48 protein-coding genes and 2 riboswitches (2 of these 50 only partly in view) are annotated in these 57,671 nt (G+C 56.1%); of the genes, 29 read left to right on the forward strand and 19 right to left on the reverse strand.

Going from position 1 to position 57,671, the window contains the following annotated elements:
* Positions 1-2,232, forward strand: partial view of a homocysteine S-methyltransferase family protein gene (locus ACYQ3S_RS00290; RefSeq protein WP_459686794.1) — the 3' portion only. The gene continues 135 nt to the left of window position 1, outside the view; only the last 2,232 of its 2,367 coding nucleotides appear in the window; its start codon lies beyond the left edge, outside the window; it ends in the stop codon at positions 2,230-2,232.
* Positions 2,233-2,464: 232 nt separating this feature from the next.
* Here ACYQ3S_RS00290 and ACYQ3S_RS00295 read toward each other — a convergent pair whose 3' ends face one another.
* Both ACYQ3S_RS00295 and ACYQ3S_RS00300 read right to left on the reverse strand, forming a co-directional pair.
* A complete protein-coding gene (locus ACYQ3S_RS00295; protein WP_459686795.1) occupies positions 2,465-3,463 on the reverse strand; it encodes a helix-turn-helix transcriptional regulator in 999 nt (332 codons plus the stop codon).
* Positions 3,456-3,980: an O-acetyl-ADP-ribose deacetylase gene (locus ACYQ3S_RS00300; protein WP_107630479.1), complete on the reverse strand. Its 525-nt coding sequence runs from the start codon at positions 3,978-3,980 to the stop codon at positions 3,456-3,458. Before ACYQ3S_RS00300 ends, ACYQ3S_RS00295 begins: the two co-directional genes overlap by 8 nt.
* Before the next feature lie 129 nt (positions 3,981-4,109).
* Here ACYQ3S_RS00300 and ACYQ3S_RS00305 point away from each other — a divergent pair, with 129 nt between their 5' ends.
* Entirely contained in the window at positions 4,110-5,159 is a 1,050-nt protein-coding gene (locus ACYQ3S_RS00305; protein WP_107630480.1) for a tyrosine recombinase XerC, read from the forward strand.
* Between the two features lie 19 nt (positions 5,160-5,178).
* On the opposite strand, the gene ACYQ3S_RS00310 is transcribed toward ACYQ3S_RS00305, so the two are convergent.
* From ACYQ3S_RS00310 to asd, 7 genes are all read right to left on the reverse strand, one after another.
* Positions 5,179-6,900 carry a substrate-binding domain-containing protein gene (locus ACYQ3S_RS00310; RefSeq protein ID WP_459686796.1) on the reverse strand — a complete coding sequence of 574 codons (1,722 nt, stop codon included), beginning with the start codon at positions 6,898-6,900 and terminating at the stop codon, positions 5,179-5,181.
* 139 nt (positions 6,901-7,039) lie between these two features.
* Positions 7,040-8,002: a transketolase family protein gene (locus ACYQ3S_RS00315; RefSeq protein WP_459686797.1), complete on the reverse strand. Its 963-nt coding sequence runs from the start codon at positions 8,000-8,002 to the stop codon at positions 7,040-7,042.
* Positions 8,003-8,006: 4 nt separating this feature from the next.
* Entirely contained in the window at positions 8,007-8,849 is an 843-nt protein-coding gene (locus ACYQ3S_RS00320) for a transketolase (RefSeq protein WP_459686798.1), read from the reverse strand.
* A gap of 27 nt (positions 8,850-8,876) precedes the next feature.
* Positions 8,877-10,001, reverse strand: coding sequence for an iron-containing alcohol dehydrogenase (locus ACYQ3S_RS00325; protein ID WP_459686799.1), 1,125 nt, complete (start codon positions 9,999-10,001; stop codon positions 8,877-8,879).
* 600 nt (positions 10,002-10,601) lie between these two features.
* Positions 10,602-11,369: a 4-hydroxy-tetrahydrodipicolinate reductase gene (gene dapB / locus ACYQ3S_RS00330; protein ID WP_459686800.1), complete on the reverse strand. Its 768-nt coding sequence runs from the start codon at positions 11,367-11,369 to the stop codon at positions 10,602-10,604.
* 20 nt (positions 11,370-11,389) lie between these two features.
* Positions 11,390-12,286, reverse strand: a complete 897-nt coding sequence (gene dapA, locus ACYQ3S_RS00335; RefSeq protein ID WP_459686801.1) for a 4-hydroxy-tetrahydrodipicolinate synthase — start codon at positions 12,284-12,286, stop codon at positions 11,390-11,392.
* Between the two features lie 17 nt (positions 12,287-12,303).
* Complete coding sequence (asd, locus tag ACYQ3S_RS00340) at positions 12,304-13,386, reverse strand: aspartate-semialdehyde dehydrogenase (protein WP_459686802.1); 1,083 nt, start codon at positions 13,384-13,386, stop codon at positions 12,304-12,306.
* Between the two features lie 132 nt (positions 13,387-13,518).
* Positions 13,519-13,701: riboswitch (Lysine riboswitch) on the reverse strand.
* A gap of 89 nt (positions 13,702-13,790) precedes the next feature.
* Here asd and ACYQ3S_RS00345 point away from each other — a divergent pair.
* Positions 13,791-15,452, forward strand: coding sequence for a SpoIID/LytB domain-containing protein (locus ACYQ3S_RS00345; RefSeq protein WP_459686803.1), 1,662 nt, complete (start codon positions 13,791-13,793; stop codon positions 15,450-15,452).
* Between the two features lie 65 nt (positions 15,453-15,517).
* Positions 15,518-16,543, forward strand: a complete 1,026-nt coding sequence (gene queA / locus ACYQ3S_RS00350) for a tRNA preQ1(34) S-adenosylmethionine ribosyltransferase-isomerase QueA (RefSeq protein WP_459686941.1) — start codon at positions 15,518-15,520, stop codon at positions 16,541-16,543.
* A 54-nt stretch (positions 16,544-16,597) separates the two neighbouring features.
* Here the strand turns inward: queA and zwf are convergent, their stop codons facing one another.
* From zwf to ACYQ3S_RS00365, 3 genes are read right to left on the reverse strand one after another with little or no spacing between them, the layout of a single operon-like run.
* Complete coding sequence (gene zwf, locus ACYQ3S_RS00355) at positions 16,598-17,992, reverse strand: glucose-6-phosphate dehydrogenase (RefSeq protein WP_459686804.1); 1,395 nt, start codon at positions 17,990-17,992, stop codon at positions 16,598-16,600.
* Positions 17,989-19,401 carry an NADP-dependent phosphogluconate dehydrogenase gene (gene gndA / locus ACYQ3S_RS00360; RefSeq protein WP_459686805.1) on the reverse strand — a complete coding sequence of 471 codons (1,413 nt, stop codon included), beginning with the start codon at positions 19,399-19,401 and terminating at the stop codon, positions 17,989-17,991. Before gndA ends, zwf begins: the two co-directional genes overlap by 4 nt.
* Positions 19,398-20,399 (reverse strand): lactonase family protein, encoded by a 1,002-nt coding sequence (locus ACYQ3S_RS00365; protein ID WP_459686806.1) that lies wholly within the window; start codon positions 20,397-20,399, stop codon positions 19,398-19,400. The genes gndA and ACYQ3S_RS00365 overlap by 4 nt, the downstream gene beginning before the upstream one ends.
* 289 nt (positions 20,400-20,688) lie before the next feature.
* Here ACYQ3S_RS00365 and tgt point away from each other — a divergent pair, with 289 nt between their 5' ends.
* The 25 genes from tgt (at position 20,689) to ACYQ3S_RS00490 (ending at position 49,782) form a co-directional block, all read left to right on the forward strand.
* Positions 20,689-21,831 carry a tRNA guanosine(34) transglycosylase Tgt gene (gene tgt / locus ACYQ3S_RS00370; RefSeq protein ID WP_459686807.1) on the forward strand — a complete coding sequence of 381 codons (1,143 nt, stop codon included), beginning with the start codon at positions 20,689-20,691 and terminating at the stop codon, positions 21,829-21,831.
* 91 nt (positions 21,832-21,922) lie between these two features.
* The gene (locus ACYQ3S_RS00375; RefSeq protein WP_459686808.1) at positions 21,923-23,485 is read left to right on the forward strand and encodes an oligosaccharide flippase family protein; all 1,563 of its coding nucleotides are present in this window, start codon (positions 21,923-21,925) and stop codon (positions 23,483-23,485) included.
* 103 nt (positions 23,486-23,588) lie between these two features.
* Positions 23,589-24,746: a THUMP domain-containing class I SAM-dependent RNA methyltransferase gene (locus ACYQ3S_RS00380; protein ID WP_459686809.1), complete on the forward strand. Its 1,158-nt coding sequence runs from the start codon at positions 23,589-23,591 to the stop codon at positions 24,744-24,746.
* 156 nt (positions 24,747-24,902) lie between these two features.
* Positions 24,903-25,187, forward strand: a complete 285-nt coding sequence (locus ACYQ3S_RS00385) for a co-chaperone GroES (RefSeq protein WP_054325939.1) — start codon at positions 24,903-24,905, stop codon at positions 25,185-25,187.
* Positions 25,188-25,206: 19 nt separating this feature from the next.
* Positions 25,207-26,832 (forward strand): chaperonin GroEL, encoded by a 1,626-nt coding sequence (groL, locus tag ACYQ3S_RS00390; RefSeq protein WP_054325940.1) that lies wholly within the window; start codon positions 25,207-25,209, stop codon positions 26,830-26,832.
* 153 nt (positions 26,833-26,985) lie between these two features.
* Positions 26,986-27,444, forward strand: coding sequence for an NfeD family protein (locus ACYQ3S_RS00395; RefSeq protein WP_459686810.1), 459 nt, complete (start codon positions 26,986-26,988; stop codon positions 27,442-27,444).
* A 29-nt stretch (positions 27,445-27,473) separates the two neighbouring features.
* Positions 27,474-28,367 carry an SPFH domain-containing protein gene (locus ACYQ3S_RS00400; RefSeq protein WP_459686942.1) on the forward strand — a complete coding sequence of 298 codons (894 nt, stop codon included), beginning with the start codon at positions 27,474-27,476 and terminating at the stop codon, positions 28,365-28,367.
* 123 nt (positions 28,368-28,490) lie between these two features.
* Entirely contained in the window at positions 28,491-28,865 is a 375-nt protein-coding gene (locus tag ACYQ3S_RS00405) for an ArsR/SmtB family transcription factor (protein ID WP_242977793.1), read from the forward strand.
* 3 nt (positions 28,866-28,868) lie between these two features.
* Positions 28,869-31,322, forward strand: coding sequence for a heavy metal translocating P-type ATPase (locus ACYQ3S_RS00410; RefSeq protein ID WP_459686811.1), 2,454 nt, complete (start codon positions 28,869-28,871; stop codon positions 31,320-31,322).
* 103 nt (positions 31,323-31,425) lie between these two features.
* On the forward strand, positions 31,426-33,249 hold the full coding sequence (locus ACYQ3S_RS00415; RefSeq protein ID WP_459686943.1) for a TIGR03960 family B12-binding radical SAM protein: 1,824 nt from the start codon (positions 31,426-31,428) through the stop codon (positions 33,247-33,249).
* Positions 33,242-33,910, forward strand: a complete 669-nt coding sequence (locus ACYQ3S_RS00420; protein WP_459686812.1) for a TIGR03936 family radical SAM-associated protein — start codon at positions 33,242-33,244, stop codon at positions 33,908-33,910. The genes ACYQ3S_RS00415 and ACYQ3S_RS00420 overlap by 8 nt, the downstream gene beginning before the upstream one ends.
* A 13-nt stretch (positions 33,911-33,923) precedes the next feature.
* Positions 33,924-35,324, forward strand: coding sequence for a tRNA (N6-isopentenyl adenosine(37)-C2)-methylthiotransferase MiaB (miaB, locus tag ACYQ3S_RS00425; protein WP_459686813.1), 1,401 nt, complete (start codon positions 33,924-33,926; stop codon positions 35,322-35,324).
* 14 nt (positions 35,325-35,338) lie between these two features.
* Positions 35,339-37,930 (forward strand): DNA mismatch repair protein MutS, encoded by a 2,592-nt coding sequence (gene mutS / locus ACYQ3S_RS00430; protein ID WP_459686814.1) that lies wholly within the window; start codon positions 35,339-35,341, stop codon positions 37,928-37,930.
* Between the two features lie 60 nt (positions 37,931-37,990).
* Positions 37,991-39,928, forward strand: coding sequence for a DNA mismatch repair endonuclease MutL (mutL, locus tag ACYQ3S_RS00435; protein ID WP_459686815.1), 1,938 nt, complete (start codon positions 37,991-37,993; stop codon positions 39,926-39,928).
* Between the two features lie 11 nt (positions 39,929-39,939).
* Positions 39,940-40,881, forward strand: a complete 942-nt coding sequence (gene miaA / locus ACYQ3S_RS00440) for a tRNA (adenosine(37)-N6)-dimethylallyltransferase MiaA (protein ID WP_459686816.1) — start codon at positions 39,940-39,942, stop codon at positions 40,879-40,881.
* A 30-nt stretch (positions 40,882-40,911) separates the two neighbouring features.
* Positions 40,912-41,163 (forward strand): RNA chaperone Hfq, encoded by a 252-nt coding sequence (gene hfq / locus ACYQ3S_RS00445; RefSeq protein WP_459686944.1) that lies wholly within the window; start codon positions 40,912-40,914, stop codon positions 41,161-41,163.
* Between the two features lie 19 nt (positions 41,164-41,182).
* Positions 41,183-42,439 (forward strand): HlyD family efflux transporter periplasmic adaptor subunit, encoded by a 1,257-nt coding sequence (locus ACYQ3S_RS00450; protein WP_459686817.1) that lies wholly within the window; start codon positions 41,183-41,185, stop codon positions 42,437-42,439.
* Entirely contained in the window at positions 42,436-43,161 is a 726-nt protein-coding gene (locus ACYQ3S_RS00455; protein ID WP_459686818.1) for a YggS family pyridoxal phosphate-dependent enzyme, read from the forward strand. Before ACYQ3S_RS00450 ends, ACYQ3S_RS00455 begins: the two co-directional genes overlap by 4 nt.
* A 20-nt stretch (positions 43,162-43,181) precedes the next feature.
* Positions 43,182-43,646, forward strand: coding sequence for a cell division protein SepF (locus tag ACYQ3S_RS00460; protein WP_459686819.1), 465 nt, complete (start codon positions 43,182-43,184; stop codon positions 43,644-43,646).
* A 12-nt stretch (positions 43,647-43,658) separates the two neighbouring features.
* The gene (locus ACYQ3S_RS00465; RefSeq protein ID WP_082396650.1) at positions 43,659-43,928 is read left to right on the forward strand and encodes a YggT family protein; all 270 of its coding nucleotides are present in this window, start codon (positions 43,659-43,661) and stop codon (positions 43,926-43,928) included.
* Positions 43,929-44,013: 85 nt separating this feature from the next.
* On the forward strand, positions 44,014-44,652 hold the full coding sequence (locus ACYQ3S_RS00470) for a DivIVA domain-containing protein (RefSeq protein WP_459686820.1): 639 nt from the start codon (positions 44,014-44,016) through the stop codon (positions 44,650-44,652).
* A gap of 24 nt (positions 44,653-44,676) precedes the next feature.
* Positions 44,677-47,469 (forward strand): isoleucine--tRNA ligase, encoded by a 2,793-nt coding sequence (gene ileS / locus ACYQ3S_RS00475; RefSeq protein ID WP_459686821.1) that lies wholly within the window; start codon positions 44,677-44,679, stop codon positions 47,467-47,469.
* A 60-nt stretch (positions 47,470-47,529) separates the two neighbouring features.
* Entirely contained in the window at positions 47,530-48,063 is a 534-nt protein-coding gene (gene lspA / locus ACYQ3S_RS00480; protein ID WP_459686822.1) for a signal peptidase II, read from the forward strand.
* Positions 48,053-48,976, forward strand: coding sequence for an RluA family pseudouridine synthase (locus tag ACYQ3S_RS00485; protein ID WP_459686823.1), 924 nt, complete (start codon positions 48,053-48,055; stop codon positions 48,974-48,976). The genes lspA and ACYQ3S_RS00485 overlap by 11 nt, the downstream gene beginning before the upstream one ends.
* The gene (locus ACYQ3S_RS00490; RefSeq protein ID WP_459686824.1) at positions 48,973-49,782 is read left to right on the forward strand and encodes an HAD family hydrolase; all 810 of its coding nucleotides are present in this window, start codon (positions 48,973-48,975) and stop codon (positions 49,780-49,782) included. The genes ACYQ3S_RS00485 and ACYQ3S_RS00490 overlap by 4 nt, the downstream gene beginning before the upstream one ends.
* Before the next feature lie 84 nt (positions 49,783-49,866).
* Here the strand turns inward: ACYQ3S_RS00490 and ACYQ3S_RS00495 are convergent, their stop codons facing one another.
* The 7 genes from ACYQ3S_RS00495 to alaS all read right to left on the reverse strand — a co-directional run.
* Positions 49,867-50,712: a metallophosphoesterase gene (locus tag ACYQ3S_RS00495; RefSeq protein ID WP_459686825.1), complete on the reverse strand. Its 846-nt coding sequence runs from the start codon at positions 50,710-50,712 to the stop codon at positions 49,867-49,869.
* Positions 50,713-50,782: 70 nt separating this feature from the next.
* A complete protein-coding gene (locus ACYQ3S_RS00500; RefSeq protein WP_459686826.1) occupies positions 50,783-51,400 on the reverse strand; it encodes an ECF transporter S component in 618 nt (205 codons plus the stop codon).
* Positions 51,401-51,490: 90 nt separating this feature from the next.
* Positions 51,491-51,623: riboswitch (FMN riboswitch) on the reverse strand.
* A 45-nt stretch (positions 51,624-51,668) separates the two neighbouring features.
* Complete coding sequence (locus tag ACYQ3S_RS00505; RefSeq protein ID WP_459686827.1) at positions 51,669-52,280, reverse strand: toprim domain-containing protein; 612 nt, start codon at positions 52,278-52,280, stop codon at positions 51,669-51,671.
* Complete coding sequence (gene holA / locus ACYQ3S_RS00510) at positions 52,277-53,332, reverse strand: DNA polymerase III subunit delta (protein WP_459686828.1); 1,056 nt, start codon at positions 53,330-53,332, stop codon at positions 52,277-52,279. Before holA ends, ACYQ3S_RS00505 begins: the two co-directional genes overlap by 4 nt.
* Before the next feature lie 3 nt (positions 53,333-53,335).
* Positions 53,336-55,570: a ComEC/Rec2 family competence protein gene (locus ACYQ3S_RS00515; protein ID WP_459686829.1), complete on the reverse strand. Its 2,235-nt coding sequence runs from the start codon at positions 55,568-55,570 to the stop codon at positions 53,336-53,338.
* Positions 55,571-55,643: 73 nt separating this feature from the next.
* Positions 55,644-55,982 (reverse strand): histidine triad nucleotide-binding protein, encoded by a 339-nt coding sequence (locus ACYQ3S_RS00520; RefSeq protein WP_459686830.1) that lies wholly within the window; start codon positions 55,980-55,982, stop codon positions 55,644-55,646.
* A gap of 35 nt (positions 55,983-56,017) precedes the next feature.
* A protein-coding gene (alaS, locus tag ACYQ3S_RS00525) for an alanine--tRNA ligase (RefSeq protein WP_459686831.1) crosses the window boundary here: on the reverse strand, positions 56,018-57,671 show its 3' portion. It continues 974 nt past the right edge of the window; the window shows 1,654 of its 2,628 coding nt (coding positions 975-2,628); the start codon falls outside the window, past its right edge; the stop codon is at positions 56,018-56,020.

The following is a 57,671-nucleotide window of genomic DNA, read 5'->3' on the forward strand; positions in this document are numbered from 1 at the left end:
TCGCTGCATTGCGGCTATTTCGAGGCGGGCAGCGATATCGTCAACACCAATACGTTCGGTGCAAATGCGCTTAAATATCCGCATAATCTGCGTCAGATTGTGCAGGCGGCGGTAGCACATGCCAAAGAAGCAAGGCGGCGCACCGGACGGGAGGACGCCTATATCGCGCTTGATATCGGACCGACTGGCCGGCTGCTGCAGCCGATGGGCGACCTGCCGTTCGAGCGCGCAGTTGAATTGTTTGGGGAAGTCGTGCGTATCGGCGCTGCCGCCGGTGCCGATCTTGTTTTGATTGAAACCATGAGCGACAGCTATGAGGCCAAGGCCGCCGTGCTTGCGGCAAAGGAAAACTGCCGGCTGCCGGTGCTTGCAACAATGATTTTTGACGAGAAGGGCAAGCTGCTCACCGGCGGTACGGTGGATTCCACGGTGGCCATGCTGGAGGGCCTGGGAGTGGATGCGCTCGGCGTTAACTGCGGGCTTGGACCGAAGCAGATGCAGCCGATTGTAAAGCGGCTGACCGAGGTCAGTTCGCTGCCCATTATTGTCAACCCCAATGCAGGCCTGCCGCGCAGCGAAAACAGCAGGACTGTATTCGACATCGACGCGGATGAATTCGCTCGCCTGATGGGGGAAATCGCGGAGATGGGCGTACACCTGCTTGGCGGCTGCTGCGGTACCACGCCGGAGCATATCCGCAAAATGATCGCGGCCTGCAGGACAAAAAGCTTTGCCCCCGCGGTCAGGAAGCACCGCACAGTCGTTTCCTCCTTCTCCCAGGCGGTCGAGATTGGCGGTAAACCGGTCATTATCGGCGAGCGGATCAACCCGACCGGAAAAAGCAAATTCAAGGCAGCGCTGCGGGAAAATAACATCGAATATATCCTTTCCGAGGGGATGGCGCAGGAGGACAGCGGCGCGCATATTCTGGATGTCAACGTCGGCCTGCCGGAGATCGACGAGCCGGCTATGATGACACAGGCGGTGACCCGACTGCAGAGCGTGATCGCGCTGCCGCTGCAGATCGATACTTCAAGCGTTGAGGCGATGGAGCGCGGCATGCGGCTGTATAACGGCAAGCCAATGATTAATTCGGTCAGCGGAAAACGGGAGAGCATGGAAGCAGTGTTTCCGCTGGTGAAAAAATACGGCGGCGTGGTGGTCGGCCTTGCACTCGATGAAAACGGCATCCCCCATACCGCGGAAGGGCGCGTGCAGATCGCCAAAAAGATATATGAGACCGCCGCGTCCTACGGGATTGCAAAGGAAGATATCGTGATCGACGGCCTGGCGATGACGATTTCCTCCGACAGCGGCTCGGCGCTTGTTACACTGGAAACGCTGCGCCGGATCCGCGACGAATTGGGCGGGCATACGATACTCGGTGTGTCCAATATCTCGTTCGGTCTACCGCAACGGGAGATTATCAATGCCAATTTCTTTACCATGGCGCTGCAGAACGGGTTATCCTGTGCGATCATCAATCCAAACGCCGAATCGATGATGCGTTCCTACCGGTCTTTTCTTGCCTTGAGCGGGCAGGACGAACAGTGCGCGGGTTTTATCGCAGCGTATGGCAATCAGCAGGAGGCTCTACCGGCTTCGGTCGGGGCGGTTATGCCGCTGGGCGAGAGTGTGGAACGCGGCCTGCGTGAGCGCGCTGTGGAAGCAGCGCGGGACCTGCTGCGGACCATGCCGCCGTTGGAGCTGGTGAACAACGAGCTGATTCCAGCGCTTGACCGCGTGGGAAAGGGCTTTGAAAAGGGGACGGTCTTTCTTCCGCAGCTCCTGATGAGCGCGGAGGCGGCAAAAGCCGCGTTTGAGGTCGTCAAGGACGCGATGCGCGGCGCGCCGCAGGAAGTGAAAGGCAAAATCATCCTGGCGACCGTGAAAGGGGATATCCATGATATTGGGAAAAATATCGTCAAAGTTCTCCTCGAAAACTACGGGTATCAGGTCATCGACCTTGGAAAAGATGTGCCGCCGGAAACGATTGCCGACACAGCGGTCAGGGAAAACGTGCCGCTAGTGGGCTTGAGTGCGTTGATGACCACCACGGTCGTCAGTATGGAGCAGACAATCCGCTTGCTGCGCGAACGCAAGCCCGATGCAAGGATCGTGGTTGGCGGCGCGGTGCTGACACAGGAATATGCGGATTCCATCGGCGCGGACTGTTATGCGCGTGACGCAATGGCAACCGTGCATTACGCCGACCATATTTTTGAAAGCTGATAAACAGGGCTGCGGAATATTTCCGCAGCCCTGTTTTCGGGTATATTGTAGTTAAGCGGCTCCTGCCAGCTCTTCCAGCGCTTCCTGCTTGGTATCGGCGGAAAACAGAAACGTGCCGGTATCGTCGTATACCTCGATGTGTCCGTTTACATATTCGATCGAGTAGCTCATATTCGGTTCTCCTTTCTTTGTTGTACTCATTGTACCAAGAAAAGAGTCCGATAATCAGGACTTACTCAAGCATGGATTGCAACTGGCGCTGAAAAGCAGCGCGTACCTCCTCGGGCTCGACGATCTGCACCGCACCGCCCAGGCCAAACACCCAGGAAAAAAACTGCGGACTGACCGCAACGTCCACACGGATGAAAAAATGCGCTTCATCCGCTTTTTGCACCATCAGTTCCGCGCCGAAACGATCGCGGAGCACGCCGATAAACCGGTTTTCACATCGCAGGCGCACCGTTTTTTCCTCGCCGGAAAACATGCCGAATACCTTGCGCGAATAGGCGGCGATATTGAAGCGGTCCTGAAACAGACGGCGCCCTTCGCGCAGCTTGTCAGTCAAAGAAATATGCTCCATTTTATCCACGCGGTAGTGGCGGATGGAGTCCGATGGGTGATCGTATGCCACCAGATAATAATTTTCATCATCCCAGGTCAATGCCCATGGGCTGACCTGGTAAAGCGCCCCATCCTTGCGATAGCGCTTGCGAATACGCTGCGCGGAGGAAAAGTCAAGCGCCCACTCAAAATATTGGAACGTAATCTGCACCCCTGCGGAAACCGCGGCGTGCAAGGTGTCAATATTGTAATAGATGCTCTCATTCATGGTTTTCACACGGTCGGAAACATAGACCTGCCGCTGCAGCGCGCGGGCCTGCGGTTCGCTGGCGAGGGCCTCTATTTTTTTGATCAACTCATTGGATTTCTTTTCCGTAATAAAGCGGGAGCATTGGATCGCGTCCACCAGCAGCTTAAGCTCGGGTAACTCAAAATCGCGGGACGCAATATAGTAGCCGCCGTTGGGACCGCGTTGGAGCATGACATCCAGACCGAAATCCTGCAGGGCGGCAATATCGGAGTAGATGCTTTTCCGTTCCGCTTCAATCCCGCAGCGGGAAAGCGCGGAGAGAAGCTCATCCATGCTGAGCTTATGCTCCTCGTCCGTCTTTTGCAGCAGGATTTTACAGAGATACAGCAGCTTCAGCTTTTGATTTGGATTTTTAGCCATCTGCCTGCCCCGCTTCTGCCAATGCATCCTGATAGGCGGCAAGCGTCGCGCGGTCAAAGCAGACCATGGTGACGCGTTCGATCTCCGGATGGGAGGCGAGGAAGCCCCCAATAGCAGCGATTGCGATGCGAGCCGCGCGTTCGACCGGAAAATGATAGACGCCGGTGCTGATGGAGGGAAATGCAACGGTCTTGCAGCCCAGTCCGGCTGCGGCGGCCAGGGAATTGCGGTAGCAGGAAGCAAGCAGCGCATCCTCTCCGGATTTTCCGCCATGCCAGATCGGCCCCGGGGTATGGATGACATAGCGGCAGGGCAGGCGGTAGGCCTTTGTCGCCTTTGCCTCTCCGGTTTTGCAGCCGCCGAGCGTGCGGCATTCCGCGAGCAGCTCCGGTCCGGCTGCACGGTGGATCGCGCCATCCACACCGCCGCCGCCAAGCAGGGAGGTGTTGGCCGCATTGACGATCGCGTCGGTTTCGCATTTGGTGATATCGCCCTGAACGATTTGCAGGCGTTTCATAAGCAATCCTTCTTTCCGAGAGTTTTATTGGACATATTATACGGCGAACCGGACCAAATTGCAAGTTTGACGCAAAGCGTGCGAAAGGGTATAATAATAACAGAATGACACAGCAGGGAGGGCGGGACGATGGAAAAGCCCATGTCGCAATACGCTGCGGATGCGCCGCGCGTACTGCGGGATTTTCTCACCTATATTTCGACGATACAGGGAAAATCATCGAAAACCGCGCATGAATACTACCTCGATCTGCGGCTTTTTTTTCGGGTGTTAAAGCATAACAAAGGGCTGGTCCCGAAAGCCCTGCCGCTGGACCAGATCCCGATCGAGGATATTGATATTGATTTTCTGCGGGATGTTACGCTTTCCGATGCCTATGATTATCTGGAATATATGTCAGGGGAGCGGCCGACACAGCAAAACAGCACCGCGACGGATTTTGGTCTGAGCGGCACCTCCCGCGCGCGCAAGGTTTCGGCGATCCGCGCGTTTTTCCGGTACCTGACAGATAAGCGGCATTTGCTGGACAGCAATCCGGTCAGCAATCTGGAATCCCCAACCATTCGAAAAACGCTGCCCGTTTATCTGACAACGGATGACAGCGTCCGCCTGCTCGAAGCCGTGCAGGGGGAGTATGCGGAGCGGGATTATTGCATCCTGACATTTTTTCTAAACTGCGGGCTGCGCGTTTCAGAGCTGGTGGGTCTGAACCTGACGGACTTCCAGGGGGATACGGTGCGTGTGCTGGGCAAAGGGAACAAGGAGCGCACGGTATATCTTAACCAGGCGTGCAAGGCTGCGCTCGAGCAATACCTGCCCAAGCGTATCACACCGCACGAAAAGGATAAAAACGCGCTGTTTATCAGCCGCAACCGCAACCGTATCAATGTGCAGACCGTCAAATGGCTGGTCAAAAAGCATTTGGGACAGGCGGGGTTGGATACACAGAAATACTCGGCGCACAAGCTGCGCCATACGGCGGCGACGCTGATGTACCAAAACGGGGTGGATATCCGCACGTTGCAGAATATCTTAGGCCATACCAGCGTCAATACGACAATGATCTATACGCATATTGAGGACAGCAGCCTGCGGGAAGCAGCGGCAAAAAATCCGCTTGCCTCGGTAAAACCGAGCCGAAAGCAGGAAACGGACAAGGAAGAGGGAAGCACCAGATAGTGCTTCCCCTTCTTAATTCTTATTGGAGCGCGCCATAGCCGGCGTTTTGAACACAGCGCTGGCCGTTTTCAGAGAGCATGAACGCAGCGAGCCGTCGGGCGGGTGCATCCGCCGGGGTGTCCTTGCGCAGGACGACATAGGCGTAATTGGAAAGCGGATAGCTGCCATCCGCGATGGTTTCTTCCGTGGGCGCGATACCGTCCACAGCAAGCAGTTTGAGGTATTGCTCCGTACCCAGAATTGCATTGGAGGCGCGGTAGTAGTAAAAAATACTGTAGCCGAGTCCATATCCCAGAGGAGCTTCGGTTTTGGCGCTCACAACATCAGTCAGGATGCTTTGCATCGCATAGGAGGTCGTCTCCTGGCGGATGGTTTCGTTGATCTCATTGCCATGCAGGAAATGGCGCTCCATCTGGGCGTGGCTGCCGCTGTCATTATTGCGGCAATACGGATAGAGCAGCGCGTCCGGACCGCCAAGCTCACTCCAGTTGTCATAAGCATTATCGACATAGATTGCGCTGATTTGTTCTGAAGTCAGGTTTTCCGCAGGATTATCCTTGTTGGTAAAGAACACCATTGCGTCGTATGCAATGGGGATCAGCTCCAGTTCTACGCCGTTTTCCTCCGCCAATGCCAAGATATCGCTTGCCGGATACACCGAAGCAAACAGCATGTCTACCTCGCCGTTAATCAGCCGTTCGTAGGAAGCATGGCTCTTGCTGTGCGCTTCCGGCTTGTCAGGGTGAAGGGATCCATTGGAGAACAATGCGGCATAAACTGCATCCGTGAATGGATAGGTAGAGGTGGAGCCGTCGATGACCGGCATTTGTATATCCAGACCAAATTCGATGGCGGCATCCGTGGGGTAAACCGGCAGCCATTGCAGGCAGCGGTAGATCTGCTCCATGACCTCTCCGCGCGTTGCCGCCTGTTGCGGCATGGCCCAGAAAACAGCGTTATCCATAAGCGTCTCAGCAAACGGCACCGGGATTTCCACATTATAAATCGCGTTGTGGTTGCCAAAGGCCCAATAGGCGCTCTGCGCCCAATCGGAAATGGAAGAAGCGTCCGCATAGTCAATGGAATCATCGTCAGGGGACATGGTGAGATCCAGCAGTCCGGCGCAGTCCATTGCACGGGCCGCCATGGTCAAAAATTCTTCTCGGGTTACCTTCCGCTCAGGATGGAACTGCGTGTCAGGGGAGACGATGCCATACGCCTTGGCGGTCTGTACCAAAGGGGCATACCAAGCGCCGGCTGGCACATCATCGTAGCCGCTGTCCCTGCCATCCTCCAGAGGAACACATAAGGTGCGGACCAGCATCGCCGCGGCTTCCGCACGGGTGACAGGCCGCTCCACATGGATTTTCCCGTCCGAATCGCCGCTGACGACATTGCGCGCCATCAAATCCAGCACAGAATAACCGTAAATAGAAAGGTCCTCCGCAGGCGGGATCAGGCTGGCATAAAACGGTTCGACCGTCCGATCGGCAAATGCCGTTGGAATGGTCGCAAAAAGATGGCTGCCGCATTGCTGGGAAATCGGGATCGGGGTTTTGTCGTCTGAATAGCGGAGGCCAAGCAGCCTGGGCGTACTGGTATCCGTCGATTTTTCAGGGGCATCGATGCGGATGACCGTAAAACCGGATGAATCGGCTGCGGTTGCCGTGCAGGCCATGCAAATTACAAGCATGGAGGCAGCAAGCAGACCGCGAAACAGAACAGAAACGCTTTTTCTCATAAATGGCACCTCCTTTATTGGTATCTTTATTCTATATCTGTAGAAATAGGGAGGCAAGTTACAAACAGGGAAAATGCAGCAAAAAAACAGGGAGATATGCGGAATGCATATCTCCCTGTTGTATAGGCAAACAACGGAATTATTTGCGCTTGATGGTCTCCTTGGCCGCTGCGACGATATCCTCTACCGTCATGCCAAAGATGCCCTTCAAATAATCGATGGAACCGACTTCGCCAAAGCGGTCCTGCACGCCGATGCGCTTCATCGGGACAGGGCAATGCTCGCCGACCACCTCAGCCACAGCAGAGCCAAGGCCGTTGATGACATTGTGGTTTTCGACCGTCACGATCGCGCCGGTCTTCTGCGCGGCGGCAACAATCGCCTCCGTGTCGAGCGGCTTCCAGGTGAACATATTCAAAACCTTGGCGGAAATGCCTTCCTTTGCCAGGAGCTCGGCAGCCTTGATGGTATCCGTGGTGCAGTAGCCGGAAGTGATCAGCGTGACATCACTGCCATCGCGCAGCTCGACCGCCTTGCCGATCTCAAAGGTAGAGCCATCCTCAAAAACCTTGTCCACAACCTTACGGGTGATGCGGATATAGAATACGCCGTACATATCTTTGGTCTGGCGCATCAAATCAGCCAGCATGACCGAATCGGTAGGCTCAAGCAGGGTGACCTCCGGAATCGTGCGCATCAGGCCCATGTCCTCGATCGGCATATGGGTGCCGCCATTGTAGGAAGCGGTGACACCGGCGTCCGAACCGATCATGCGCACATTGAGCTTTGCGTAGGCGGCGGAGATGTAAACCTGGTCAATGACACGGCGTGCGGCGAACGGACCGAAAGTATGTGTGAACGGCTTGAGGCCGACCGCAGACGCGCCCGCGGCAGCGCCGATCATATTTGCTTCCTGGATGCCGCAGTCAATGCAGCGGTCCGGATATTTTTCGCCGAAACCGACCATGCCAATGGAGTTGATAACGTCGCAGTCAAAGTATACGACGGCGTCGTCCTTTGCGGCCATCTCTTCCATGGTGTCCGCAAAGGTCTTTTTCATCTCGACCTCTTCGGGACGAATCTCTTTAACAACTTTGTACATGCGATTAACCCTCACTTTCCAGCTTTGCGATCTTAGCGTCCAGTTCCTTAATGGCAGCCTCGTAATCCTCTTCCGGGAAACGGACGAAATGGTTGTAGAAGGTATCGGCAAAGCAGCAATCCTTGCCCTTGATCGTATTGAGAACGATCATCGAGGGCTTGTCAGCGACCTTTTTTGCTTCCTCGATTGCAGCGACGATAGCGGGGATATCGTGGCCGTCAACCTCCTGGGAATGCCAGCCGAAGTCCTCAAACTTCTGACGGAGGTCGCCCAGATCGCAGATATCCTTGGTATATCCGTCAAGCTGCTTTTTGTTGTAATCAACAAAGCCGATCAAGTGGCCGAGCTTCTTGGTCGCTGCGAACAGCGCCGCCTCCCAAACCTGGCCTTCGTCGCACTCGCCGTCGCCGAGGATGGTATAAACATAGTTCGGTTTTTTCTGATACTGCATGCCCCAGGCAATGCCGACTGCGGCGGATACGCCCTGGCCGAGCGAGCCGGTCGTCATATCAATACCGGGCGTACGGTTGCGGTCGCAGTGGGAGGGGAGGCGGGTGCCTTCCTTATTCAGCGTATCCAGCTCGTCCTCGGGGAAATAGCCCATCAGTGCCAGCGTGCCGTAAACTGCGGGACCGCAATGGCCTTTGGATACGACCAGCCAGTCGCGATCTTCCCACTGGGGGTTTTTCGGGTCTACCTTCATGACTTCGCCATACAGCGCCGCCATCAGATCGGACATGGACATCGAGCCGCCGACATGGCCGCCGTGGAACGCGTTCATCGCGCGCAAGGCAGCTTTGCGGATCTGAGCGGCGAAGATGTTCATTTCTTTGAGACTTTTTTTCATTTTGCCCTCACTTCGCTTTCTTTGTTATTAATATACCGACTTATAGATCTCAACCATATCTTCAATGGTGAGCGGTACATAGTTGTTGTTCAGCAGACGGGTCTGGCCAGCCATAACGCCCTCTGCAAAGCCCTGGAATTCCGCATCCGAAATGCCGAATTCTTTCAGCGGCTTGCGCGGCTGAACCTGGTCGAACAACTGGAACGCCGCCTCCAGCGCCTGATCGGCCGGAACGCCGAGCAGGTCGCCCCACATCTTCTCGAGATCGTTGATCTTGCCCACCGGCTGCTTTTCCTTGTACTTGCGGAACGTTGCCGCGAAAACAAGCTGGTTGGCTTCGCCGTGCGGGATGTGATAGCCGCCGCCGAGCGGATAGCTCAAAGCATGCACTGCGGCACAGCCCGCCGAGCAGAATGCAAGGCCTGCGAAGTTGGAAGCGTTGATAAACTCCTGCGCACGGTCCGTCCACTTGTCCAGGCCGTTTTTCACGATGTACTGATAGCCTTCGAAGATCAGGCGAATCGCTTCCTTGGAGAACAGCTCGGAAACCGGACTGGCCTTGGGGGAGAGATAGGACTCAGTCGCATGGATGAGCGCATCGATCGACGAAGTGGCAAAGAACTTATACGGCAGGCCGGAAATCAGTTCCGGAATCAGCACGGATTTTGCAGGGAACATCAGGGGGCTGTTCAGGCCGCGCTTGGTGTGCAGGCTGGACAGCTCGACGGCACAGGCGTTCGTCACTTCGGAACCGGTGCCACAGGTGGTCGGGATTGCATATACCTCATAGATGCGGGTGGGCTTCTCTGCGTCCGGACTCAGGTCAAACAGATCCTCGGTCTTGTTGGAGGAAACGTGCAGGGAGCACATCTTCGCAATATCGATGACCGAGCCGCCGCCGACCGCGATCAGGCGCTTGACGCCAGCCGGAATTACCTTTTTGATTTCATCAACCATCTCGGTGGTCGGCTCGCCCTTGCCATACGCCTCGATGAACAGGGAGCCGCAGTTGGGGTTGAGCGGCTTGACATACTGGTTGTACAGGAATTCATTTGTTAAAATAAAATCCTCTGCGCCGACATTTTCCCCTTCCATAAATTCCTGAAAGGAATCATGGTAGACGATGTCAGCATACATCTTGAATTCTTTCATGGGATATCCCTCCTATAAAATTTGCAGTACATGCGTGTGTAAGCGCAAAATCGCTCGCGGGAACGGTGCCGGACGCGGCAAAAAGAAAAGCTGCTCTAATGCGCTCGGTGCAGTGGCAGCCGCTGAAATAACATTTTGTGCTTTACATGGTCACTATACCACATTCCATAGCAAAGTCAATCCTAAAAAATGAAATTTAATGAAATTCGGGATTATGTCCAGAGCGGGGGATTGTAAATTTGACAGTCTGCACAAAAAAACAGAGACAAAAAATAACGCATATCCGTTCAATATGGCTTCGGGAACGGTTTTATACGAAATAAACGAAAGAATTTCAAGGAAAATATACAATTCCCACAAAAACAAAACCGGCGGCGAAAAGTTTTGAAAATTCTATTGACATTCCGGTCCGTTGCGTTTATAGTTTGTCACGGTAACCGAACCAAATTAGTACGCGGTCACGGTACCAAATGCGGCAAAATACCGTAATTACTAAAATTTTGCCACAAAAACCCCTCTTACTTTCTCTCTCTTAAAAACAGAAAAGCCCAAAGGACAATGATACCTTTGGGCTTTTCTGTTTTACTTTTGCAGGGAATTTTAAATATTGCGGGCTGCAATCACATCGTCCATATCGTATATCCCGGGCTTTTGGCAGCCTGCCATAAAGGCGGCTGCATCAACAGCGCCAACCGCAAAAACCTCGCGGGAGAGGGCGGTATGCTTGATCTCGATGATTTCGTCCCGTCCGCAGAACAAAACGGTATGTTCGCCGACAATCGTACCGCCGCGGATTGCAGATATGCCGATTTCATGCGCAGGACGCTTTTCGCGGCGTTGATGGCGGTCGTACACATAGGTGGCGTCATAGGGAAGTGCTCCTGCCACGGCATCGGCAAGCATCAGAGCCGTGCCGGAGGGCGCGTCAAGCTTCTGGTTATGATGCTTTTCGATGATCTCCACATCATATTGATCGCCTAAAACCGAGGCGGCTTCGCGCAGGAGAGCGGTCATCAGGTTGATGCCGATCGACATATTGCCGGAGCGGAACACGGGGATTTTAGCCGCCGCGCCGCGGATCCGGTCGAGCTGCTCTCCGGTATGGCCGGTGGTGCAGATTACAACCGGAAGATGGTGCTTTTCACAATACGCCAGCAGATGTTCTGTGCTGGAAGCATTGGAGAAATCAATGATTACATCGCAGTCAACCGTACACTCAAAGGGGTCGGAAAAAACCGGAAAATCCGCATATTTTGCCGTATTGACATCAAAGCCGGCAACAATCTGCATTGTATCGCGGCTGGCGACAATATCGGCGATCACACGTCCCATCCGGCCGTTGCAGCCGGAAAGCGCGATTTTTAACATCTTTTCAAAACTCCTTTAATTTATAACTCGATCCGGCAGCCCACGGCCGCAAGCTCGCGCTGGATATAAGCGGTGTGCTCTTCGCTGGGCTCTACAAGCGGAAGGCGCAGCGGCCCGGGATTCCAGCCTAACAGCTCCATAGCCTTCTTGACAGGGATCGGGTTGACTTCACAAAACAATGCGTCGATCAGGTTATGGTACTTAAGCTGCATGGCAGCGGCCTCCGGATAGCGGTTTTCAAAGCACAGCTGCGTCAGGTCATGCGTTTCCTGCGGGGCAACGTTGGAAAGGACCGAGATGACGCCCTTGCCTCCCAGCGCCATCATGGGGACAATCTGGTCGTCATTGCCCGACCAGACGTTAAGGTCATCCCCGCATTTTGCCATGGTTTCGGCAAGAAGCGTAAAATTGCCGGATGCGGCCTTGATGCCATTGATGTTCGGATGCTTGGAAAGCTCAAGCAGCGTGTCTGCCGTAAAGCATACGCCGGTCCGGCTGGGAACGTTGTAGAGGATGATCGGCAGGTCGCAGCTGTCGGCAATCGCAGTGTAATGGGCGAGAAGGCCGCGCTGCGTCGTCTTGTTGTAATAAGGGGTAACGGAGAGGCCGCCTTCGGCGCCGCACTCCTTGGCAAACTTGGTCAGTTCGACTGCATAATCCGTGTGGTTCGAACCGACGCCGGCAATAACGGGAACCCTGTGGTTGACATACTCGCAGCACCAGGCGAGAACCTCGCGATGCTCCTTGTCGTGCAGGGCGGATGATTCGCCCGTTGTGCCGCAGACAATGATGGCGTCCGTGCCATGTGCGATCTGATAGTCGATGATGCGTCCAAATTCGTCATAATTTACCGCACCATTCGCCTTGAACGGCGTAATGATCGCAACACCGGCACCGGTAAAAACAGGCTTCTTCATAATTGTCATACTCCTCCTTATCGGTCCATATAGCCTTCGGCGCACAATAACTCGGCCATTAATACGGCACCGCCCGCTGCGCCGCGCAGGGTATTATGTGACAGGCTCACAAATTTATAGTCGTACAGGGCGTCCTCGCGCAGCCGGCCGATCGAAACGCCCATACCGTTCTCCAGATCGCGGTCGAGCCTGGTCTGGGGCCGGTCGTCCTCTTCGAAATAGGTCAGGAAATGCGCGGGGGCGGAGGGAAGCGCGAGTTCCTGCGCACGGCCCTGGTAGCCGCGCCAGCGCGCAATCATTTCTTCCTTGGAGGGTTTGTTTTTGAATTTGACAAAAGCCGCCGCCATATGACCGTCCGAGCATGCCACGCGCAGGCATTGTGCGGTGATAACAGGGGAGGAGGCAGGCTCGATATGGTCGCCTGCGACGCGGCCCCATACCTTCATCGGCTCTTTTTCACTTTTTTCTTCCTCGCCGCCGATGTAGGGAATGACGTTATCAACCATTTCCGGCCAGCTCTCAAAGGTTTTGCCCGCGCCGGAGATCGCCTGATAGGTGCAGACGGCAACCTCGGTCGGCTCAAAATCCAGCAGGGCAGAAAGGGCGGGTACATAGCTCTGAATCGAACAATTGGACTTGACTGCGATAAAGCCGCGCTTGGTCCCCAAGCGCTTGCGTTGCGCCGGAATGATCGCCGCATGCGCCGCGTTGATTTCCGGAATGATCATCGGCACATCGGGCGTCATGCGGTGAGCCGAATTGTTTGAGCAGACCGGACACTCCAGCTTTGCGTATTTTTCCTCCAGCGCGCGGATCTCATCCTTTTTCATGTCCACTGCGCAGAAAATAAAATCCACCTTGGCGGCGATCTCCTCCGCGTCTTCCGTTGCGTCGTACATCACCATGTCCTTGAACTTTTCCGGCATCGGCGCGGTCATCTTCCAGCGGCCCGCACAGGCTTCCTCATAAGTTTTGCCGCGGTTTCGGCCGGACGCCGCAAGCGCGGCGACCTCAAACCAGGGATGGTTTTCCAGCAGCAGGGAAAAACGCTGCCCGACCATGCCGGTCGCACCGACGATGCCAACTTTGTAATGCTTCATTTCCACATTGTCCTCCCCAAAATTACAAATCGTTGGATAATTTCCGCCAACACGGCAATAAAGAAAAAAACCGGTTGAAAAACCGGTATGATCTATACTATAATAGAAAAAGCGGACAATCCGTATTCTTCTAAAAAGGATAGCTCTCCACCGGCATTGCTGCTGATGACAGACGCAGGGATGTTTTCCTCGACGTCCAGCCCGCCCTGCCGCAACAAGGAGAAGGCTTCGGCGGCAGACCCTTTCTCGGCTGATCTAACGGGGTTACGGCCCCTTCCAGACGATACTGATGAAAACCGCGCCTCTATCGTAGTGACGGAATATACATATCGACTTTATTTTAGAATATGGTCTGTTATTTGTCAATAGAAGCCAGAAGAAATTAACAGGAGGACTTTAATGAAATGAACCGTATGAAAAAAATCCTATCCCTGCTGCTTTGCGTCACAGCGGTGACCGCCTGCTTCGCCGGCCTCCCCGCGTCAGCGGTCGATACCAATGTAACGCTGCGCGTCGGGCTTACCATCAGCGGGGAAAGCGCCTTTGCTGACCCAAAGCTGGAGAATGTGTCCGGCGAGGCGGCCGGCTACACGGTCGGCACGATGGACGGCACCACGTTTTCCGGCGGCACGGCTTTATCGGATACCCAGCTTACCGTGAAGCTGGTGAACGATGCCTTCCAGGTGTCGAACACGGCGAACGGCAAGGTCCTGTATACCTCGGCGGCGGGCGCGGACCATTTGGCCATCCGCCCGAACAGCGAGCTGACCTGGTTCAGGGGCTATCAGTGGCGCGGGGATTTTGTGTACAGGCGTTCCTCCGGCGGAAACCTGACTGTTATAAATTATGTTGGATTAGAGGATTATGTGAAGGGCGTTCTGCCGTACGAGATCGATCCGGAATGGCCGGAGGAAGCGCAGAAAGCGCAGGCGGTATGCGCACGGTCTTTCGCGCTGGGGACGCATAAGCATACGAGCGACGGGTACGACCTTTGCAATACCACAAACTGCCAGGTCTATCTGGGCGCCAATAAAGCGACCGCGGCCTCCGATGCGGCGGTGGACGCCACAAAGGGGGAATACCTGACCTATGAGGGAGAGCCGGTCATCGGGTATTTCTTTTCATCGGATGGCGGCGCGACCGAGGATGCCGCGAACGTCTGGGGCGGCGACTACCCTTACCTGAAAGGCAAGATCGATCCTTATGAGGAATACGACAGCTCGTGGAGCGTGACCCTCACCGCGGCGGAAGTGCAGAAAAAGCTGATAAGCGCCGGATACACGATCGGCACCGTGGCAAATGTGAAAGTCACCAAGCGGACCGCGACGGACAACGTCAATGAAGTGACGGTGACGGATACGGCCGGCAAACAGGTAACCATTGAGAAAGACGAGGTGCGCACGGTATTCGGTCTGGACAGCATCCGGTATACGATCACGCCCAACACCTCCAGCGCCGCGGCCGCCCTGCCGCAGCGCGCGAGCCTGAAGATCAGCCCCTCCACGCATAAGGTAACTGCGGATGGCAAGCCGGTCGAGCCGCAGGGCTATAATATCAATGACAACAACTACTATAAGCTGCGCGATATCGCCTACATATTGAACGGCACGGACAGCCAGTTCAATGTGGCATGGGACGGCAGGAACAACCGCATCGAGCTGACCAAAGGCGCGGCCTACCAAACGGTCGGCGGCGAAATGGCTGCGTCGGGTACGACCGCGGTCGAAAGCTGCACGCCCTCTGACTCCACGATCCTGCTGGACGGGAAGGAGATTTCCCTGACGGGCTACCGTGTCAATGGGAACAACTATTACAAGGTGCGTGACATAGGGGAGGCGTTGGGCTTCTCGGTGGGCTATGAAAACGAAACGGTTCTGATCCGCACCACGGAGGACGCGGAAGAGCAGGCTCCCGTTACGAATGCCGCGAGCTATACGTTTCAGGGCTCCGGCTGGGGCCATAGCGTGGGCATGAGCCAGTGGGGCGCCTATGCGATGGCCAAGCAGGGCTTTGACTATGAAGAAATACTCAAATTCTATTTTACCGGCGTTTCCGTTGCCGGATAAACGCGGAACAGACAGTAAAGGAGGAAGCAGCATGGGCGCTCCGCGCGGGCGTCCATGCTTTTATGATGAAAAAAAGCGATTTTTATTTTGATCTTCCGGAGCGGTTGATCGCACAGCATCCGCTGGAACAGCGTGACGCGTCCCGTCTGTTGGTGCTGGATCGGGCGGACGGGTCGGTCGCGCACCGGCATTTCCGCGAGCTGCTGGCCTATGTCGAGTCGGGGGACTGTATGGTGTTCAATAATTCCCGCGTGATTCCGGCGCGGCTGATGGGGCATGCGGTCGGGCATACGACGCCGATCGAGGTGCTGCTGTTGACGGATAAAGGCGAAGGGCTGTGGGAGTGCCTGACGCGGCCGGGGCGTAAGACGCGCGCCGGCGTGGAGCTGACCTTTGGGGATGGTATGCTCACCGCCACGGTCGAGGCCGTTCAACCGGACGGGAACCGCCTGATCCGGTTCCACCATGAAGGGATTTTCCTGGAAATACTGGACCGGCTCGGCACGATGCCGCTGCCGCCGTATATCAAGGAAAAGCTGGATGATCCGGAGCGGTATCAGACGGTTTATTCCAAAACGCCCGGCTCGGCCGCCGCGCCCACGGCAGGCCTCCATTTTACGCCGGAGCTGCTGGAGGCGTTGCGGGAAAAAGGGGTAAAGCTCGCCTTTGTCACGCTGCATGTTGGCTTGGGGACGTTCCGGCCTGTCAAGGAGGAGGAGATCACCGACCATGTGATGCACGCCGAATATTATATCATGGATGCGGAAAACGCTGGCCTAATCAACGGTACGCGGGATGCGGGCGGTAAGATCTGGGCGGTCGGCACGACCGCCTGCCGGACGCTGGAAACAATTGCGGATGAAAGCGGGCAGGTACGGCCCCAGTCGGGCTGGACGGATATTTTTATTTACCCGGGCTATCGGTTCAAGGCGGTCGATCACCTTGTGACAAACTTCCATTTGCCGGAGAGTACGCTGATGATGCTGATTTCCGCGTTCGCCACGCGGGAGATGGTGATGGATGCATACCGGCAGGCGATTGGCGAGGAATATCGATTCTTCTCGTTTGGCGATTCCATGCTTCTCTATTAAAATGGGTAAAGGAAAAGGAACAGCGCCGGCAGATGCCGACGCTGTTCCTTTATATCAGGTATTGAACCATGCGTGACCGAACCGTTCGAGCAGCCGGTCGGCCTGCGCGGGTCCGGAGGAACCCGCAAGATAGCTGACAAGGGGCAGCCCCGCTTCACGGTAGGCCGTGCGAAGCTGCTCGACGTATTCCCATCCGGTTTCGATCTGATCCCATTGGGAAAACCAGAAGTGTTCGCCGCGGATGCAGGCGCCGATCAGCCGCTCATACGCCTCAGGCGTGTTGATGCGGTTTTCCAGCAGACAGCTTTGGCAAAAATCCATCTTTGCCTGGGTGATATCAGTGGTATCGCCCGGTTTTTGGATATTGAACTGCAGATAGACGCCCTCGGTCGGCTGTATGCGGATGACAAGAACGTTATGCGCAACATCCGGACGGGGACGCCGGAATGTTACGACGACGTTCATCTCCCGCTCGCCCAGCTTTTTGCCTGTGCGGATATAGAACGGTGCGCCGCGCCAACGGTCATTGTCAATGAACAGACGCAAGGCGGCGTAGGTATCGGTCTGGGAATGGGCGTCCACCAGCTTTTCCTGCCGGTAGCCCTCATATTGGCCGAGGACAAGCGTATCCTTGATCGGCTCCTGGCCGACCGGACGCAGGGCGTGCAAAACCTTGAGCTGTTCCGCGTGCATATCCGAGCCGATATAATCGCTGGGCCTCTCCATCGCCACGATGGAGAGGATTTGGAACAAATGGTTCTGCACCATGTCTTTCATGGCGCCGGCTTCGTCATAATAGCCGCCGCGGGATTCGACGCCAACGTCCTCCAGCGCGGAGATCTGCACGGATTCAATGAAGCGCGCATCCCACAGGTTGGTAAAAATCGGATTGGAAAAGCGGATCGTTTCAATGTTGCGGACCATTTCCTTACCGAGATAATGGTCGATGCGGTAGATCTGGTCCGGAGAAAAAATCGTTTCCAGCCGGCGGTTTAAGTCTTTTGCCGCTTCGAGCGTTTCACCAAACGGCTTTTCCAGAATCACCTTGCCGCGGGAAGCGCCTGATACCGACGCCAGGCTTTCGGCGATCAGACCGAAAAAGCGGGGCGCGACCGCGAGGTAAAAAATGAATTCCTCGATGCCGCGCGCGCTGAAATAGTCATTCAGCCCCTGATAGGCGGCAGGGTCGGAGAAATCCATGCGGTAGTATGCGATGCGGGAAGCAAAGCGTCCGAACGCGCGGTCCGAGTAGGGCAGGCGCGCAAACTTCTGTACCCATTCGCGGGCAAGCGCACAGTACTGCTCGGTAGTATACTCCCGCCGCCCGATGATAATGATTTGATAATCCTCGGATTCTGCGCCGGAAATGCTTCCGTTGTAGAGTGCGGGCAGGAGTTTGCGGAAGGTCAGATCGCCAGTGCCGCCAAAAATAGTAAAGGCCTTGCTCATTCCGTTTTCCTCCATTCATGATGAAATGTTCCGGTGCGGTCGGTGCGCTCATAGGTGTGTGCGCCGAAGAAGTCGCGCTGCGCCTGGATGAGATTCGCGCCTGCATGCGGGGAACGGAACGCATCCAGATAGGAGAGCGCGCTTGTCATGGCGGGCAGGGGCAGGCCGGCCTGGATGCCCGAAACGGCCGCACTGCGCAGGCTTTGATGGTTTGCGGCAATTTTTTCGTGGAAAAAGCGGTCGAGCAGCAGGTTTTCGAGCAGCGGATCGCGCCGGAACGCGGCGGTGATATCGTTCAGAAAGTCCGCCTGAATGATGCAGCCGGCACGGAAAATAGCGGCGATCGTTCCGAGGTCAAGCGACCAGTGATAGCGTTCGGAAGCGTCCCGCAGCAGCGAAAAGCCCTGGGTGTAAGCGACGATCTTCGCGGCATAAAGCGCGCGGCGGACCTGTTCGGCAAAGGCTTTGCGGTCCTGCACCGGAGGAACTGCGTCCACCTCAAGCAGGCCGGCCGCCTTTTTGCGGATTTCCAGCGCATTGGACATGACGCGCGCGCCTGCCGCCGCTGTAATCATGGAAACATCCACGCCTTGGCGAAGCGATTCTATACTTGTCCAGCGTCCGGTGCCTTTTTGGGCCGCGCTGTCAAGAATATGGTCGATCAGGTCGCCGTCCGCAAGGTCGTCCCGCTCCCGAAAAATGTCCGCAGTGATGCCGACCAGAAAGCTTTTCAGCTCCGCCTGATTCCAGTCCGCATACAGCTCTGCAAGCGCAGCGTTGGAAAAACCGCCGCAATATTTGAGCAGCAGATAGCTTTCCGCGATAAGCTGCATATCGGCATATTCGATGCCGTTGTGGACCATTTTCACATAATGTCCGGCACCGTCCGGTCCGATATAGGCACAGCAGGGCATTTGCTCCGCAGTCGCCGCGATAGCTTCGAGAATAGGCTGCACCGCGGGATACGCGTCCGCATTGCCGCCCGGCATGATGGAGGGGCCGCGGCGGGCGCCCTCCTCGCCGCCGGAAATGCCGACGCCGAAGTATTGGATGCCTTTTTCGGAAAGCATCCGGCTTCTTCGGCGGGTGTCTTCAAAAAAGGAATTCCCCCCGTCAAGAAGGATATCGCCGGCGTCCAGCAGGGGGAGAAGCTGATCGATCACAGCGTCGACCGGCGCGCCCGCCTGGATCATCAGCATGACGCGGCGCGGCCGCTTGAGGGCGGAGACGAACGATTCCAGCGTATAAAACGGCATAAGGTTGGGATGCGGGTGTTCCTGCACCACCGCTTCCGTAACCGAACGGCTGCGGTTATAGCCGGCAACGCAAAAGCCGTGGTCAGCCATATTGAGCGCAAGACTGCGGCCCATAACGGAAAGTCCGATGATGCCGATATCACAAAGCTTCATTTTTCATGTTCCTTTCTTTCTTGGGCGTCAAAAACAATACTGACGCCCTGGTGGATGATTGTACGGCCGCGGGCCGCGCCGAGACGGCCGGTGGCGGAGTCGCGCGGGAAGCTGACCAGATCGCCGGAAAAGCGGTTTGCCGCAAGCAGCCAGCGTCCGTCCGGTGAGAGGGCGATATCACGCGGATGTTCGCCTCCGGAGGGAATGCGCTGAATGACCTGCAGTTTGCCGTCCCTTCGCTCCAAAACGACGATCTGGTCTGCGCCGCGCACCGAGATATACAGGAAACGGCGGTCCGGTGAAAGACGGATCGCGGCGGCTTCGTCTCGCGCGGGGTCGGGGGAGGCCAGCAGCGGGACACGCTGGAATAAGCGGAATTCTCCGTTTCCGCAGATATGGAAGCAGTAAAGGGAATTATCCTTTTGGGCGGCTACATACAGGGCTTGGGATGCTTCGTCCAAAACGGCGTGCCGCGGGCCGCTGCCCTGCGGAAAGAGGATCGTACCGCAGGGGGTGTGATCGGGGATATGGAACATGCGGATCTCGTCCAGTTCCATACAGGGAACCAGCAGCGTATCCGCGTGAAAGAGGACCTGATGGCAGCCCGCGCCGGACGCTATGGGTATTGTGTGCTGAAAAAACGGCCTCTTATCAGCAATCCGGTAAAAAGAGACCGTTCCGGCGTGAAAATTGGCGGTATACCCATACGTCTGATAGAACGCCGCATGGCAGCCCGCGCTTTCTTCGGTAAGCACTTCCGTCTGAAAGGGGTGGGCGGACTGGCGCAGGTCCGCCACAAAGAGTCCGGCCTTGCCTGCACGCCCTACGACCGACGCCAGCAAACCGTCCTGGCGTATGGCGAGGTATTTGGAGTCAGGCACGTCCAAAACGCAGTCCGCTCCCGTCAATTCACCGGATTCGGCGTCCAGGTAAAAGCGGTAAATCCCCTGCGAGCGGCTGGAATGGTAGGTACCGACATAGCCTGTAAAGCGCTCCATAAGCATTCTCCTTTGGTAAGCCTGAAGTAACTGCTGTTACTGTAATTGTATGGGTTGCGGATGAAAAAAACAAGTCAAAACGCAAACAATACCTAACAAAAAGCTGCCCATCAAATATCCTGGAATTGCTATAGTATACAATTCTGATAGAATTTTGTCAAAGCGTCGTGTTTGAGGCGGCAAAGCAGCCATTCAGAGAGGAAAAACGAATTATTTGCCGGCGCAACATTGAAACGGCTGGCGGTTTGTGGTAAAATAGACCCACTGCTTGAAAAGTAATGAGGGAATTATGAAAATAGGAACTTTTAACCTGCTCAAAACAGAGGGATACGCCCGAAGAGGGGAATTTTGCACCGCCCACGGTGTTGTGCAGACGCCGGTGTTCCAAAATGTCGGAACGGCCGGCGCGATCAAGGGCGCGGTTGATGCGTTTGACCTGAAAGCGCTCGGATGTCAAATCGAACTGTCCAACACCTATCATCTGCATGTGCGGCCGGGGGATCAGATCGTCAAGCAAATGGGCGGACTGCACCGCTTTATGCGTTGGGACGGCCCCATGCTGACCGATTCCGGCGGCTTTCAGGTGTTCTCTCTGGCCACGCTGCGCAAAATCAAGGAAGAGGGCGTGACGTTCCATTCGCATGTCGATGGGCGCAAGATTTTTATGGGACCGGAGGAAAGCATGCGGATCCAGTCGAACCTCGGCTCGGATATCGCAATGGCGTTTGATGAATGCATTGAAAATCCGGCGCCGCGTGAATACGTTAAGGACTCGATCGACCGGACAACCCGCTGGCTGCGGCGCTGTAAGGCAGAGCTTGTGCGGCTCAACAGCCTGCCGGATACGGTAAATCCGCAGCAGATGCTGTTCGGCATCAATCAGGGCGGCACCTATGACGACCTGCGCATCGAGCATATGCAGGCGATTGCGGAGCTTGACCTGCCCGGCTATGCGATTGGCGGCCTTGCGGTGGGCGAAAGCACCGAGGTCATGTATCACATCCTGGATGTGGTGCTGCCGCATGCGCCGGAAAACAAGCCGCGCTATCTGATGGGGGTCGGCACACCGTCCAACATCATTGAAAGTGTGGCGCGCGGCGTCGATTTCTTTGACTGCGTTATGCCGACCAGAAATGCACGGCACGGGCATCTGTTCACGCATAATGGTATTTTGAACATTATGAACGCAAAATATCAGACGGATGACCGGCCGATCGAGGAGGGCTGCGGCTGCCCGACCTGCCAGAGATTCAGCCGCGCCTATCTCCGCCACCTGCTCAAGAGCGGTGAAATGCTGTCCCAGCGTCTGCTGGTCATGCATAACCTGTGGTTCTATAACCATTTGATGCAGGAGATCCGTGATGCGCTCGATCAGGGTACATTTGCGGCGTTCCGCGCGGAATACAGCGAAAAAATGAGCAAAAGGATATAAGTGTACAGGGCCTTCTCCCGCGCGGAGAAGGCCTTTTCTTTCATATCCACGCATAGCGCGGCATAGCCTTAAAGTGAAATGGGGTCATGCCGTGCGGATTCAGAAAAAAACGATTCTATATGCAGCCGGAATCCTTGCCTGCGGCAATTTGGCGCTGCAGGCGCTGGGATTCCTTTATCGCGTTATCCTCAGCCACTTTGCCGGCGCGGAGGGGCTTGGCGTCTACCGCTTGGTCAATTCCGCCTATCTGGTGCTCAATGCCGGCTGCCTTTCCGGCGTGACCATGGCCTGCTCCCGTCTGAGCGCGGCCAGTGAGGCAAGGGGGGAGCGCGGAAAAATCGGTGCGGTCCTCCGGCTGGCGTTCACGGTTTTTTTTACCCTGTGCGCGCTCTGCGCGGCGGTTGTCCTGCTTTTCGGAAACCGGATTGCGGCCGGATGGCTGGGGGATATCCGGTGTGCCAAGGCGTTCCCGTTCGTTCTTTTGTGCCTCGCGCTGACCGGTGTGGAAAATATCTTCAAGTCCCTGTTTATCGGCCTGGAGCAAATGCAGTTTACCGCCTACTCCGAGGTCGGGGAGCAGCTGATCCGGATCCTTTCGGTCGGCATCCTGCTGTATGAATATCAGGGAGAGGATTACGGAACGATCGCCATGCTGATTTTTGCCGGCATGGTGGTGAGCGAGGTGTTCAGCGCCCTGTTCCTGACCCGCCTGTTCCGAAAAAACATAGCGGCCGGGCAGCGCGCCGGAAGGCTGGACGCCGCGACGGGCAAGCAGTTTTTCTTTATCGCGCTGCCGCTCTCCGCATCGGCTCTGATCGGCAATATCATCAGCTCGGCCGGCTCGGTCCTGCTGCCGCAGCGGCTGATGGTGGCCGGCCTGACCTATGAACAGGCGCTCTCGGCGCTCGGCGTGATCTCCGGCATGGCGATGCCCCTGCTGCTGCTTCCGGTGGCGCTGGTCAGCTCGGTCTGCACTGCTCTGCTTCCGGCGGTCACCGCAGCGCAGGCGGTTGGAAATACCAGGCGCGTACAGGCGCTGATCGGCAGGTCGGTTTCCACCGTCGGCCTGATCGCGCTGCCTGCTACAGCGGTGCTGGTTCCGCTCGCGCCGCAGTTGAGCGAGTTCTTCTTTGGCCAGCCGTTGACGGCCGGTTATGTGGCTCTGCTGGGGGCGGTCGCAATCGTCAGTTACTATCAGATGTCGTCCGGCAGCCTGTTGAACGCGCTCGGACTGCAGCATTTGAATGTGGTCACGGCAGTCAGCGCGGAGCTGGTCCAGCTCTGCCTGATGTATCGCTGGTGCGCACGGCCGACGCTCGGCATATACGGTTATCTGCTCGCTATGCTGCTGACCAGCGCAGGGGCGTTCCTGATCAATTTCTGCATCCTGCAGCGGCATACCGGCTTTGCGGTTCGGCCGCTGCGCCGCTTTGGGGTGCCGCTGTTATGCGGCGCTACCCTGTTTGGCTGGACACGGGTTTTCTATTCCGTCCTGCAAGCGTATCTGGCGAACGATATCGCTGCGCTGGCTGTGACCGTGTGCGGCGCGGGGCTTCTGTATGTCGTTATGCTGCGGCTGCTGGGGATACGGCTGCTCCGATATCTGTCCCGCAGAATCGAAAAGCCGCAGCTGCCGCGCCTTTGTATGTGGTGACAGCCTTGACAAAATGCCCCTGAACGGATAAGATTAAGTACAACAGAACGGCTCCTGCCCGGCAGCGGCAGGAGCTTTTTTTCGGAAGAAAAGAGGGAATCGAATGGAACTGACCATGTGCTGCCCGACGCTGTTTGGGCTGGAAGGGATCGTCGCGGACGAGCTGCGGTTCGGGGGAAAGCTGGAGGAGGTGCATGCCGAGAACGGCAGGGTTTTATTTGCGGGAGATGAAAATACGCTCGCATGGGCCAATCTGAACCTGCGCTGCGCGGAGCGCGTCCTGATCCGTCTCGGCGTGTTTCCTGCGAGAAGCTTCGACGCGCTGTTCGAGGGCGTGCGCGCGCTGCCCTGGGAGCAGTTCATTCCAAGGGACGGGGCCTTTCCCGTCAAGGGGTACAGCCTGGATTCGGCGCTCCACTCCATACCGGACTGCCAACGGATCGTGAAAAAAGCGGTGGTGGAACGGTTGGGACATGCCTACGGCCTATCCTGGTTCGAGGAAACCGGCGCGAAATATCAGATACAGTTTTCCATTATGCGCGATACGGCGGAGGTGTTTCTGGATACCTCCGGCATGGGGCTGCATAAGCGCGGATACCGCGCAAACAGCAACGCCGCCCCGCTGCGGGAGACGCTCGCGGCGGCCATGGTCAAGCTGGCACGTTGGCGCGGGCGGGAACCGCTGCTGGATCCATTCTGCGGTTCGGGAACGATTGCGATTGAAGCGGCGATGATCGCCCAGCGGCGCGCGCCCGGGCTGCTTCGGTCGTTTGAGGCGGAAAAATGGAACTGCCTTGACGCAGACGCCTGGCGGCTGGCGCGCGAAGCGGCCATCGACCTGACGGATGGCGGCGCGCGGTTTTCGATTGTTGGAAGCGATATCGATCCGGCATGCGTCCAGCTTTCCATGGAGAACGCACGGAAAGCGGGCGTTGCGGGTACGGTATTTTTTGAGCGGGCGGATGCTGTGCAGCGCGATTACAGCGGGGAAGGGGTGGTGTTTGCCAATCCCCCATATGGCGAACGGCTGCTCGATGTGCAGCAGGCGGAAGCGCTCTACCGTGCGTTCGGACGCGCAGCAGGGAAATCACCGATGAAGCAGTATCTTCTAAGCTCGGACCCGCTGTTTGAGCGCTGCTACGGCCGGCCGGCGGATAAAAGGCGGAAGCTGTATAACGGCATGATCAAATGCGAGCTTCATATGTACTTTAAGCACTCGATACATCCGTCTGCTAAAAAACGGGAAAACGCGTCAAAGTGATTCACAAAAAATTCATAAATTTTATGCCTGTTTTTCCAAAAAAACTCTTGCACAACGAAAAGAGTTGATGTAATATAATAATCGAGTTAGCACTCAGGACAAAAGAGTGCTAAACCCTGATTCAGTCAACTTTAATTTTCATAGGAGGAACCCGTTATGAAACTCAAGCCCCTTTCTGATCGTGTTGTTATCAAGATGATCGAGGCGGAGGAGACCACTGCCAGCGGCATCATCCTCACCGCGTCTGCGCAGGAAAAGCCGCAGGTCGCTGAAATCATCGAGGTCGGCCCGGGCGGCGTTGTCGATGGTAAGGAGATCAAGATGGAGGTCCAGAAGGGCCAGAAGGTCATTACCAGCAAGTACACCGGCACAGAGGTCAAGCTGGACGGCGAAACCTACATCATCGTTCGCCAGGGCGATATTCTTGCAATCGTAGAGTAATTTGAGGAGGTAATTTATCATGGCGAAACAGCTTATTTACGGCGAGGACGCGCGCAAGGCGCTGCAGCGCGGCATCGATCAGCTCGCCGATACCGTTAAGGTTACGATCGGTCCGAAGGGCCGCAATGTTGTTCTGGACAAGAAGTACGGCGCGCCGCTGATCACCAACGACGGCGTCACCATCGCCAAGGAGATCGAGCTTGACGATCCCTATGAGAACATGGGCGCGCAGCTTGTGAAGGAAGTTGCGACCAAGACCAACGACGTGGCGGGCGACGGCACCACCACCGCGACCGTGCTCGCGCAGGCGTTCGTGCGCGAGGGTCTGAAGAACGTGGCTGCGGGCGCGAACCCGATGGTCATGCGCCGCGGCATTTCCAAGGCGGTCAATGCGGCGGTAGAAGCGATCGCCAAGAATTCCAAGGCGGTTGACGGCTCCAACGATATCGCCCGCGTCGGTGCGATTTCTTCCAGCGATGACGAGATCGGCCAGCTGATCGCGGAGGCGATGGAAAAGGTTTCGACCGACGGCGTAATCACGGTGGAAGAGTCCAAGACTGCGGAGACCTATTCCGAGGTTGTCGAGGGCATGCAGTTTGACCGCGGCTATGTCACCCCCTATATGTGTACGGATACCGAGAAGATGGAAGCGAATCTGGACGACGCGTTGGTCCTGATTACGGACAAGAAGCTGTCCAATATCCAGGAGCTGCTGCCGATTCTGGAGCAGGTCGTTAAGTCCGGCAAGAAGCTGCTGCTCATTGCCGAGGATATCGAGGGCGAGGCGCTGTCCACCCTGATCGTTAACCGCCTGCGCGGCACCTTCACCTGTGTTGCGGTCAAGGCGCCGGGCTTCGGTGACCGCCGCAAGGATATGCTGCGTGATATCGCGATCCTGACCGGCGGCACGGTGATCTCCGAGGAGATCGGCATCGAGCTTAAGGACGCCACCATGGATATGCTGGGTTCTGCGCGTCAGATCAAGGTCACCAAGGAAACCACCACGATTGTGGATGGCGCGGGCGACAAGCAGGATATCGCCAACCGCGTAGCCGAGATCCGCGGTGCGATCGAGCGCACGACTTCCGACTTTGACCGTGAGAAGCTGCAGGAGCGCCTGGCTAAGCTGGCGGGCGGCGTAGCGGTCATCAAGGTCGGCGCTGCTACCGAGACGGAGATGAAAGAGAAGAAGCTGCGCATCGAGGACGCCCTCAACGCGACCCGCGCGGCTGTTGAGGAAGGCATCGTAGCCGGCGGCGGCGTTGCGTATGTCAATGCGATCGCAGCAGTCGAGGCACTGGCCGAGACCGCCGAGGGCGATGAAAAGACCGGCATGCAGATCGTTGCGCGCGGCCTTGAGGCGCCGATGGCGCAGATCGCGATCAACGCGGGCATTGAAGGCGCAATCGTTGTCGATAAGGTGAAGAATTCCGGCAAGGTCGGCTATGGCTTTGACGCGGCGACCGAGACCTATGGCGATATGATTACCAATGGTATTGTCGACCCGACCAAAGTTAACCGCTCTGCGCTGCAGAACGCGGCGTCCGTGGCTTCCATGGTGCTGACCACCGAGAGCCTGGTTGCGGATAAGAAGGAACCTGTAGCTCCGGCTCCGGCTGCACCGGATATGGGCGGCATGTATTAATCCAAATTCCCATTCGGTTGAAAAGAAAAAAAAATACTCCGACAATTAGGTCGGAGTATTTTTTTCATAAGCACGGACACGACCCTCATTTGTTTTTTGCTGTACTTTTACAGCCGGTCATGATATACTGGAGCAAAGGAGGGGATAGTAAATATGATTTTTGGCGTTGACAGCCTCTATATTTGGGTGGCTGTTATCATCATCGGCGTTGCGGTCGAAGCTTTTTCGCTGGACCTGTCGGCAATCTGGTTTGCAGTCGGCGGCGTTGCAGCGTTGATCGCCGCGAGTATCGGGCTGGAGGTGTCCGCTCAGCTGGTCATCTTCGTTTTGTTCTCCGCGGCTTTGCTTTTGTTGGTTCGCCCGTTTTGCCGGCGCTTTCTCAAGACCAAAAAGGAAGCGACCAATGCAGACCGCATCATTGGTCAATCCGCTATCGTAACGGAGGGGATTGACAATATCCGCGAAACCGGCGCGGTCCGTATATCGGGAAATATATGGACTGCACGCAGCGCGGATGACTCCCTTGTCCCGCAGGGCGCAATGGTCGAAATTTTGGAAATCCGCGGCGTCAAGGTGATTGTAAAAAGGTTGGATAAAGATTCAGTTGAGTAAAGGAGAACACTATGCCTTATTTAGTTCCGATGATTTGGATTGTTTTAGCGATCCTGCTGATTGTTTTTCTGGGCAGCAATATTGTTATTGTACCGCAGGCGAAAGCCTTTATCGTGGAGCGGCTTGGCACATACCGCGGCACATGGAGCACAGGCCTGCACTTTAAGGTGCCGCTTTTTGAGCGGATTGCCCGCAAGGTGACGCTCAAGGAGCAGGTTGTCGATTTTCCGCCGCAGCCTGTGATCACGAAGGATAACGTAACCATGCAGATCGATACTGTCGTCTATTTCCAGATCACGGACCCGAAGATGTTCACATACGGTATCGAAAGCCCGATGGCGGCGATCGAAAACCTGACGGCAACGACGCTCCGCAATATTATCGGCGATTTGGAACTGGACCAGACACTGACCAGCCGCGACATCATCAATACCAAAATGCGCGCGATTCTTGACGAGGCTACCGATGCGTGGGGCATCAAGGTCAACCGTGTGGAGCTGAAGAACATCATCCCGCCGGCGGCGATTCAGGAATCCATGGAAAAGCAGATGAAGGCCGAACGCGAGCGCCGCGAATCCATCCTGGTGGCGGAAGGCAAAAAGCAGTCCGCTATTCTGGTAGCGGAAGGCGAAAAGGAAGCGACCGTCCTGGCGGCGGAAGCCAACCGCCTGGCAAAAATCAAGGAAGCGGAAGGCGAGGCGGAAGCACTGCTGACCGTGCAAAAAGCGCTGGCTGATTCGATTTCACTCCTGAACAACGCTGCTCCGACCGAGCAGGTCATCAAGCTGAAATCGCTGGAAGCGTTCAGCAACGCAGCGGACGGCAAGGCGACAAAAATCATTATTCCGAGTGAAATACAGAGCCTTGCGGGATTGGCAACCTCATTTAAGGAAGTTATGACCGATCCGAAAACCGAAAAGTAAGCCGTGGCGGCCAGCCTGCCGGATATGCTCCGGCGGGCTGGTTTTTTGCTGCATTCTTGACAGATTGGCGTTTGAATGATACTATACTTTAATAGGTACTTATGTGTCTCGGGAGGGGTTTTGTTGGCAGTCAGAAAGAATCAAACCGAGGTGGAATGCTGCGAGGAGCATATCGTCCATACGGATGCCGTGCGGCAGGCGCGCAGCACGATGCCGGGGGATGAGATCACATCGGCCGCTTCAGATTTTTTTAAGGCGTTTTCCGATAAAACACGGCTGCGCATCCTGACCGCTCTGGCAATAGAGGAATTATGCGTCTGTGATATTGCGTCGCTGCTGGGGATGAGCCAATCCGCGATTTCCCACCAGCTCCGCTTTTTGAAGCAGGCACGTCTGGTAAAGAGCCGGAAAGATGGAAAAACCGTGTATTATGCGCTGTGCGATGACCACATCCAGACAATTTTGGCACAGGGCATCGCGCATGTACAGGAGGGATAGACGATGGACGAAAAGAAAAACCGGCCGGAGGAGCAGCCGGCCGGAAATCGTGAAGAAGGGCAAACGCCGCAGAATATGGGCGCGCCGGAAGATCTTCTGGCGCAGGTTTCCGCAGGGCCGATCGCTTTTTCCGACGATTTTGTGGAAAATATTTTGTCCGATCTTGAAGAAAGCGCTTCTGATTTTCCAGAGCTTCCGGTAGAGCCGCTGTCAGCGGCGCCGAATGCCGGTTCCGCGCCCGCGCAGGTTCCTCCGCAGGAAGCAGAGGAAGAAACAGATGCGGCGCCGCAGGAAGAACTGCCGCAGGACGAGGAGCAGCCGGCAGCGGAAGAGGACGTCCCTGACGAGGAAGGGCAGCCGGAAGCTGCAGAAGAGGAGGAACTGCCCGAAACCGAGGGGGAAACGGCTGAAGAGGAGCATGCCGAAGATCTTCCTCCGCTGGATGAAAACCTTGCTCTGGTGCAAAATGAACCCGAGCAGCCAGATGAGACAGAGGGTATGTCTTTCATCGAACGCGCAAGGTATCACGCCCGAATGCGGCGGCGGGAGCAGACCCGCCTGCGCAGGGAGAACGCGCGGCGCGGCGGCGCGGAGCCGTATCAGCCCATGTCCATGATGGATGTTCGCTTTACGTCGGTCCGTTTGGCGGTGGCGGTGGTTTTCCTGCTGCTCGGCCTGCTTTTGCAGCGTACCAGCGATACGGTTGCGTTCATCCTGTATCTGATCGCCTATCTGATCACAGTCCTGCCGATCGCCGCGAATGTGGCGCGCAACTTTACCCATGGGAAATATTTTGACGAATACCTGCTGATCCTGGTTTCTTCGTTCGGTGCGTTCCTGCTTGGGCTGCACGCGGAAGCGAGCGTGGTCCTGATCCTGCACGGCGTAGGCAAAATGATCAGCGATCTGGTGCTCAGTTCCACGCACAAGTCGCTTTCCCAACAGGTTGATTTCATCCCAGAACGGGCGTCGGTCGTCAATATGCAGGGAGAAGAACGGCAGGTCACGCCCGCCGAGGTCCGTGTGGACGACTTTGTTCTGGTCCGGACGGGCGAGCGCATCCCGATTGACGGCATTGTATTGCGCGGCGAAGGCACAGTGGATGATACGGTCCTGACCGGCGACAGCGAGCCGGTAGCGGTGGTCAAAAACGCCAAGGTGCTGGCAGGCAGCCTGTATACCGGTTCTTTGCTGCTGCTGCGGGCGACCGCAAAATTTGAGGACTGCGCGGTCAGCCAGATCATGCGCGTGCAGGAGGAGGGCGCGGGCCGGAAAGCCTCTCTGGAGGACAGTGTGATGCACGGCGCGTCGCGCTTTATTCCGGTCATTGTCGTTTTGGCGATACTCCTTTCGGTCATCCCGCCGCTTTTCAATTCCAGCACGCCAATGCAGAATTGGGTCTACCGCGCGCTGACAATTCTCGTGGTATGCTGCCCGACCGCGCTGGTAATTTCGGTCCCGCTCAGCTTTATGGGGGGGAGCGGCCGCCTGTCGCAAAAGGGCATCCATGTCAAGGGCAGTGAAGCGGTAGAGAAAATGGCCGAGCTGCGCATGGTCGTTTTCGATAAAACCGGCACCTTGACCGAAGGGAACCTGCGCGTCAAGGAAATCCACGGAACACAAGATTTTAACCAGGAAAGCATCCTTGCGCTGGCCGCCGCTGCGGAGCAGCTCTCCAGGCATCCGGTCGCCCGCGCGGTTGTTTCCGCTTATCAGAGCGCGCCGCAGAAGATCAGCGAATTTGAGGAGTTCCCGGGACGGGGCGTGCGCGCGCGCATCGGCAACCGGAATCTGCTTGTCGGCAACCGCCGGCTGATGGTATCGCGCGGCGTAAAGGGCGTGCCGGATATCCGCGGCACGGCCGTTTATGTTGCCTATGAAGGCGATTATGCCGGCGCGATCGTGCTTGAGGATACTGTCCGTCCGGAAGCGGCGGAGGCGGTTTCCGGTCTCAAGAGCCAAGGGGTTCTGCGCACGGTCATTTTGACCGGCGATACCGAGCTGCCCACCCAGCAGACCGCGGACGCGGTTGGAATCGATACGGTCCACTATGGCCTGCTGCCCGAGGAAAAGGCGTCGAAAATGGAATTCCTGCTCCGCACGATCCCAACGGACGGTACGGCGGCTTATGTGGGTGACGGCGTAAACGATATCGAGGAACTGAAGCTGGCGGACGTCGGTGTGGCGATGGGCGTAGCCGGATCACAGGAATCCGCGGACGCCGCCAATGTGCTGATTATGACCAACAGCCTGACCCGTCTGTCCGACGCCATGCGGGTCTGCCGCAGAACACACAATATCGCGCTGCAGAACATGGTGCTGGTGCTGGCGATCAAGGTGATCCTGGTCCTGCTCACCATCCTGGGTGTGACAAGCATGTGGCAGGCAATCGCGGCGGATGTTCTGCTTACTATCCTGACCGTACTCAATGCGGCCCGCATTTTGGGCATCAAATAAAGAAAAAGACCATGCCAGATTCAAGATGGTGTGGTCTTTTTGCTCGATTTATGTTATACTAATTCTGTATCTTGTTTTGGAGGAAAACGACTTGCACAAAAAGATGGAAGCCATCCTGTCCCGCGTACAGAAGCCGGCGCGCTACGTCGGCGGCGAATGGGGATCAGTGATGAAAAATAAAAAGGACGTAGACCTCAGGTTTGCTTTCTGTTTTCCGGACACCTATGAAGTCGCCATGTCTCACCTGGGTTCCCGCATTCTGTACGGTCTGCTCAACGACCAGAAGGGCATCTGGTGCGAGCGCGTCTGCGCGCCGTGGATCGACATGGAGGAGGAAATGCGGCAGGCGGACATCCCGCTTTACGGCCTGGAAAGCGGCGACCCGCTTTATGAATTTGATATCATCGCGTTCACCCTGCAATATGAGCTGTCCTTTACCAATATTTTGAATATGCTCGACCTCGGCGGTGTGCCGGTGCTGGCAAAAGACCGCACGGAGCTGAAACATATGGTCGCCTGCGGCGGGCCGTGCGCTTACAATCCGGAGCCGCTCGCGGATTTTGTCGACCTTTTCATGATCGGCGACGGCGAGGAGATCATGCTTGAGTTCACCGATCTGTACCGCAGGGCCAAGCGCGAGGGCTGGACCAAGCAGGCCTTCCTGATTCATGCGGCACAGATCGAGGGCATGTACGTTCCCTCGCTATACGAGGTCGCTTACCACGAGGACGGCACCATCGACCGCGTTACGCCCACGCACGGCGCGCCCGCGCTGGTGCAGAAGCGTATCGTCAGAGATCTGGACACCATGTACTATCCGGAATCCTTTGTCGTTCCTTCGACCGATATCGTGTTCGACCGCGCGATGATCGAGCTGTTCCGCGGCTGCCCGCGCGGCTGCCGCTTCTGCCAGGCAGGGCATACCTACCGGCCGCTGCGCACCAAGTCCAAGGAGGTGCTGCTGAAGCAGGCTGAGGCCGTGCTCAAAAACTCGGGCTACGAGGAGATTTCGCTCTCCTCGCTGTCCACCAGCGATTACGGCGACCTGTCCGGCTTGACCGAGTGCATGCTCGACTACTGTGAGCCGCGGCACATCAGCCTGTCGCTGCCCTCGCTGCGGGCGGACAGCTTCAGCGCAGAACTGATGCAGCGCGTGCAGAAAACGCGCAAAAGCGGCCTGACCTTTGCCTGCGAGGCAGGCACCCAGCGCCTGCGCGACGTGATCAACAAGAACATCCGCGAGGAGGACGTGCTGCACGCGTGTGAGATCGCGTTCCAGGGCGGCTGGAACAATGTGAAATTATACTTCATGATCGGCCTGCCGACCGAGACTGATGAGGATCTGGACGGTATCGCAGAGATCTGCAAAAAGGTGGCCTACTGCTGGCGCATGAATACCAATAACCGTGCGCGCGGCGTGCGCATCACAGCCTCAGCCTCCTGCTTTGTACCCAAACCGCAGACCCCGTTCCAGTGGGACGCGCAGGATACGCTCGAGCAGTTCCGCGAGAAGCAGGCGCATATGAAGGTCATCATGAAGACCAAAAACGTCACCTACAACTGGCACGACGCCGAGACCTCGGTGCTCGAGGGCGTGATTGCCCGCGGCGACCGACGGCAGGGAAAGGCGATTTACCTCGCCTGGCAGCGCGGCTGCAAGATGGACGGCTGGGACCAGTGCTTTGACTTTGAAAAATGGATGCAGGCCTTTGCTGACTGCGGGCTTGACCCGGCGTTCTACGCGTCCCGCCAGCGCCCGCTGGACGAGGTGTTCCCGTGGGACCACATCGGCTGCGGCACACGCAAGGAGCACCTCAAACGCGAGTGGGAGCTGTCCCGCGAAGCGGCGGTCACGCCCGACTGCATGCGCAAATGCGCGGGCTGCGGCGCGAACGCCCTGCTGAAGGGAGGCAAGTGCTGTGTTTAAGGCCAGAATGAAATTTGCCAAGGAGGGGCGGGCAAAGTATATTTCCCACCTCGATCTGATGCACACCATGCAGCGCGCGATGGCCCGCTGCCAGATGCCGCTGTGGTTTACCGAGGGGTTCAACCAGCACGCCTATGTGTCGGTCGCTCTGCCGCTCTCGACCGGCTATTCGGGCGAGTGTGAATTCCTGGATTTCAATATCACCTCCGAAGCGGTGCCGGAAAACGCGGTGGAAGCGCTCAACGACGTGTTTCCCGAGGGGTTGCGCGCGATTGAGATTTACCCCGTCGAGGACGGGGGAATGAAGGTCGGCGCGATTGCATGGTCGCAGTACCGCATCACCTGGGGCTTTGAGGGCGCGGCGCCCGTAGGCTTTGCCGACGCGGTGCGCGCGCTGTTCTGCCGCCCGTCGGTCGAAATCGTCAAGCGCTCCAAGCGCGGGGAAAAGTCGGTCAATATGAAGGACCTGATGCGCGATTTAACCATTTCCGAAAGCGGGGACGAGGTGACCGCCGTCGTCACCACCGCCGCGGGAAACAATAACATGAGTCCGGAATACCTGACAAGGGCGATCCGGCAGTATCTGCCGCAGTACGAGATCCCGTTCAGCGCATACCACCGCATGAACGTATTTACGGCTGACGGCACCCCATTCCGATAAGAGGAGGCATAAAATGCCCGCTCCAGTTACTGTTTCCGAAGAACAGCTTGATAAACAATTTACCTACATCGATGCGGTGGCGGGGCTGCTCCGAGATAAGCGCCCGCGCGCCTATACACACACTTTTGGCTGCCAGCAGAACGAGGCGGACACCGAGCGCATCCGCGGCATGCTGCACGAAATGGGCTACGAGATGACCGACAACGCCGATGAGGCGGATTTTATCCTGTTCAACACCTGCGCGGTGCGCGAGCATGCGGAGGACCGCGCGTTCGGCAATATCGGCGCGCTCAGCCACCTGAAAAAGCGCCGGCCGGAGGTTATCATCGCCCTGTGCGGCTGCATGGCGCAGCAGGAGAAAAACGTAGAAAAGATCAAAAAAAGCTATCCGCAGGTCAGCCTGCTGTTCGGTACGCACGCGCTGTGGCGGTTCCCGTCGCTGCTGTACCGCGTGCTGACGGAAAAAAAGCGCGTGTTCGATATCGGCGGGGAGGACGATATCGCGGAGGGGCTGCCTGTGCTGCGCGCACGCGGCGCGAAAGCATGGCTGTCCATCATGTACGGGTGCAATAACTTCTGCACCTATTGTATCGTCCCTTATGTCCGCGGCCGCGAACGGAGCCGCCGGCCGGAAGAAATCGAAAGGGAGCTGCGCGAGCTGGTCGCCGCAGGCTACAAGGAGATCACGCTGCTCGGCCAGAACGTCAACTCCTATGGCAAGGACCTGGGGCTGGATATCGATTTCGCCGGCCTGCTGCGAAGGCTGAACGCCGTACCCGGCGATTTCTGGCTGCGGTTCATGACCAGCCATCCCAAGGATGCCAGCCCCAGGCTGTTCGACGCCATGGCGGACTGTGAAAAGGTGGCAAAGCAGCTGCATCTGCCGTTCCAGTCGGGAAGCGACGAGATTTTGCGCCGCATGAACCGGCATTACACCGCCGAAAGCTATCGTACCCTGATCCGAGACGCGCGGCAAAAAATGCCTGATATCACCCTTTCGAGCGATATCATCGTCGGCTTCCCAGGTGAAACCGAGCAGGACTTTGCACAGACCCTTGCGCTGGTTGGCGAGGTGCGGTTTGATCTGCTTTTCACCTTCCTGTACTCCCCGAGAAGCGGTACGCCGGCGGCCTCGTACGAGGATCCGGCGACGCCGGAGGAAAAGCAGCGGCGCTTTGAACGGTTGCTCCGCGTGCAGGACGGGATCGTCGCGGAACGGCAGGCTGCCTATCAGGGGAAGCGGCTTCGTCTGCTGGTGGACGGTATGGCCAAAGGCCCCGACTATCCCTATACCGCGCGCACAGAGGGGAACCTGCTCGTTTGCGTGCGCGGAGACGGTATCCAAACCGGAGAATTTATCCAGGCTGAGATCGAAAAGACAACGCTTCGCTGCCTGTTTGCGCGAAAATTGTAGAAAGAGGTACGATAATGGCTGAACTCACGCCCATGATGAAGCAGTATTTCGAAATCAAAAACAAAAATAAAGACTACATCCTGTTTTACCGTCTGGGTGATTTTTACGAGATGTTTTTCGACGACGCCAAGCTGGTCTCCCGCGAGCTGGAGCTGACGCTGACCGGCCGTGACTGCGGCCTGGAGGAGCGCGCGCCCATGTGCGGCGTGCCGTACCACAGCGCGGAGGGGTACATCGCAAAGCTCGTGCGAAAGGGATACCGCATCGCCATTTGCGAACAGATGGAGGACCCCAAGCTGGCAAAAGGGCTGGTCAAGCGTGAGATTATCCGCAGGGTGACGCCGGGTACGGTCGTCGAAGCATCCATGCTGGATGAAAGCCGCAACAACTTCCTTGGCTGCATCTACGCGGAACAGGGCGGTATTGGCGTATGCTTTGCGGATATCACGACCGGAGAGGTCTACGCGACCGGCTCGGAAAGCTGGCAGCATATTTTCAGCGAGCTGGGACGCTTCGGTCCGCGCGAGGTGCTGGTCGGCGGCATGGCAGTGGCTGACACAACGCTGCTATCCTTTTTGAAAGAACGGCTGGAAGCGCTGGTCGAGCCGATGCCGGAGGATTGTTTTGACGCGCAGCGCGCTTCCGAGCGCATCTCCCATTATTTTCGCATAGAGGATTTCGACGCGGCGGGCCTGACCGCCCTGCCGCGGACCATACAATGTCTGGGCGGCCTGCTTGACTATCTGGAGCAGACCCAGCAGGCGAGCCTTGCCGCGCTCAACCATCTGGAGGTATACCACCAGGGGCAGTACATGGAACTGGATATGATCGCGCGCCGCAATCTGGAGCTTTGCGAAACCATGCGCACCAAGGAAAAAACAGGGACGCTGCTCTGGGTGCTTGATAAAACACGGACCGCGATGGGCTCGCGCCTGATCCGTCAATGGTTGGAGAAGCCGCTGTACAACCCGCTTCAAATCGTGCGCCGCCAGCAGGCGGTCGGGGCGTTGTGTGACGATGTGATCGCCCGCACGGCGCTGGGCGACGCGCTCAAAAGGGTGTTCGACATGGAGCGGCTGATCGGCCGCGTGACGTATGGCACGGCCAACTGCCGCGACCTGCGCGCGCTTTCGTCCACGATCGCGTGCCTGCCTGCGATCAGGGAGCAGGCGGCGCTGTTCGGTCAGGCCATGCTGCGGGAGCTGACGGCCAATATCGACCTGCTGGAGGATATCCGCGCGCTGGTCGAGGCCTCCATCGTGGACGAGCCTCCCATTCTGCTGCGCGAAGGCGGCCTGATCCGCGCCGGCTACCATGAAGAAATCGATTATCTGCGCGACCTCGCCTCGGGCGGCAAGGGGAAGATCGCGGCGATTGAGCAGCGCGAGCGCGAAAGGACCGGTATCAGCAAGCTCAAGATCGGCTATAACCGTGTATTCGGCTATTACATAGAGGTCAGCAAATCCAACGCGGACGCTGTGCCGGAGGATTATATCCGCAAGCAGACGCTCGCCAACGGCGAACGCTATATCACCGAGGAGCTCAAGCAGCTCGAAAGCACCGTGCTGGGCGCGCAGGAGCGGCTGACAACGCTGGAATACGAGGTCTTCGTAACGATCCGCGAACAGATCGCCGCCGAGGTGCATCGCGTTCAGAAAACCGCGCAGGCGGTCGCTGCGCTCGATGTGCTGTGCGCGCTGGCGGAGGTGGCCTGCGACAACAACTACACCTGTCCGGTCGTGGATTTTACCGACCGCATCGAGATCAGGGACGGACGTCATCCGGTGGTGGAAAAAATGCTGGCGGACAGCCTGTTCATCCCCAATGATACCGTGCTGGACAGCGGGGAAAACCGTGTCGCCATCATCACCGGCCCCAACATGGCGGGTAAATCGACCTATATGCGTCAGGTCGCGCTGATTACAATCATGGCGCAGATCGGCTCGTTCGTACCTGCCTCCTCCGCGCATATCGGCGTGGCCGATCGGGTATTCACGCGCGTCGGCGCATCCGACGACCTGGCCAGCGGCCAGTCCACCTTTATGGTCGAGATGAGCGAAGTCGCGGATATCCTGAAGCATGCAACCAAATCCAGCCTGCTGATTCTGGACGAGATCGGCCGCGGCACCTCGACCTATGACGGCATGAGCATCGCCCGCGCGGTGATCGAATATGTCGCTGACAAGAAAAAGGTGGGCGCGCGCGCCCTGTTTGCCACGCATTACCATGAGCTGACCGTTCTCGAGGAATTGGTGAAGGGCGTCAAGAATTATAATATCGCGGTCAAAAAGCGCGGCGATGACATCACATTCCTGCGCAAAATTGTGCGCGGCGGCGCGGATGACAGCTATGGCATCGAGGTTGCCAAGCTCGCGGGCGTTCCGAACGCGGTCATCAAGCGCGCCAAGGCCGTGCTGGCGGACCTGGAAGCGACCATGCCCAAAATCGAGCTGCGCGCGGTCGTGGAAGAGGACGAAGTGCCGCAAATGACAATGGACAGCCTTTCCGGAAACGCGGTCGCCGAACGGCTGCGCGCGCTTCAGGTGGATACGATGACCCCCATCGAGGCACTGAACGCGCTGTATGAGCTGAAAAAGCTGGTTTGACAGGGAGCCTGTTGCGATTTTGATTATTATGCTTGACCTGTATCCTGAAAGGAAGTAACGATGGCAATTATCCACGAATTATCCCCGCATCTGGCCGACCTGATTGCGGCGGGCGAGGTGGTCGAACGGCCGGCCTCCGTCGCCAAGGAGCTGATCGAAAACGCGATCGACGCGGGTTCGACCCGCATTACGGTGGAAATCGAAAGCGGCGGCATCACTTATTTGCGCATCGCGGATAACGGCTGCGGCATGTCGGCGGAGGACGCCCCCATCGCATTCCGCCGACATGCGACCAGCAAGCTGCGAACAGAGGAAGATTTGGCCGCAATCGGCACGCTGGGCTTCCGCGGAGAGGCGCTCGCGGCGATCTCGTCGGTCACGCGCATCGACCTGTTCACCCGCCAGGGGGGCGCGCTCGCCGGCCGCCATCTGCATCTGGAAGCAGGGGAAATCCAGGCAAACGAGGAAGCAGGCTGTCCGGAAGGCACAACGATCGTTGTGCGCGACCTGTTTTACAACACGCCCGCGCGCATGAAATTCCTCAAAAAGGATTTCACCGAGGCGGGCTATATCCTTGGCGTGGTGCAGCATGCCGCGCTCTCCCATCCGGAAATCGCTTTTACGCTGATTCGGGACGGAAAGCAGGTATTTTCCACGGACGGGAAAGGTAAACTCCTTGCGCCGGTATTTTCTGTATTCGGCAAGGAGATGACCGCCAATATGATCGAGGTGCCGAAAACCGAACGCAACGGCATGACCGTATACGGCTATATTGTGAAGCCGCATGCAGGACGACCCAACCGATCGATGCAGCATTTCTTTGTCAATGGGCGTTATGTCAAAAGCCGCTTGATGCAGGCTGCGCTGGAGGAAGCCTATCGCAACGCCATCATCACCGGCAAATATCCCTCCGGCGCGGTGTTTCTCGAGCTGCCGCTCGCGGCGGTGGACGTAAACGTCCATCCCGCCAAGACTGAGGTAAAGTTTTCACAGGAAAAGCCGGTGTTTGAGGCAGTTTATATTGCCTGTAAAAACGCGATCGCGGCGAATGACAATATGCCGCGGCTCGAACACAGGGAAAAGGAGGCCCCCGCCAGACCAAGAGAGGACCATTTGACGCAGGAGCAGCAACGGTTCGCGGTTCCGGCCCCCGCTTTTTCCGCTGCGCCCGCATCCAAGGCCGCTGCCGAAGAACCGCCCGAGCTGGAGGATTTTCTGGTTGCCGTGCCGCCGCGCGCGCAGAAGCCGCGTCCCCATACCGGCTATGCCGCCGCGCCGCGCATCTGGGAGGGGGACCCGCCGAAGCGCACGTTTCGTCCCTATCCGGTCAAGGAGCCTGCGCCTGCCGCTCAATCCGCCGCGTCATGTCCGGAAGCGCAGGAGCAGTCCGCCGCTCCCGCGCCGCAAACGCCGCGCCTTGAACCGCTCGACACCGGCGCGCGTGTGATCGGAGAATGCTTCCAGACCTATCTGATCGCGGAGGACAAGGATGGATTGATTCTGATCGATAAGCATGCCGCGCATGAACGCATCCTGTTCAATAAAATGCGCGCAGAAACCGATATGCCGCAGCAGGAGCTGCTTGCGCCGGTAATCGTGGAGCTGACCGGAGAGGAAGCGGCGGCGATACAGGCGCGGCTCGGCGATATCCGGAAAGCGGGGTTTTCCATCGATCCGTTCGGTGAAAACAGCTTTGCCGTGCGCAGTGTACCGGCCTATCTGGACAGCGGAGATGTGCAAAGCGTGATCGGCGAGCTGGCTGAAAAGGCGATGAACAGCCGCGCGACCGTGCCGGACCAACTGGACGATCTGATCCATACGGTCGCCTGCAAGGCGGCGATCAAGGCCGGCAGGGCAACGACGCAGATGGAATTACAAGACCTCTGCGACCGTGTTCTGGCAGACGAAAACATCCGCTCCTGCCCGCACGGACGCCCAACCACCGTGCGGCTGACGAAATACGAATTGGATAAGCTCTTCAAGCGCGTCAATCAATGAGGGAGAAAACCATGGAAAACCGTCTGATCTGCATCTGCGGCCCTACCGCGAGCGGCAAAACAGCGCTTTCTGTTGCGCTGGCAGAACAACTGCATACCGAGATCATATCAGCCGATTCCATGCAGATATATCGGGGAATGGACATCGGCACGGCCAAGCCGACCGCAGAGGAGCGGAAGGGCGTTCCGCATCACATGCTGGATATCTGTGCGCCTGACGAGCCTTTTTCCGTTGCGCGTTATGTGGAATTGGCGGATGCGGCGGCACAGGACATTCTGGCGCGCGGCAGGATACCGATTGTTGCGGGCGGAACGGGGCTGTATATGGACGCGCTGATAGAATGCAGCACTTTTTCCGGCGACGAAACCGACCTTTCCGTGCGGGAAAAATATCAGAGGATGGCGCGGGAGCAGGGGAACACGGCGGTACATGCCTGCCTGTCCGCGGTCGATCCGGAAAGCGCGGGCAAGCTGCATCCCAATAACCTCAAGCGCGTGATCCGCGCGCTGGAGGTGTACGAACAGACCGGCATGACGATCCAGCAATTGAACCGCCTGCATAAACGGCCTGCGCCAAAGTATCGGGCGGTCAAGATCGGCGTCTGTCCGGCAAAGCGTGAAACGCTGTACCAGCGGATTGACAGCCGCGTCGATCAAATGCTGACGGACGGACTGTTGGAGGAAACACGACGCCTCTGGACGCAGGGCGCGCTGACCGGAACAGCCGCGCAGGCCATCGGCTACAAAGAGCTTTTGGGGTATCTGGAGGGGCTGCAACCGCTCGAGGAATGCGTCGCACTCCTCAAGCAGCGCAGCCGGAATTATGCAAAACGGCAACTTACCTGGTTAAAAAGAGATGACAACATCCACTGGATTTATTATAATAATAGCGAGGACTTTGCTTCCGTATTACAGGATGCGACAAATTATCTGCAAAAACTCGGTGTACAATGATACCAGAAAATGTAAATTATTGGAGGAATCATTGTGCGAAACGAAATCAATCTGCAGGACAGGATGCTGAGCGTGCTGCGCCAGCAGGGACAAACGATAACGGTTTTTCTGACAAATGGTTTTCAGATGCGCGGAATCATCCGTGGATTTGATAATTTTATTGTCATACTGGAAACCGATGGGAAACAGCAGATGATCTATAAGCATGCGATATCAACGATCATTCCGCAGCGGCGCGTCGATCTGTTTGCGCAGAGGGAGGAACACCTGCCGGCGGAATAAATACATATGAGGGCTCAGCATGGAAGAAGAAAGAATCCCCCAGCGAAAAAAGAAGAAACGCCGCAATTATGGAAACCGGCTCGCCTTTGTCATCGTCGGCGCCGTTATCATCGCCTATGTGTTTTTTGAAATCTTTTCCGCTTATTTCGGCGGGCTGGAAACCGAGCCGGCCGTTCAGGTTTCGGTCAATGACAGCTTTAACGCAGTCGGTTGGTTTTTCCGCGATGAAGCGCCCATTGAGGGACGGACGGGGGAATCGGCCAAGCATATCGTTTACAGCGGGGAGCGCGTCCAAAAGGACGCGCCGCTCGCAACCATCTATGCGGATGAAGCGGCGCTTGCCATCAGCCGGCAGCTGGAGCCTTTGGAAAATAAAATTGAGCTTTTGGACGCTGCGCTGCAATCGTCGAACGACAAAGCGGATTCGGCAAAGATCGACCAGTTGATCACGCTTGCCCTGCAGCAGATGGCCGGCCAGGTCCGCAGCGGTTCGGGGATATCGCTGTCCGCCTCTGCGGATTCCCTCCGCACCCTTTCCCTCCGGCGGGAATCAGGGCATATCGATACCGCTGCAATTACTGCGGAGCGGGATGCCCTGGCAGCCGAACGGAACAGCCTGAACGCACAGCTTTCCGGCAGGACAAGCCAGCTTACGGCGCCGTTTTCCGGCTATTTTTCGGATAATGTGGATGGGTATGAACAAACACTGACGCCGGAAGCGCTGGATGAGCTGACAATCGACACCTTCCACGAGCTGACGCAGCAGGGAAAGGCACAGGCGGATTCCTCTTCCATGGGGAAAATCATCCAGGGATTCAGCTGGTATCTTGTTTCAGAGGTTTCCACCGAGGACGCGAACCGGCTTACAGAAGGGCAGAACCTGCGTGTAAACTTCACACAGGCCTCGATGGAAGCGCCGGTATCGGTATACTCCATCATCAAGGAGCATAACAGCGAAACCGCTCTGGTCGTTCTGGAGGGGACAAGCTTTGACAGTGAGATGGTTTCCATGCGGAACCAACCGATAGAGATCATCATCGCCACCTATACCGGCCTGCGCGTTCCCAAGCAGGCGGTGCGCATGGATGGCAATGAAATCGGCGTATACATTTTAAGCGGCTCGGTTGAAAAATTCAAAACGATCCATAAATTGTACGAAACAGATTCTTACTATGTTGTGGAGCAGAGCGCAACGGATGCGGGCGCGCTGGTCGCAAAGGATCAAATCATTGTCCGCGGTAAAAATCTGCAAAATAATATGGTGGTGAGAACATGACAGAACAGGAAAAAAGCGAGCTTTACAGCCGGATACAGGCCGTACAGGAAAGGATCGACACCGCAGCAGAAAAGGCTGGCCGCGACCCAAAGGATATTGTCTTGGTTGCCGCGTCCAAAATGAATGACGCTGAACGGGTGCGCGCCGCCATTGCATGCGGTATCCGCGTCTGTGGGGAAAATCGGGTGCAGGAGCTGCTCGATAAATACGAACAGAATGCCTATGCGGGGGCTGACCTGCAGTTTATCGGTACGCTGCAGACCAATAAAGTCAAATATCTGATCGGCAAAGTATCCCTGATCCAGTCCGTTGGGTCGGTGCGCCTTGGCGAGGCGATCGCTAAGGAAGCGGAAAAGCGCGGCGTCCGGCAGGATATTCTTCTGGAGGTCAATATTGGCAGAGAGGCTGCCAAAAGCGGCCTGCTGCTGGAGGAACTGGATGACGCGGTTTCCAGATTGTGTGAAAAAAAGTCGCTGCACATCCGCGGCCTGATGGCGATTCCGCCGATTGCTGACCAAACCTCAAAAAACTTGAGCTATTTCACCGAAATGCACCAAGTATTTGTTGACATTTTGACGAAAAAATACGATAATGTAAATATGGATTATTTGTCTATGGGTATGACAAATGACTTCGAAACGGCGATTGCGTGCGGTGCGAATATGGTTCGCATTGGCACGGCGATCTTTGGCGCGCGGCCTTATCAGATCGTCTCGCCTTAAAACGTAAGGAGGAACTTGGTATGGGTTCGATCAAAGGCTTTATCGATTGGGTAAAGGGCGAGGAAATCGAAGATGAGTTCGAGGAGGAACTGCCCCGTAAGCGCAGCGAAGAGCCTGTGATGGGCAGCTCGCCTTCCGCTTATGACAGCATCGCTTCCGACGCGGCTTCGTCCCGCCGCAGCAATAAAGTTGTCAATATCAACGCCACGACACAACTGGCTGTTGTTCTTGTAAAGCCCGACCGCTTTGAAAATGCGGCGGAGATCGCAGACCATTTGAAAGATAAGCGCACGGTTGTCCTCAATTTGGAGCAGACCAATAAGGATGTCGCCCGTCGTCTGGTTGATTTTTTAAGCGGCGTGGCATACGCAAATGAGGGGAAAATAAAAAAAGTTGCCAACAGCACATATATCATCACGCCCTATAACGTCGATATCATGGGGGATCTGATCGATGAGCTGGAAAGCAGCGGCATGTATTTTTAAGGTTGGGCCGCTGTGATAAATCTTTTTATTTTAAATTTTGTCACATCGATCGTTCGATGCTTGGAATTTTTGCTTTTCGCGCGGGCGATTATGTCTTGGTTCGCTCAGGGCAGGGATTCAAAGATATATGAATTCCTTTATACGGTCACAGAACCGCTGGTATTACCGTTCCGCCATTTGCTGGACGGAGTCCGGTCGCTGCGAAACGTTCCGATTGACATTGCTTTTTTGCTCGCTTTTTTTACCCTTGAGTTGGTTTTGATGCTGCTTTACAGCTTGTAATTTATGGGGAAAGCGAAGTGGTCGGGCAAAGCCCGGCCATTTTCCCGTAAAACGGCGGATATAGAATATAACGGAGGAAAACTATATGACGGTGCAGGAAATTCAGGAAATTGGTTTTGAAAAAGCGGTTTTCGGCGGATACGACATGAAATCAGTCGATACGTTCTTAGAGCGGGTCGCTGAAGAATTCGCCTCCATGCAAAAGGAAAACGCTGCACTCAAAGCGAAAATGAAAGTGCTCGTCGATAAAATAGAGGAGTACCGCGGTGTGGAGGACGGCATGCGCCGGGCGCTGATGAGCGCGCAGACCATAGCGCAGGATACGATTGACAAGGCGAAAAAGGAAGCGGAGGAAATCGTTTCCGCTGCCAAAAATGAAACCGAAAACAAGGTGAAAAGCACGCAGGACGAGATACAGCTTGAGGAGCAGAAGCTCGAGGCTGCAAAAAAGAACACTATCGAGTTCATAGCGCGCGTTTCCGCTGTTTATCAGGCGCAGGCCAAGGCGCTTGTAGAGCTGGCGAAGGGGGAAAAGTTGGTCCGTCCGCAGCCGGCGTCAGCCGAGCAGGCACCGGAAAAAGCACCGCAGGCTGCCGCGGCGCCATCCAGTGCGGAAGCAGCTCCGCCGGAAAAGGCCGATGCGCCGATCGCGGATGCGACACGCAAATTTGACTTTGGCGAGCTGAAATTTGGCGCGGATTACGATCCGAAAGAAGTAAAGTAAAAGCGAAAGGACTGACACTGCAACATGCAGCAGGATTACAATAAGACGATCAATCTTCCCAAAACCGATTTCCCGATGCGCGCCGGCTTGCCGAAGCGCGAACCCGGCTTTTTAGAGGGCTGGGAAAAGCAGGACATCTATCATGAGATGATGAAAAAGAACGAAGGCAAGCCGCTTTTCGTACTGCACGACGGCCCTCCTTATGCCAATGGCAATCTGCATATGGGGCATGCGCTCAATAAGATCTTAAAGGATTTTATTGTGCGCTCCCGCAATATGATGGGGTATCAGGCGCCGTATATCCCGGGCTGGGATACGCACGGTCTCCCGATTGAGCGCCAGGCAATCAAGGCATACGGCATGGACCGTGATAAGGTTTCCACTGCGGAATTCCGTTCCAAATGCGAGGAATTTGCGCATAATCATGTGAACACGCAGCGGACGCAGTTCAAGCGCCTGGGCGTAATCGGCGACTGGGAGCGTCCGTACCTGACGCTGACACATGATTACGAAGCCGCCCAGATTGAGATTTTCGGCGAGATGGCAAAGCGCGGGTATATCTACAAGGGCATGAAGCCGGTCTACTGGTGTCCGCACGATGAGACTGCGCTGGCTGAAGCGGAAATCGAATATCAGGATGAGCCCTGTTCCTCGATTTATGTCAAGTTCCATGTAACGGACGACAAGGGCGGCAAAATCGCCGCCATTACCGGCGGGCTGGAAAATGTCTATTTCGTGATCTGGACCACCACCACCTGGACGCTGCCGGGCAACCTTGCGATCTCGGTCAATCCGGTGTTTGAATATGATCTGGTCAAGGTTCCGTCGGGCGATATTTATGTGCTCGCCAAGGAACTGGTCGAAGCCGTTATGAAAGCGGCCAAGATCGATTCCTGGGAAGTGTTGGGTACGCTGCTGGGCTCCGATTTGGAGCTGATGCGCACCAAGCACCCGATCATGGACCGCGAGAGCCTCGTGATCTGCGGCGACCATGTTACGCTGGACGCCGGTACCGGCTGCGTTCATACCGCGCCCGGCTTCGGCGCGGACGACTTCATCGTCTGCCAGAAGTACGATATTCCGATCATTGTACCGGTTGATGGCAAGGGGATGACGACCGCCGACGCGGGAAAATACGCGAATCTGTATTATGAGAAGTCCACGCCGGTCATTCTGGAAGATCTCAAGTCCTGCGGCGCGCTGCTGGCAATCGAAGAGATTGTACACAGCTATCCGCACTGCTGGCGCTGCAAGAACCCGATCATTTTCCGCACGACCGAGCAGTGGTTCTGTTCGGTGGATGCGCTCAAGGATGATGCGGTCAAGGCATGCGAGCAGATCAAATGGATTCCGGCCTGGGGCGAAGAGCGCATGACTTCCATGATCCGCGAGCGTTCGGATTGGTGTATTTCCCGCCAGCGCGTATGGGGCGTGCCGATCCCGATCTTCACCTGCAAAAAATGCGGCAAGCCGCTGGTAAACGAGCGGACGATTCAGCTTGTTGCGGATCTGTTCCGCGAAAAGGGGTCGAACGCCTGGTTCGATATGCAGGCGTCTGAAATTCTGCCGCCGGATATCAAATGCGAGTGCGGCTGCAGCGATTTTGAAAAAGAAACCGATACGATGGATGTCTGGTTTGACTCCGGCTCCTCCTGGCGCGCAGTCATTGAAAACCGCGAGCATCAGACGACACCGGTGGACGTATATCTGGAGGGCAACGACCAGTACCGCGGCTGGTTCCAGTCTTCCATGCTGACGTCGATTGCCACGCAGGGCAAAGCGCCGTATAAGACAGTTATCACCCACGGTATGATCGTGGACGAGGAACGGCAGAAAATGTCCAAATCGCGCGGCAACGGCATTTCGCCGGATGATATTCTGGCACAGTACGGCGCGGATGTGATGCGCCTGTGGGTTGCGTCCTCGGATTACCGGCAGGATATGCGTATTTCCAAGGACATGCTGGGGCATTTGTCACAGAATTACCTGAAAATCCGCAACACAGCGCGTTATATTCTGGGCAATCTGTTTGACTTTAATCCCCAGACCGATAGGGTTGCGTATGCGGAATTGCCGGAGCTTGACAAGTGGGCGCTGATGAAACTGAACGAGCTGGTTGCCAAGGTGCGCGAGGGATACGATTCCTATGAGTTCCATACGGTATTCCATGCAATCCATAAGTTCTGCGTTGTTGATATGTCCAATTTCTATCTGGACGTAATCAAGGACCGCCTGTATTGTGATGATACGACGGGTCTGAGCCGCCGTTCGGCCCAGACCGCGATGTATAATATCCTCAGCGCGCTGGTGCGCATGCTTTCCCCGATCCTGTGCTTCACTGCGGACGAGATCTGGCAGGCTATGCCGCACGCAGAGGAGGACGACGTCCGCAACGTGGCATACAATGAAATGCCTGCTGCAGACGATTCCCTGGCGTTCAGCGAGGAGGATTGTGAAAAGTGGAGCAAGCTGACCGCATTCCGCGATGATGTCAACAAGGCGCTCGAAGGCGCTCGGAATGAAAAAGTCATCGGCAAGCCGCTGGAGGCCAGTGTCACCGTGTATGCAAACCAGGATACGGCGTCTTTCCTCACTGGCTGCGGCCAGGATTTGGCTGATCTGTGCATTGTTTCCGAGCTTGCTGTTGTCGCGGGTGAGGGAAGCGGCATGGAGAGCGAATACCTCCCTGGACTGAAGATTGCAGTCGGCCGCGCCGCAGGTGAGAAGTGCCTGCGTTGCTGGAAGCAGTCCCAGTCCGTCGGTACCAACGCGAAGCATCCCGCCTTGTGCGCGCGCTGCGCCGAGGTTGTCGGCTAAATGAAAGCGAAAAGGGAACAGAATTTTCTGTTCCCTTTTTTATGATAGGAGTCAATATGTATGCCATTATTTGTCTTCGCGGCACTGATTATGGTCGAAATCGATCAGCTTGTCAAGGCTTGGGCGCTGAATGAACTGAAGGATCTGCGCACCCTGCCGGTTATCGGCGACGTATTCCATCTAACCTATGTGGAGAATCGAGGCGCCGCATTCAGCCTGTTCTCCCAGTTTGATTCCCGATGGATCTTTGTTGCGCTGGCTTGTGTTATCACCGTGGTCATTCTGGTTCTGCTGCAAAAAAAAGTGATGCAGACGCAGCTTGGAGAATGGTCACTGGTCCTGATTGCCGCGGGTGCGGTGGGTAATGCGATCGACCGTGTGATACACGGTTTTGTCGTGGATTTATTCGATTTTCGCCTGATTCATTTTCCGGTATTCAATGTCGCGGACATCTTTATTTGCACGGGCGGCGTGCTTTTCGTCCTGTACGTCATGTTCCAGCACAAAGAAAAAGAAGAACAGCCGCCGGAAGAAGCTGCAAAGCCCGCGGAAGAGGACAAACAGACAATTTCGGAGCAGGCGCATGGAGAATAACATTCGATTATCCGTACCGGATACGGAATCCGGTCAGCGGATCGACAGCTATTTGGCGGAACAGATTCCAGGTTTGACCCGCTCTGCGGTGCAGAACCTGCTTGCGGAACAGGCTGTCACCATTGCGGGCAAGGCGATAAAAAAGAATTATAAGCTGTTGGGCGGAGAGGATATCCTGGTCCAGCTTCCAGAAGTGCGGGAGGTAGACCTGATCCCCGAGGATATTCCGCTGGATATTGTATATGAGGATTCAGACATCATTGTCGTCAACAAACCGCGTGGGATGGTCGTTCATCCCGCTGCCGGAAACTGGTCCGGCACTCTGGTAAATGCACTGATGTTCCATTGCGGTACCAGCCTGTCGGGTATCAATGGCGAACTGCGTCCCGGCATTGTACACCGGATCGACAAAGATACCAGCGGGTTGCTGGTTGTGGCCAAAAACGACACTGCACACCAAAGCCTTGCGGCACAAATCGCGGCGCATACCGCGTTTCGTGGGTATGAGGCAATCGTCGTCGGATCCCCGAAATTGGACAGCGGGACCATCGATAAGCCGATTGCACGTCATAAAACCGATCGCAAAAAAATGGCTGTGGTGGAAGGCGGACGGAACGCTATAACCCATTATAAGGTGTTGCAGCGTTTCCGCGGTTATACCCATATGGCCTTTCAGCTCGAAACCGGACGGACGCATCAGATCCGTGTGCATATGGCGTCGGTTGGGCATCCGATCATCGGCGACCCGCTGTACGGCTTTGCCAAAGACCGTTTCGCCCATATTGGCGGGCAATGCCTGCATGCCGCGCGCCTTACCTTACAGCATCCGCGAACAGAGGAAGTCATGTGCTTTTCCGCACCGCTCCCTGACTATTTTACGGATATTATCGCAAAACTGGAGAAGATGGAATGAATAAATTTGAGGGAATGCTGCTGGCCTGTGATATGGATGGCACCTTACTTGACAGCAGCCGACAGATATCAGAACGAAATGAACGCGCACTGCGGTATTTTACAGAGGAGGGGGGACGCTTTTCCTTAGCCACTGGACGCGCGCCCGGGGCAATCCGCAGCTATCTGCCGCAGCTTCCGTTTAATGCGCCGTACAGCCTTCTCAATGGGTCGCTGATTTTAAACGAACAGCATCAGGTGATGCGCTGCGCCGGTATGCCAGTTGAAACAAAGGAATTGATTCAGACAACTTTGTTAGAATTTTCACAAATAGGTTGCGAAATTTTTATTGGCGACCGTATCCTGGTATGCCAGTCAAGTGAAGTAACCGAGCAGCATATGCGCACCCTGCATTTGGATTTCGAGACGGTTTCTCCGAACCATCTTCCAGATACTGCGGATTGGTGCAAAATCAATTTTACAGGCGATCCCGCGCTTATGAATCAGGTAAAGGCGTTTTTGAAGCCATATCAGGATCGGTTTTGCATGGCGTCAAGTATGCCTTCATTTTGGGAGGTTACAGCACGGGGCGTCAATAAAGGAACCGCCTTGGAAACGATCGCACAAAACTGCGGAATACCGCACGACCGGATATTCGCCGTTGGAGACAGCTATAATGATGAGGATATGATCCACGCAGCATATCTGGGTTTTGCGCCGGCAAATGCGGATGATGGGATATTACAGGCGGCGGACGTCCATGTCAGAAATAATGACCTGGATGCGGTCGCCGCAGTGGTCGAATATCTGGAAGCGCATTATTCATGATGCGCTTCTTTTTCCACTCCCCTCAATTATACAAAACTTTTCTTTTGTATAATTGTATATATCTTCTTTTTAGAACGCACCTCTCTATTTGGGAACGATATCAACGACGACGATTTCCGGCGGATTAAAAACACGGGGCTTCCAATCCAGTACCAGGCCGCGTCCCACAATTTCCGTCATGGCGCCATATTGATACTGGCCGCCGGCGTATTCCGGAAAAAATCCTTGATTCGGCGCAATCAAACCATTCATGATATACGGGATTCTCCATTGGCCGCCGTGTGCATGGCCGCAAAGCGTTAAATCAAATGGATGCGCAGCGTATTCTTCTATATATTCCGGACGGTGCGCCAGCAGGATATGAAACGCGTCATCCCCGAACAGGTCGTCAAAGCGCTGCAGCGCTTTCCGGTAAGGCGCTGCATTCCCATATGAGCTTGGCACGCGGTCGCCATAGGCTGCCGGATCATCCACACCACAGATCACATATTCTCGGCCGTCCACTGTTATACGCTCCCGTTCATTATGTAAGACGTGTATTCCATAGGAATCTATCATCCGGAATATCTGCTCCGGCTCGCTGCTCCAATATTCATGATTGCCGGATACATAATAGCATGGCGCGATTTCTGTAATCTGTTTTAGCAGCAGCTTGGCGCCGTCCTGCGGTTGTTTATCGTCAACAATATCGCCGCATAGTGCGATAATATCCGGTTGCAGCTCTCGCACCCTGCGAACAAGCGGTGTCTGGTCGTTTCCGTAAACATAGCTGTGCAGGTCGGAAAGCATGACAATGCGCAGCTTTTCCTCCGCGTTGAGTTTGGGCGTTGACACCGTATAGCGGCGCGGCGTCAATCCGCAATAAAGGCCGCATATCCCCACGCCGACTGCGCACATCAGGACAGCGGACAATATCCGTTTTCTTTTCATTGTTGGATTCCTTTTTCTTTATTAGAATTAGAAAAGCGCGGCAGGCCCTCTCCCCTCCGCGCTTTTTGTTTCAGCCCGCCTGCCGGCTTTTATGATGCAGGTCGATCTGTTTGGATTTAATGAATACGCTGAGCTTTTTGTAAGCCAGCATCGTAATCACCGTCAAAATTACACCCTTGATCAGATTGAACGGCAATATGCCAAACAACAAGTATGCACTCATCCCGTCAATCGCAGGATTAACCGCAGCGCACATCTGGAATATCGCATCCAGATTCCACCCCATTCCGTTCACATAAAACGGAATAATGAGAAAATAGTTGGTCAGCATTCCCATGCAGGCCATGGCCACCGCGCCAACGGCACAGCCGATAACCGCAAATTTGCGGCTTTTGTGCATGCGATAAAGCAGCACAGCAACAATCACCAGTGTGGAAAGCATCAGAAAATCCGCCAATTCCCCCGAACCGGCCGTTTGGCTCTGGGTTAAATGGATCAGATCCTTGATACCGATCATGGTAATCGCCGGACCAATGCCAAAAATAAACGCGCCGATCAGGACCACCGCTCCGGAAAGATCCACTTTGAGAAACGGCGGCATAAGCGGGATCGGGAATTCAAAATACATCAGAACGGTAGCGATTGCCGCAAATACAGCGGTATAGGTGATCTTGCTTGCTTTTGTCATGGTTCTGTCTCCCTTGTAAGGAGTTCTGTTCGGTTGGGTAAATAAAAAGCCCTTGGAAATACTCCAAGGGCGCGCAGACGTACCGAGATACACCTGTTTCTTTCATCCGGACTATAACCGTCGGTTGGGATTCACACCCATCATGCCTTGCGGCTCGCAGACTATCAGGAACGACACCCTGTATACTGCCGGTGGAGACTTTCACTCCGCCCTGAAACAGAACTGATTTAATTTATGCTTTTATTATAGGTCAATTAGACGGGTTTTGTCAATGGTTTTCGGAAAAATGCTGCAGGATGGCCTCAATTTCCTGCCGTGTTCCGACTGCATTGATAAATTCCAGCAGTGCGTTGGCCGTCATATGCGCAGGCAACGCCAGCTCCTGCAGAAGCCGTTGCCGCCGCGCCGCACTGTCAGTTTGACCGGTCAGTCCCCATGCATAGAAATCCGCTTTCGTGATCGAACTATCGGCGGTATCCCCCCCTCTTTGCGCCTCCCCCTCCAGAAAGGTCGCACCAGCTCTGCGCAACGCGTCGCACAGGATGTCCGGCCGCATGCCTTCGACGCCGAGTTTGCCCTCTTTGGAAGCGTGCCGCTTGCGCTTTTCCTTTCCCCAAACATCCGGCACATACGCCTGCTTAATGCGGTCCCGAGGCAGCGCGCCTTTCAGATAATTCCGGATCACAAAGCCCGCGCCATCGCTATCCGTCAGGATAATCAGCCCGCGTGCCTGCGCAATACGCCGCAGCAGCTTCAGCCGGTCCTTGTCATGGAAGATACGGAAGCCGCCGGTCTCTAATACAACGGTATCCACCACCTGTTTGAGCGTATTGATATCATATCGTCCCTCTACAAGGATCGCTTCCCGAATACGGATCATGTGCGCTCCCCCTTTTGCGCGGATGCAAGCGCAAGCAGGGTCAGCTCGATCTGCTTCTGCCGGTCGACAGCGCTCCCTTTCAGCGCGGTATCCGTCTGCGCGCAAAGAGACGCCGCCTGCCGCAGCCAGTCGAGTGAAACGCGGCGCGCGGCATTCTGTATCTGTCGGGCATAGTACGGCGATTTGGAACCGATCAGCTCCATCAGCAGCCGCTCCCCTCCCCTTGCGCTCTCACACAGCTTAGCGCCGTATAACCGCTGGATGTGGCGCGTAATGGTCGTAAAAATCATAACCTCATTATTTTTCTGCGCAATCAGCTCGCCCACCAGGGAAACCGCCCTGTCGAATTTACCCGCCGTGATCGCATCCGTCAGATCGAAAATAACCGCGTCCAGAACCGGCGAGCATACCGCGTCGATATTGTATTTACGGATCTCCCCTGTTGTCGTGTGCGCGGCCGCCTTATCGATTTCGCCGGCCAGGTTGGTCATCGAATTTCCGCACAGAAATATCAGGTATGAAGCGTTATCCGCGGTAATCGTGCAGCCAAGCGACCGGACCCGCCGCTCGATCCATGCAACCAGCTCATTTTCCTCCAAACGGCTGCATTCCGCTATGCAGGCGGTTTTCTCAAGCGTTTTGTAGAGCTTTGTCCGTTTATCGAGCTTGCCCTCCAAAATGTCATAATAAAACACCAGGCATACATAGTCCGGCAGATCACTGAGCATCTCGGGCAGTAAATCACCAAATCCGGCCGGCGGCTTGGAAAGGTCGAAGTCGGTAACAATAATCAGCTTTTTCTCCGACATGGCTGGATAACTGTCAATCGCCTCGGTAAGCTGCTCCGGAGTCAGGCCTTTCCCTTCGTATTCCAGCAGGTTAAAATCCGCAAAGGCGGCATCCACTACCTTTTCCTTGAGTTGGCGCAGATAGTGCGCCTTCATATAGTCCTCGTCGCCGGTTATAATGTATAAAGGTGCAAAGGAACGCTCTTTCAGATCGTGGATCAGCTTTGCCTTGCCGTTATTCGCGTTTTTTCTGGGTGTAGCCATGCGCTATCCCTCCTTTTTGTAGCGTTCCTGCAGTTCGCCGGTGAAATATGGGCTTTCAATCGGCGTTCCCTCAAATTTATGCAACACGTCCCCTGTGCCGGACTGCAGAATGATCCGCTGCGCGTTTGTATCCGATATAAGCTGACGCAGCAGCGCGGTATCCTCCATATTCCGTTGTGAGAGCACAATATCCGGTGCGGAATACGACTCGGTTTCAAAGAATGCCGCAAGCTGTTTTTGCGTGGGACTGTGCAGCACTAAAACATGGCCGTCAATCCGCACACCAAGCTTGCCGTCACAGACAGGAAAAACCGTGACCGGTGCGGCGGCGTCCAACTGCACCGTATCCTCTACGATCTCCGCATCCGCCTCCGCAACCAACTGCAGCAGCTCTTTGTTGTGCTGCGTCTCTTTGCAGCCGTTCGGAATCAAGATTTGTCCGACCGGCGTATGCTGCAGCAGTTCAGGCAGATCGCGGGCATGCCCCTTATCCACCGCGGTCAAAACCAGTGTGTCAACCTGCCGGAAGCCGTTCCACTGCATCCATTCTCGCACGGAAGCCGCAGCGTTGCGATAGCCTCCGTCTCCCGCGCAATCGATAAGCGTCATGCTGCCAACCGCGTCGGATACAATGATCGCCTGCCCGCTGCCACACGGGAGATAGGTCACGGAGTAGTGCTGCTGGTTATAATATGCGCCCGCAGCCGTGATGCCAAACAGCGCAAGACAGAAAACCGGCAAAACATAGCGCCATTTGATATGAGCGCCTGCAAGCAGCCAGGCTAAAATTCCAGCAAAGGACAAAACAAGCGCGGAAATGCCGAAGCTGTCCGCCCAGTTAATCAGGCCGAACGGCAGGCCCGCAATCCAGTTGCATATATCGAGGATATAGGTCAGCAATGGAGCGATCGCTTTTGCGCACAGCGCTGCTAAAAATGGAAAGAACGCCGACGTCAGGCAAACCAGAAAACCGCCGATAAAACATACGGCAGTCACGCCGACGACCAGAAGATTGCTGAGCAGCGACAGGATGGAGACATAACCGAACGCGCTGAGGATGATCGGCGTGGTAAAAATCGTCGCACATACCGTGCAGGAGACCGATCCGACAACTACAGACAGGATGCGGTACACCATTTTCGGAAAAGACCGGAACGGCTTCATCAGCCGCCGCTGCATTTTGCCGGCCAACAGGATCAGCCCCAGCGTGGCGGTAAAGGAAAGCTGCAAACTGAGGCTTGCGATTGCGTAAGGATTGAGAAGCAGCAAAAGCGCGAGCGCTAAAAACAGGGAATTCAGGCTGTTCGCTTCTTTGCGCAGCAGGAAAGCGCCGGCCGTGACCAAATACATGACCGCTGCACGGATTACGGACGGGGTCACTCCAGCGATCGGCACAAATAAAAGGATGAACGGAATCGAAACCAGCGTACCGATCCTGCGTCCCAACAGCGAGCAAAACGCCACCAGAAAGCCGATATGCAGACCGGAAACCGCGACAAGATGACTCAGTCCGGCAATGCGGAGCGCCAGGGCATCCGCATCGCTGATCCCAGATTTATCGCCCAATAAAAGCGCCGTGAGCAGACCCGCCGGCCGCTCCGGAAGTGCGCCTGCAATCGCCTGCTTGCAGTAGCGGGCAATCCGCTGCGGCAGAAAGCGCAGCGTGTCCCGTTCGGTGCCGGTCACCTCAAACCGGACGGGCGCGTCTTCCTCCGTTTGGTTATAGGAGGACGCAATAAAGCAGCGGTTGGATGCCTGGTATACCGCACGGTCAAATCCCTCGGCAGCGCCCGGCAAATAAAATCCAACGTTGACCACAATGTGGTCCCCTGCATAGAGCGGGGTATCCGTCAGCGGAAGGTAGCAAAAGGTGCGGAACGTCTGCTCCACCTCTCCGTTATGGGTAACGGAAAGCAGCGCGCGCTGGCTGTCCTCATAAACGTCCGGATCTTCCAGCAAAACAGCCTGGATATCCAGGCTTTGGCCATTCAGATGCCGGATTGGCTCAACAATATACAGATTATAGATCGAGAAGCCGCAGAAAGCCAGATGCGCTGCGGCCAGCATGCCAAACAGCGCAAACGCCTTGTTCCGGTAGATGAATACACCGGCAAGCAGCAAAAACACGGCAAGCAAAAGCAGCGAAACCATCAGACTGGGAGCCCAGTCAAGGCAAACCGCGCAGAAAAGAGCCGCCGCAATTGCCGGCACCAAATAAACCAGCGGACGCTCCAGCATAAAAATCCCCTTCCGGCTTTCCTGTTTCAAAAAAGAAGTGGCACGGTCGTGCCACTTCTTTGCAACTGCTGCATCAGCCCGGCGGCCAAGTCATATCACGGCCGGAAAGCACATGGAAGTGCAGGTGGAACACGCTTTGCCCTGCCTGTTCTCCGATATTGGATACGATGCGGAAGCTTTCCATGCCCTGTTCCTTCGCGACTTTTGCGATCACCTCAAAACAGTGGGCAACCACCGCGCTGTTGGACGCATCCACCTCCGCAGCGGAACGGATGTGCTGCTTCGGAATCACGAGGAAATGCGTCGGCGCCTGGGGATCGATATCATAAAAGGCATAGCACAGCTCGTCCTCATAGACCTTTTTGGAGGGGATATCCCCGGAAATAATTTTACAGAACAGACAATCGCTCATGACGACCTCTCCTTTCTGATACCAGTATACCGGCTTTACAACAACGCGTCAACAATGTTATTGACCGCTTCGAGCGCTTCCTCCAGTTTTTCCGGCTGCTTTCCGCCCGCGGTTGCACTGTCCGGACGCCCGCCGCCGCCGCCGCCAACGATCTTGGCGACTTCCTTTACAATCTTACCCGCATGCGCGCCCTTTTTGACCGCTTCCGCGCCGCAGACGCACAGCAAGCTTATCTTGCCGTCGTTGACCGAGGACAGTACAGCGACCATGTTCGGCGCTTTTTCCTTGATGCCGTCGCCCATCGTGCGCAGCACATCCGCCGAGGCGTCTTCCAGCTTGGTTGCGACCACGTTGACGCCCTTAACATCACGCGATACGTTGAACAGGTCGACCATCTGCATCGAGGCAAGCTTTCCGTTGAGCTTTTCCAGCTTTTTGGCCATCGTGCGCAGGTCAGCCATGGTCTGTTCCACCTTGGCCGCCAACTCGTTCGGGGAGGTTTTGAGCGCGGCCGCGGTTTCGTTCAATATATGCTGGCGCTCATTGAGGAAATCCAGCACCGCTCTGCCGGTCACGGCTTCAATGCGGCGCACACCGGCCGCAACGGAAGCCTCTCCAATAATTTTAAACATACCCGCCTTGGCCGTGTTATCCAAATGCGTGCCGCCGCACAGTTCAATCGAATCGCCGGCCTGAACAACACGCACAACCGCGCCATATTTTTCACCGAACAGCGCCATCGCGCCCTTTTTCTTCGCCTCGTCAATGGACATCTCTTCCGTGACCACCGGATAACCGGCAAGGATCGCGTCATTGACCAGCGTTTCCACCTGCTGCAGCTCGTCCGCTGTCAAAGCCGCGAAATGCGTAAAGTCGAAACGGAGGTGATCGTTTGCAGTGTAAGAGCCTGCCTGCTCCACATGATCGCCCAGAGCCTTGCGCAGCGCTTTTTGCAGCAGATGGGTCGAGGTATGCGCACGGCAGATCGCCTGACGGTATTCCGCGTCCACCTTGGCCTCCACCTCGTCGTCCACGGAAAGCGCGCCCTCGGTGACTGTACCGATGTGCATATACTTGCCGTCCTTGGTCTTCTGCACGTCAGACACGGTCATCACGCCGTTTTTGCCGATCAGTACGCCGTGGTCGCCGATCTGACCGCCCATTTCCGCATAAAACGGCGTATGATCGAGCACGGCCGTAATCTTTTCGCCCTTTGCCGCCGCTCCGGACGGTTCGCCCTCATTAACGATCGCCAGCACCTTGGCGTTTTCTCCCAGTGTTTCATAACCGTCAAAACGGGTTTTGATCGCCTTGTCCAAACCAAGATCCTCGCTCTGCCAGCCAAGGTCGCCCATTTTTTTGCGGTCCTCGCGGGCGCGCTCGCGCTGCTCGTTCATCAGACGGTCAAATTCCGCGCGGTCGGTGGTCATCCCCTGTTCTTCCAGAATCTCAAGCGTCAGATCGATCGGGAAGCCATAGGTGTCATAGAGCTGGAATGCGTCCGCTGCGGGCAATTCCTTGCTGTTTGCCGCCGCAATGCGTTCGTTCAGAATGGACAGACCGCTGTCAATGGTTTTGTTGAAGCTTGCCTCCTCGTTTTCAATTACCTTGTGGATATATTTCTGTTTTTCGACCAGCTCCGGATAAGCGCCGCCGGATTCCTCAATGACAGTGGTCGCCACCTCGGAC

This window comes from Agathobaculum sp. TL06 (assembly GCF_054658635.1).

Coding starts and splice junctions, on each gene's coding strand:
- ACYQ3S_RS00310 (WP_459686796.1), bottom strand. CDS start 6,900: ATGAGAAAAAGCGTTTCTGTTCTGTTTCGCGGTCTGCTTGCTGCCTCC.
- miaB (WP_459686813.1), top strand. CDS start 33,924: ATGCCCGCTCCAGTTACTGTTTCCGAAGAACAGCTTGATAAACAATTT.
- asd (WP_459686802.1), bottom strand. CDS start 13,386: ATGAAGCATTACAAAGTTGGCATCGTCGGTGCGACCGGCATGGTCGGG.
- mutL (WP_459686815.1), top strand. CDS start 37,991: ATGGCAATTATCCACGAATTATCCCCGCATCTGGCCGACCTGATTGCG.
- ACYQ3S_RS00325 (WP_459686799.1), bottom strand. CDS start 10,001: ATGAAAGAATTCAAGATGTATGCTGACATCGTCTACCATGATTCCTTT.
- gndA (WP_459686805.1), bottom strand. CDS start 19,401: ATGAAGCTTTGTGATATCGGCATCATCGGACTTTCCGTTATGGGCCGC.
- ACYQ3S_RS00345 (WP_459686803.1), top strand. CDS start 13,791: ATGAACCGTATGAAAAAAATCCTATCCCTGCTGCTTTGCGTCACAGCG.
- tgt (WP_459686807.1), top strand. CDS start 20,689: ATGAAAATAGGAACTTTTAACCTGCTCAAAACAGAGGGATACGCCCGA.
- ACYQ3S_RS00500 (WP_459686826.1), bottom strand. CDS start 51,400: ATGACAAAAGCAAGCAAGATCACCTATACCGCTGTATTTGCGGCAATC.
- ACYQ3S_RS00505 (WP_459686827.1), bottom strand. CDS start 52,280: ATGATCCGTATTCGGGAAGCGATCCTTGTAGAGGGACGATATGATATC.
- ACYQ3S_RS00400 (WP_459686942.1), top strand. CDS start 27,474: ATGATTTGGATTGTTTTAGCGATCCTGCTGATTGTTTTTCTGGGCAGC.
- mutS (WP_459686814.1), top strand. CDS start 35,339: ATGGCTGAACTCACGCCCATGATGAAGCAGTATTTCGAAATCAAAAAC.
- ACYQ3S_RS00300 (WP_107630479.1), bottom strand. CDS start 3,980: ATGAAACGCCTGCAAATCGTTCAGGGCGATATCACCAAATGCGAAACC.
- ACYQ3S_RS00385 (WP_054325939.1), top strand. CDS start 24,903: ATGAAACTCAAGCCCCTTTCTGATCGTGTTGTTATCAAGATGATCGAG.
- ACYQ3S_RS00490 (WP_459686824.1), top strand. CDS start 48,973: ATGAATAAATTTGAGGGAATGCTGCTGGCCTGTGATATGGATGGCACC.
- ACYQ3S_RS00495 (WP_459686825.1), bottom strand. CDS start 50,712: ATGAAAAGAAAACGGATATTGTCCGCTGTCCTGATGTGCGCAGTCGGC.
- ACYQ3S_RS00455 (WP_459686818.1), top strand. CDS start 42,436: ATGACAGAACAGGAAAAAAGCGAGCTTTACAGCCGGATACAGGCCGTA.
- ACYQ3S_RS00295 (WP_459686795.1), bottom strand. CDS start 3,463: ATGGCTAAAAATCCAAATCAAAAGCTGAAGCTGCTGTATCTCTGTAAA.
- dapB (WP_459686800.1), bottom strand. CDS start 11,369: ATGTTAAAAATCGCGCTTTCCGGCTGCAACGGCCGGATGGGACGTGTG.
- groL (WP_054325940.1), top strand. CDS start 25,207: ATGGCGAAACAGCTTATTTACGGCGAGGACGCGCGCAAGGCGCTGCAG.
- ACYQ3S_RS00515 (WP_459686829.1), bottom strand. CDS start 55,570: ATGCTGGAGCGTCCGCTGGTTTATTTGGTGCCGGCAATTGCGGCGGCT.
- miaA (WP_459686816.1), top strand. CDS start 39,940: ATGGAAAACCGTCTGATCTGCATCTGCGGCCCTACCGCGAGCGGCAAA.
- ACYQ3S_RS00320 (WP_459686798.1), bottom strand. CDS start 8,849: ATGAAAAAAAGTCTCAAAGAAATGAACATCTTCGCCGCTCAGATCCGC.
- ACYQ3S_RS00415 (WP_459686943.1), top strand. CDS start 31,426: ATGGAAGCCATCCTGTCCCGCGTACAGAAGCCGGCGCGCTACGTCGGC.
- holA (WP_459686828.1), bottom strand. CDS start 53,332: ATGGCTACACCCAGAAAAAACGCGAATAACGGCAAGGCAAAGCTGATC.
- ACYQ3S_RS00410 (WP_459686811.1), top strand. CDS start 28,869: ATGGACGAAAAGAAAAACCGGCCGGAGGAGCAGCCGGCCGGAAATCGT.
- queA (WP_459686941.1), top strand. CDS start 15,518: ATGAAAAAAAGCGATTTTTATTTTGATCTTCCGGAGCGGTTGATCGCA.
- ACYQ3S_RS00470 (WP_459686820.1), top strand. CDS start 44,014: ATGACGGTGCAGGAAATTCAGGAAATTGGTTTTGAAAAAGCGGTTTTC.
- dapA (WP_459686801.1), bottom strand. CDS start 12,286: ATGAAGAAGCCTGTTTTTACCGGTGCCGGTGTTGCGATCATTACGCCG.
- ACYQ3S_RS00365 (WP_459686806.1), bottom strand. CDS start 20,399: ATGGAGCGCTTTACAGGCTATGTCGGTACCTACCATTCCAGCCGCTCG.
- ACYQ3S_RS00520 (WP_459686830.1), bottom strand. CDS start 55,982: ATGAGCGATTGTCTGTTCTGTAAAATTATTTCCGGGGATATCCCCTCC.
- ileS (WP_459686821.1), top strand. CDS start 44,677: ATGCAGCAGGATTACAATAAGACGATCAATCTTCCCAAAACCGATTTC.
- ACYQ3S_RS00395 (WP_459686810.1), top strand. CDS start 26,986: ATGATTTTTGGCGTTGACAGCCTCTATATTTGGGTGGCTGTTATCATC.
- ACYQ3S_RS00460 (WP_459686819.1), top strand. CDS start 43,182: ATGGGTTCGATCAAAGGCTTTATCGATTGGGTAAAGGGCGAGGAAATC.
- ACYQ3S_RS00450 (WP_459686817.1), top strand. CDS start 41,183: ATGGAAGAAGAAAGAATCCCCCAGCGAAAAAAGAAGAAACGCCGCAAT.
- ACYQ3S_RS00305 (WP_107630480.1), top strand. CDS start 4,110: ATGGAAAAGCCCATGTCGCAATACGCTGCGGATGCGCCGCGCGTACTG.
- zwf (WP_459686804.1), bottom strand. CDS start 17,992: ATGAGCAAGGCCTTTACTATTTTTGGCGGCACTGGCGATCTGACCTTC.
- lspA (WP_459686822.1), top strand. CDS start 47,530: ATGCCATTATTTGTCTTCGCGGCACTGATTATGGTCGAAATCGATCAG.
- ACYQ3S_RS00380 (WP_459686809.1), top strand. CDS start 23,589: ATGGAACTGACCATGTGCTGCCCGACGCTGTTTGGGCTGGAAGGGATC.
- ACYQ3S_RS00315 (WP_459686797.1), bottom strand. CDS start 8,002: ATGTACAAAGTTGTTAAAGAGATTCGTCCCGAAGAGGTCGAGATGAAA.
- ACYQ3S_RS00485 (WP_459686823.1), top strand. CDS start 48,053: ATGGAGAATAACATTCGATTATCCGTACCGGATACGGAATCCGGTCAG.